Genomic DNA, 56,567 nt, shown 5'->3' on the forward strand with positions numbered 1-56,567 from the left:
GGCGCAGATATGCTGATTGATCCTGTATCCATTCCACGTTCCGTTGTTCCCGTAACCGGTAGATGTGGCAACAATTCTGCCGTACTCACGAGTAGCCCAGCAGAAGTCATCGCCGTGATAACCAGGCAGCCCTCTGATTTCTTGGGCGATTTCAATGTACCGTACAAATTCCTTGTCCGTACCTTTACGCCGTTGCCACCACTCCGTCGGGGTGTAATAACAGGCAAAAGGAAGCACTGGCATGCCTCGTATGTATTCCATTGGGGCCGTTGGGTTGGTGGCGGCGTAATCCCCGTAGACGATATCTGACTCTATACCGCTGGTTTCGACCCTTGCTTGCCACGCAACGTCGTAACACGCGGAGGAACGGGAGGTATTTGAGGCAGGTTTATCGATCGGGAAGGAGGTGCTCATCAGAACCAGATTCCGTATCTGATAGCTGTTGAGTTGACGCAGGGACACATTGAAATCCGACCCTGAGGCAGTATTGGCCGGAGCCGTGGCACCGAAGTCCAAAATGACCGTCGCGGTGTCCGGGCTTTCAAGCGCATCCAAGATGGACAGCAATCTGCTCCACGAAGTTGCGGTAGGCTTTTCTGGGCAGGTAACCCTGATAGCTATATGGGGGAAATCGCCCTGTAGAGCGAGTGCGCTTTGGATGACTGCTCGCTGAGGGTCATCATCAACCCAAGACACCACTGGTATAACGTTCTGGTTGATGCCTGCCACATCCGAAAAGAATCGCCGTTTGTTCTCAAACGTACCGTGAGGGTTGTGCAGGTCATTCGTAGTGATGAAGGCTTCAGCTACGTCTTTCGTTACTCTTGAGACGTCTAGGAAAAATGGATGCTCAGTCCAATTCGCCAGGAACGTTTGTAGGTGTCTGTCCTCGTCACCCCGCATGTCCAGCAGCGGAGCTACAACGTCCCGCCTGTGGTCTTCCAGATTTATCAGCGCCTTGACGTCATTCTGACCAACTCGTAAACACGCCACGTATTGCATCTTGCACTCCTTGCATGCTGTGAAAAACGGTTTTGCCGTGGCGCTGACTGCATGGCGAGTTAAAGAGCCCCGTGATCAGCAAGCGTCGACGTGGGGAACATATCAATTTGCGCTGCACTGCCACTGCCCTACGTCATGCTTCCAGCGAGACGGCAGGTGGAAATTGGTAAGATAGCACTTGGCCACTCAATAAAAGCTTTAATGCATTGTTTTGGGATATAGGGTGCGCCTGTGCCCGATTAGTCGGTGAGTTATTCATAGTGGAGCTCACCAAACAGGCCGATCATCAGATCACCGTCCAGGATCTCAAAGGGCAGGGTGACGTACTGGTCAGGATGCCGTGGTAGCGCCTTTCCATCGTGGGCTGAGTTCTTGGTGTGCCCCTGAACGCACTCGCCGTTTTCTTTGACGTAGGGCAGCACCACAATCCGTCCATGATTCTTGGATAGGATCGTCCCTTCGTGCCATAGAGTACTTCCTTCATCGCTGCTGGACTCTCCACCCGTGTTTTTCACGATCCATCTTGGCAGCCCGTCGTCCTCATACCAGAACACGAAGCCTCCCCAGACCAGTACCCTCTGGCCGCGCATCCTTGCCTCGGCGAGCATTTGTTTTACGCTCGCTAACTGCAGCAGTTGGTTGGCTCGAGGAAGTAGCAATGCGCGAATCTGCGCTTTGGTTTGGCCCCAGTGATCGAACCCTGATAGTCCGTAGCCCCTTGCCGTCAATTCACGCAAGCAGGCCTGTGAAAGCTTCGCGTCCAATGCACCGTGGTACTCCCATGTTGATTCCCCCGTGCGACGCAAACAGGCTTTGAAGTCTGGAAATGCTACAAGCTGGAGGTATGGAGCAACATCAAGCTGCTGCGATAGCGGCTCACGCAGGCGCTCAATGCCCCTAGGTAATTCGAGGTTATGAATGGCGGGACGCGGGAGATGGGCATTACGTTTAATTGCCTCACGCTCCATCAGCTCTTCCTCATCACGAATTCGGCGTCCTGCCGTCAGCGCCTTCTCGACTTTTAGCCTGATCGAGCTCTGATGCACAGGATCTTTTACCGCCTGTGCTACCAGCTCGCTGGTGCGGCTGTTGAATTCATCCGCGGCCTCAATGGCTTCATCGTAGGACGTGAAAACAGCCACCCTCGCATGGCCGTTACCGTTACCGTTGTCGTAGAAGTAGCGCCTCCAGGACAGCTGAGACTCTGGAAAGAGCTTGAGTGCACGCAGTTGCCATGTCCAACCTATGCGGAATTGCCGAAACGGAAAAACGGCCAACGTAGGCATTGAGTGGTACGGCATCTGGTCTAGGCGCATCGATTCTCCCTGGCATTCGACTTCTAACATCTGTGCCAGCGCTGGAGCTGACCTTGGGAGCATAGACTCCCGATACATCATGGAGAGCACATCGCCATGACGGTTTCGCTTCTTTTGGCTAGAGGCCCTGTGGTTCAAGCCTTTCGGCGGGAGGTGGGCCGAAAAGCTAAATCAATAAACTGGTGCTTTATACAGTAATAGGGGTTGCTTCAGTAATGTGCAAAAGCATATAATGCACATATACCAAGTTGCTTGGAAGGCGCTGGGAAACTTCGTAATGTGCAGTAAGGTGGGGTGAAGAGGGGCCTGGGCACGCCCTTCAACATCACCGAAGGCGCCGCGCTGCTGAGCCTGTTCGGCCGCCTCACCGGCTACACCCCGCGCTGGTTCACCTATTTCATCGGTGATGCCCACGTATACGAAAACCACCTCGACATGCTCAACCAGCAGATGAGCCGCGAGCCATTGCCGGCACCGAAGCTGGTGATCTCCGACAGGGTGCCTGCATTTGCGGATACTGGGGTCTATGCGCCGGAGTGGTTGGAGAAGGTCGAGCCTTCGGACTTTACCCTGGAGGGGTACCAGCACCATGCACCGTTGACGGCGCCGATGGCGGTTTGATGCGGTGCTTCGTACTCTTCCTTAGGGTTTTAGCGCAGGTGCCTGGCTCTACTGCGAGGTGGAGTTGCGGCTTGCCATCAGAGATAGCGCCTAGAGAAGGGTGCCCGATCCTCACTTCCCTCTATCGGATTTCACCTTGTGTCATGCAGGCCGCAACGCTATAGTGATTGCGCGGGAAATAAGAGCAGGGCTCCAAGATCATCAGGCGAAATCGGATCTGGAGTGTGGATTGCACGGAGACGCCAGCCGTGTGGTAGCGGCATCAGACTTTGGTCTGTTGGCATGTGACCCAACCTTTCGGGGTTAGCTAAGCAAGCGCTGCGACTACCATCCCGCATATCTTGTTCAGCCAAAGGCGCCTTCTGGCGCCTTTGGCGTTTCCGAGGGTTGAATACCCTCAATCACTCCGACGGCCTTCCCGTTAGGTGCCCGGTTTCGATAAGCGGTTACCACGCTGTAATAGAGCCTATCCCGCCGGCAGGCCAGGCTGCCAGTACTGCGCATCCCTTGCGGCCCCGGAGCACGATCAGGCGGTCGTTCCCTTTCATCGAATTGAACTCACAAACGATGCTCGTGCCATGCACGATGATGTCGGAAACAAAGCGCGACACGTCATAGACCGTTGGGTAGCCCCACTTCACCAGGTCATGCCCACGCTCTTGCCAAATGTGGCGTACACCAAAGCCTTTGTGAGGCCCGATGTGTTTGCCCGCTCTGAGGTATATGTCCCCGCCAGGCTGCTGCAACAACTTGCTGGTCACCTTGACCAATCCCCAGGATTCCAGGCCTGTTGCGGGGTGAGCTATGTTGAAATTTTCGTGATGGTCGAACTCGACCGGTATTGCCTGAGGCGGTAGCGCCTTGAAACGTGACATGCCAGCAATCCTTAACTACCTGATGGCTCCATTCTCACGTCACGACTGGCCGTGTCAGAACCGCACTTTCCCATTTCATCGAAACTATCCATGCAGGTGGTCACCGGGTTTCAGCGGCGTTAGCTCCAAGGTGCAGAAGCCGAACGTCACTTCATCAAGACCTTCAAGCGCCAGCTATCACAGTCCGTACCCCTGTATCAAACCACCAACCCCGCCGCATGCCCCGACGCCCACGCCCACTGAAAGTTGAACCCGCCCAGGTGCCCGGTCACATCCAGCACCTCACCCACAAAATACAGCCCGGGGCTCTTCAGGGATTCGAGCGTCTTGGATGACACTTCCCGTGTGTCGATCCCACCCAGCGTAACTTCAGCAGTCCGGTACCCCTCGGTACCCGCCGGCACCACCTGCCAGCCACTCAACCGTTCAGCCACACTTTCCAGTTCGGCATGGTTGTACTGCTTCAGCGGTTTGGACTCGAACCAGCTCTCGGTCAGCAACTGCGCCATCTTGCGGGTGAAGACTTCGCCCAACAGCGTGCGCAGTTCGATGTTCGGCCGCGCCGCCTGCTGTTCGCGCAGCCATTGCAGCGCATCGAGGCCGGGCAGCAGGTCGATCTCAAGCGTATCGCCCGCCTGCCAGAACGACGAAATCTGCAGCATCGCCGGCCCGCTCAAGCCACGGTGGGTGAACAACAGGTTTTCGCGGAAGGCCTGGCCATTGCAGCGTGCGATGCAGTCGACCGAGGTGCCGGAGAGCTCTGTGCATATCGCCTTGAGCTGGTCGGTAATGGTGAAGGGCACCAGCCCTGCGCGAGTTGGCAGCAGCGTATGGCCGAACTGGCGGGCGATGTCGTAGCCGAAACCGGTGGCGCCCAGCGTCGGAATGGACAGCCCGCCGGTTGCCACCACCAACGACTGGCAGCGCACTTCACCGAGTGTGGTGCTCAATTGATAGCCGCCACTTTCAAGCGCAGTAATGCGCTCGATCGAAGTGCTCATGTGCAGTTCCACGCCTGCCCATTCACACTCGGTGAGCAGCACTTGGAGAATGTCATTGGCCTTGTTGTCGCAGAACAGTTGGCCGAGTTTCTTCTCGTGGTACTCCACACCGTGGCGTTGCACCAGCTCGATGAAATCCCACTGGGTGTAACGGGCCAGGGCCGATTTGCAGAAGTGCGGGTTCTGCGAAAGGAAGTTGGCAGGCTCGGTGTGCAGGTTGGTGAAGTTGCAGCGCCCGCCGCCAGACATCAGGATCTTCTTGCCCGGCTTGTTGGCGTGGTCCAGCAGCGAAACTTTGCGGCCACGGTAACCGGCCTGGGCTGCGCACATCAGGCCGGCTGCACCGGCGCCGATCACAACGACATCGGCCTGGATCACAGCAGGCGCACTTTCAGGGCACGGCCTTTGATCTTGCCGTTGTTCAAGCGGGCCAGCGCCTGCTTGGCGATGCTGCGTTCCACTGCCACATAGGCCTGGAAGTCGAAGATAGCGATCTTGCCAACCTGCGTACCCGGCACGCCTGCGTCGCCGGTGAGTGCGCCGAGAATGTCGCCGGGGCGCAGTTTGTCCTTGCGCCCGGCGGCGATGCACAGCGTGGCCATCGGCGGCACCAGTGGGCCATCACCTTCGTGCTTGAAGCTGTCCAGCTCCTGCCAGTTCAGCGGCGCCTTTTGCAGAGCCTCCACGGCCTGGGCGCGATGGGCTTCGGCCGGCGCCACGAGGCTGACCGCCACACCCTGTTCGCCAGCGCGGCCGGTTCGGCCGACGCGGTGCACGTGGATCTCGGCGTCGCGCGCCATCTCCACGTTGATCACCAGGTCCAGCCCGTCGATGTCCAGCCCGCGCGCGGCCACGTCGGTGGCCACAAGCACGGTGAGCGAGCGGTTGGCGAACAGCGCCAGTACCTGGTCGCGATCACGCTGCTCCATCTCGCCATGCAGTGCTGCAGCGCTGATGCCCTTGGCGGCCAGTTGCTCGACCACCTCCTGGCATTGCTGCCGGGTGAAGCAGAAGGCCACGCAGGTGGTAGGGCGGAAATGCCCGAGGATGCGCGCCACGGCGTTGATGCGCTGATCGGGCGCGATCTCGCAGAACACCTGCTGGATCTGCGAGTCGCTGTGCAGCGCCTCGACCTTGACCTGCTGCGGGTCGCGCAGGAACTGCCCGGCCAGCTGGTCGATGCCCTTGGGATAGGTCGCCGAGAACAACAGGGTTTGCCGGCGCGCCGGGGTGTGCTCGATCACCGCGGCGATGGCATCGAAAAAGCCCATGTCGAGCATGCGGTCGGCCTCGTCGAGCACAAGCTTGTTCAGGCCCGAGAGGCTCAGCGTTTGCTTGTCGAGGTGCTGCTGCACACGGCCCGGTGTGCCGACGATCACATGAGCACCGTGCTCCAGCGAGGCGATCTGCGGGCCCAGCGGCACGCCGCCGCACAGGGTGAGGATCTTGATGTTGTCCTCGGCCCGTGCCAGCCGGCGCAGCTCCTTGGCCACCTGGTCGGCCAGCTCGCGGGTAGGGCACAGCACCAGCGCCTGGCAGCCGAAGTAACGCGGGTTGAGGCTGTGCAGCAGGCCGATGCCGAATGCGGCGGTCTTGCCGCTGCCGGTCTTGGCCTGGGCGATCAGGTCGCGGCCGGCCAGGATCACAGGCAGCGCCTGGGCCTGGATCGGCGTCATTTCCCGGTAGCCGAGGCTGTCGAGGTTGGCCAGCATCGCGGCGGGCAGGGGAAGGCTGGAGAAGGTGGTCACAGGCGGGTACCGAGGGGAAAATGCCGCGCAGTTTAGCAGCGCGGCCGCCCTCGGGACATCGCAGCGCGTCAGTTGCGCTTGCGCCCGACTTCAGGTGAGAGCTGCACGAAGATCGTCGCCGCCAGCATCGCCATCAGCCCGATGGTGAGGAAGGTAAGCTGGAAGGCCCCCAGCACAGTGCTTACGCCATCGGCGCTCACGCTGGAGGTGAACCCCCCAGCAAGGCGCCGGCGCTGGCCACCCCCAGGCTCATCGACAATTGCGCCACCACCGAGAGCAGGCTGTTGCCGCTGCTGGCCTCGTTATCGCTGAGGTCGATCAAGGTCACGGTGTTCATGGCGGTGAACTGGATGGAGTTCACAGCTCCGAGCACGCCGAGGTGAATCAGCAAGGCCACATAGGGCGTCTGCTCGCTCACCAGGCCGATGCTGGCCATCATCGCGCCCAGCAGCAGGGTGTTGCCGGTGAGCACGGTGCGGTAACCGAAACGCTCGATCAGCGGCCGCGCCAGCGACTTGGCTACCATCGCCGAGGCCGCCAGCGGGATCATGCTCATGCCCGCTTCCGAGGGCGTGTAGCCCAGCGCCACCTGCAGCAACAAGGGCACCAGGAACGGTAACGCCCCGCTGCCCAGCCGCGCGAACAGGTTGCCCAGGATGCCCACTGCGAAACTGCGGGTGCGGAACAGCGAGGCACTGAACAGCGGGTTCGGGTCATGCACCGCCCGCAGCCAATAGGCCGCCAGGCATGCCATGCCGGCGAACAGCAGCAGGATCACCCGCAGGTGCGAGAGGTGCAGCTCGCCCAGCCCCTCCAGTGCGATGGTGATCAGCACCATTGCGGCGCCGAACAGGATGAAGCCCTGGCCGTCGAAGGGCGTCTGCTCGCCGCGCAGGTCCGGCAGCGCGCGCTTGACCGCCCAGCACCCCAGCGCCCCCACCGGCAGGTTGATCAGGAAGATCCAGTGCCAGCTGGCGTACTCCACCATCCAGCCACCCAGCGTGGGGCCGATCAGCGGCCCGAACAGCCCCGGGATGGTGATGAAACTCAGGATGCGTACCAGTTCCGAGCGCGGGTAGGCGCGCAGCACGACCAGCCTGCCGACCGGCACCAGCAGCGCGCCCCCCAGCCCCTGGATAACCCGCGCGCACACCAGGGTGGTGAGGTTCGGCGACACCGCGCACAGTAGCGAGCCGAAGGTGAACAGCCCGATGGCGCTGAAAAACACCTGTTTGGTGCCGAAGCGGTCGGCAACCCAGCCCGAGGCCGGCATCAACAGCGCCACGGTGAGCATGTAGGAGATGACCACCGACTGCATGCGCAGCGGGTTTTCGGCCAGGTCCCGGGCCATGGAGGGCAGCGCGGTATTGAGGATGGTGGCGTCCAGCGACTGCATGAAGAAGGCGATGGCGACCACCCAGGGCAGCCAGCGCGCGGTGGCGGGTGTCAGCAAGGGACGTTCAGGCATGGCAAGGCCTTGTACTAAGGGCGGATGGCAAGCGGGTGTGGCGTTGGACCGCACCCTTTGGCAAAGCGCTCAACCCGAAGCGGCGGGCCTGGCTAGAGGTCCCGCCACAGCGAATCGAAGTTGTCTTCCGGCGCGCTCTGCTCGGCACCACGCTGCGTACCGGCCTGCTCGCCAGGCTGTTCCAGGGTCAAGTATTCGAACTGGTTGAAGCTGCCGGTGGCGGCCACTCGCTTGCCTAAACCCGCACTGCGCTCGTCACCATGGGTGTTGATGCGCACCTTGTGCCCTTCCTGAAACGGCAAACGGGGTGCCATGAGCGTGGCCGGGATGTCGATGGCACGGATTTCCGGCAGCAGCAGGCCACGCAGGTATTCGCTGTTGGGCTCGTTGCCCCGCACCAGTTGCACGCCACACGGCTGGGCATGCGGGGCGAGCAGTTCGATACCCATCTGCGTGCCGCCGGTGCGTACCTGGCGGATCCAGCGCACCACTGCCACGCTCCAGCCCTGGCCCGGCGCATCCTGGATACCCACCATCTCACCGGCCTGTAACTGCGCCGGCACCTCGCGTGGCCAGGCCAGGCAATAACCGCCGGGGCTGTGATTGACGATCTGTAGGCTGTAAGTGGGATAGTCGCTCGCACCTGCCGTTGCAACGGGTGGTTTGCTCTGGTCGCTCGTGCCTTCGTACTGAATCTCTTCCATCACGATGTGGTGGTCAGCCTCGAAGGTATGCGCCCAGCCCTGGCCGCCGCCGAATTGCGCCTGGCCAGCAGAAGGCCGGCGCAGCAGCTCGACGAACGACCGCTCGCCGCCCAGGTAGAAGTGCAGTGCGCTCATGCCCATGCACAGGGTGAGGTTGCCGGTGCCTGGCATGCGCTCGAAGCTGCGCTCGGACACATTGCCCCAGGCTGCTGAAAGGTGTTGCAGCAGGTCGAGGCTGAAACTCGGTGGCACCACCAGCCGCGAGGCACTGCGCTCTTCCGGGGTGCAGGTGACGTATTCCCTGATCGCGTCCGAAAGGCGCAGGGTGTCGACACCGACCAATGCAGGCCACTGGTCTTCACCGAACATCGACTTGTAACGGGGCGGGCCATCCACGGCAGGCGACACGGCAAAGAGGCTGCTTTCTGCCAGGGCAGATTGAAGTTTGACCTGCGCACTCCAGGCTTCGAGCACCTCGGCCAGCCGCGAGATAGCGCTCTGGCGCATCTGGTTGCAGCGCGAGCTGCCCAGTAACAGCGAGCAGATATAAGCCTGTTCAGGCGTGAGGGCGCGAGTATGGCGGGCCAGCTCATCCGCCACCGAAGTGTGCTGCAGCTTCTGTTCCTGGGCCACCAGGTACAAGGTGTGCAGCTCGATCCACAGGCCGTCAGGCACCGGGCAGTACAGCAGCGCCGAGCGCACCAGCGGCGCGTGCAGTGCGTGCAGCGCGCGCTCCAGAGCGATGGCCATTTGCGTGTTGCAGTCCCGAGCAGCACTGGGGACCAGTTGCACGATGATCTGCTTGTAGCCCACGGCGAGCTGGTTTTGCAGGGCCTGGCAGAGGTTGACGACCTTGCGGGCACGCTCATCGAGCACAACCGCCTGGTTCAGGAAGTGCTTTTCCAGGTGTTTGCAGACGTAATACACCTCGGGGCGCAGCAGCTCCAGCAACGGCAAGCGGGTGTCGGCCGGGCAGGCGAGCTGAGTGAGCTCGGCCAGGCCCTGGTACAGCAGGCGGGCAGTTTCGCCGATGTTCGCCTTGGGCAAGGCGTCGATCCAGGCCTTGAAGTCACGCGGGTTGGCCTCGCAAAAGGTAAGGCTCTTCTGCGAAGGCGTCGGGGCGCGCAATAACAAGTGGGGGCTGGGGCGAGACATCTGAATCTGAGGTCCTGTTAGATCCGAGGTGGGCTAGATTACGCTTCGTTCGTAGTCTGGCACCAAAATGCCACATCCGTTTGACGCCAATGTACCAGCAATCACTCAATTAAGAGAATCAGCGCCCGTTGATGATGGCAACGGGCGCTAACGGCCTCAGCCCTGGGCTGGCGAACCCATCCCCTGGCCCATTTTGACAGGGCCCATCGCCGCCAGAGTGTGTGCCCATTTCACCTGCTCGGGGCCAAACAGCACGATGACCGTCGAACCCAACTTGAAGCGGCCCATCTCGGCGCCCTTGTCCAGATGGATCGGGCCGCGCGCGGCTTCGTCGTAACGCCAGCTCTTCAACTCGCGCTTGGGCGGCGTCACCAGGCCTGCCCATACGGTTTCGATGGAGGCCACGATCATTGCGCCTACCAGCACCATGGCCATCGGGCCGCGCTCGGTATCGAAGATGCAGACCACCCGCTCGTTACGGGCGAACAGCTCCGGCACGTTTTCGGCAGTCACCTGATTCACCGAGAAGATCCGCCCCGGCACGTAGATCATCTCGCGCAGCGTGCCGGCCAGCGGCATGTGTACGCGGTGGTAGTCACGTGGCGACAGGTAGACGGTTGCGAACTGGCCGCCCATGAACGGCGCGGCGTTGGCCGGGTCGCCGCCGAGCAGTTCCTGCACGCTGAAGCTGTGGCCCTTGGCCTGGAAGATGCGGCCATGCTCGATCGGGCCAAGCTGGCTGATGGCGCCGTCGGCCGGGCACAGCACCGCACCCGGCGTAGGGTCGAGCGGGCGGGCGTCGGGTTTGAGGGCGCGGGTGAAGAAGTCGTTGAAGTGCGCGTAGGCGGTCACGTCCTCGACCTGGGCTTCGCTCATGTCGACCTTGAAGTGGCCGGCGAACCAGCGGGTAAAGGTGTTCTTCACCCAGCGCACGCGGCACTCGGCCAGGCACCCGGCCAGGCGCGAAATCAGATGATGGGGCAGCAGGTACTGCGCGAGGATGAACAAACGATCTTTCATGAACGATCCTTAAACGTCGATGGGCGTGTCGGGGTGGTTGCCCCATTCGCCCCAGGAGCCGGCATAGGCCTTGACCCGGGGATAGCCCAGCGCTTTGGCGGCAAGGTAAGTGAAACCGGAGCGGTGGTGGGTCTGGCAGTGGGTGATCACTTCCTTGTCGGGCGTGATGCCCAGCGCCGCGAGCCGTTCGGGCAGGTCGTGGCGGATGCGCAACTGGCGGGTGCTGTCCATGCCGGCGGTCCATTCCAGGTTGGCGGCGCCAGGCACGTGGCCGCCGCGGGCCGCGAGGACTTTTTCGCCACGGTATTCGGCAGGGCTGCGCGCGTCCCAGATGGCCAGGTCAGCGGCGCCCAGGCGGCTTTGCAGGTAATCCCGCGTAGCGGTGGGCGCGTCATCGAGGGTCAGGGTTACCGGGCCGCCGACGGCGGCCGGAACGCTGGTTTCCAGCGGCAGGCCCTCTGCCTCCCACGCCAGCACGCCACCATCGAGGTAGTGATAGCGCGTGTGGCCGATCACGTCGAGCAGCCAGATGAAGCGCCCGGCCCAGCCGCCGCCTTCGTCGTCGTATACCACATAGGTGGCTTCGGCGCGGTGGCCCAGTTCGCCGAACAACGCTTGCAGGTCATCCAGCGCCGGCAACAGGCCAGGGGCGGGCGGGCCGCCCAGTTGGGTGCGCTTGGGGTCGACGAAGCGCGCGCCGGGATGTGCCCGGCGCCATAGCGGGCAGCGCTGGTGAGGTCGACCAGGATCAGATCGGGGGCGCCCAGGCGCGCCTGCAATTGCGCAGGCTCGATCACCAGCGGCAAGCCAGAGAAGTCAGGCATCGGTGCTCACTCTCGAAGGCAGAAAGCCGCGATTGTACCCCAGCCTCACTTCTTGCGGTTGCTGAAGGCCGAGAGCGCCCGCTCGATGCACTGCCCGGTCTTGCCGAAGGCCTGCACGGAGATATCCGCCAGCGGGCTGCCACCCTGGTCGGCGATGACAACCATCACCACCCGGCCATTGCTGGCCAGTGAACGGATCAGCAGGTGTTCACCACGAAACAGCACGCGCAGGCTGGCGGGCATCATGGGCGAGAGCTGCTCGGTGTTTTCCGGGGTAACGCGCAACTGGCCCGGCTCGCTGAGCAGGCGCTTGAACAGCGGCGCCTGTTCGAGCGAGAAGGTCAGCTCCGCAGCGGGTTTGGGCAGGGCGGCGATCTGGTGGACGCGCAGGAACTCCCCGCCTTTGTCGAGCATCAGCAGCATCACCCGCTGCATGCCGCAAGCGACCAGTGCATCACGCGCGGAGGTGGTCAGGTGGATGGCATTGTTGAACGGGCTGGGTTCTACCAGCAGGTCCGCGCAGCGCTTGCGCCACTGCACCAGGCTTTCGGCCGACGGCGGCGGCGCCTTGCGCGGTACGCGGCCGATCCGGCGATCTTCCCACGGCCAGATCAGCCCGATCGCCGGGTGCCAGAGGTCAGGCTGGGCCACCAGCCGAGCGCTGATCGCGGACTGTTGGTGTACCTGTTGTTGAACCTCTTCCAGGGGCATTTGTGCATACAGCGCGATCATCTGCTGCCAGCGCAGCACATGCGGCGTGCTCCAGCCTTGCTGGGCCGCCAGCGCCAGGCCGTTGGCCAGCAGCACGGTGTTGGCCGGCTGGTTGGCGAAGCGGCGGATCTGCGGTTCGGCATCGAGCCGGCGCTGCTGGCGCAGCGGGTCGTCCAGGTCGCGGGCGATCAGCATCACCGTCGCCAGCGAACGGCGCTCCTGCACCAGCGCCAGGTAGCCTTGGCGCACCCACATCGGCAGGCGCCACAGCTCCACCAGCGCCTGGCAGATATCCAGCAGCGGCACGCCGAAAAGCTCCTGCTCCACCTTGCGCGCCGACTCGCCACGTTGCACCACGCGCCGCTCCCACTGCTCGATCAGCTCGGGCTCGGCCAGCGCCATCGCCCACAGCGGCGACAGGAACAGCAGTGCACCCCAATGAATCTCCTGCCACAGACGCGCCAGCCGTGCAGCGAACAGGCCATTGGCCAACTGCGTGGCGTGCTGGCTCACCAGCTGCAATTGCCGCAGAGCCACCGGCATTTCGCCGGGCTCCACCGCCGGCAAGCGGCGCATCAGGTCGGCTGCGCGTTGCAGGCCGAGCCTGTTGAGGGCCACTTCCAGGCTTTCGGCCGGCTCCACCAGGCCACCGTTGGCGTGGGCATTGGCTTCGCGCAGCACGCTCAGCACCAGAGCGGGGCTTTCCTGCATGCGCTCGGCGATGTCACGCAAAGACCGGCTGCTGTCGGAGAGGTAGGCGCAAACGCGGTCATGGCTGTGTTTCGGAACCGGCAGGCGCAGGTCGCCGAGGGCCTGGGCCCAGGCCTGTACGCTGGTGGGTTTGACGGCTGTCATAGAGAGGGGCTCGCCATGTGGCTATTCTGGCTTTTCACAAGTTGTGACTATAGTCTGGCGCACTTCTGCCGATAGGTAGAAGCAGAGATTGAACTGGCCGGCCGCGCCGCCGCCACACCCCTTGAATTTCGAAGTGCTCCTGACCTATGGCTAAAATTATCGGCATCATTGTCGTATTCGCGAGCGTCCTCGGTGGATACGTCCTGTCTCACGGCCAGATCGCGGCCCTGATCCAGCCTTTCGAGGTACTGATCATCGGTGGTGCTTGCCTGGGCGCATTCATTCAGGCCAACCCCGGCTACATGACCATGCACGTCTTCAAGAAGTCGTTGAAGATGTTCGGTTCGCGCTTCACTCATGCCTTTTACATCGAAGTGCTGAGCCTGATCTACGAGATTCTCAACAAAAGCCGCCGCGAAGGCATGATGGCGATCGAAGCCGATATCGAAGACGCCGCCTCCAGCCCGATTTTCGCCAAGTACCCCGGCGTACTCAAAGACGAGCGCATGACGGCCTTCATCTGCGATTACCTGCGCATCATGTCGTCCGGCAACATGGCGCCCCATGAGCTCGAAGGGCTGTTCGACATGGAGCTCCTGAGCATGAAGGAAGAGCTCGAGCATCCTTCCCACGCAGTGCAAGGCATCGCCGATGGCCTGCCGGGTTTCGGTATCGTCGCGGCGGTACTGGGTATCGTGGTGACCATGGCCTCGCTCGGCGACGGCGACAAAGCCGCCATCGGTGGCCACGTGGGCGCGGCCCTGGTGGGTACCTTCCTGGGTATTCTGGCCGCTTACGGCTTCTTCGGCCCACTCTCGCAGTGCCTGGGCCACGATGCCAAGGAAGAGATGAACACCTACGAGGCCATCAAGGCGTCGCTGGTGGCCTCCGCCTCTGGCATGCCGCCGACCCTGGCTGTGGAATTCGGCCGCAAGGTGCTCTACCCGGCGCACCGCCCAAGCTTCTCGGAGCTTGAAGAAGCGGTTCGCGGTCGCTAAGCCATGGAGAACAATCAGCCAATCATCGTCAAGCGCGTCAAGCGCTTCGGCGGCGGGCACCACGGCGGTGCCTGGAAAATCGCCTTCGCCGACTTCGCCACGGCCATGATGGCGTTCTTCCTGGTGCTCTGGCTGCTGTCCAACGCAACGCCTGAGCAAAAGCTGGCCATCGCCGGCTATTTCAAGGACCCCATCGGCTTTACCGAAAGCGGCTCGCCGTACGTGATCGACCTGGGCGGTTCGCCGCAGCTGTCTCCGGACTCGACCCTGAACCCGGAAACCAAGGAATCGCCGCCCAAGACCGACACCGATACCCAGTCGCAGGTCAATACCGAGCAGGCTGAGAACATCGCCGAAAAGGTCGAGAAAGATCGCCTTGAACTGCTGCTTCAAGAGCTGCAGAACAAGGTCGACGAGAACCCGCAACTGGCCAAGTTCAAGGACCAGATCCTGTTCGAGATCACCCAGGACGGCCTGCGCATCCAGATCATGGATGCCGAGAACCGGCCCATGTTCGACCTGGGCAGCTCGCGCCTGAAGCCGTATTTCGAAGACCTGCTGCTGGCCATGGCCGACACCATCAAGGAAGTGCCGAACAAGATCAGCATCAGCGGCCATACCGACGCCAAGCCCTACGCCGGCACCGGCGATTTCGGTAACTGGGAGTTGTCGGCCAGCCGCGCCAACGCTGCACGCCGCGCACTGTTGGCGGGGAGTTATCCCGATACTCAGGTGGCAAGGGTCGTGGGCTTTGGCTCCTCGGCGCTGTTCGACCGCAAGAACCCGCTCAACCCGGTGAACCGCCGTATCGACATCACCGTGCTGACCAAAAAGGCTGAGCGCGCCATCGAAGGTGACGCCAACCAGGATGAGCATCAGCCGGGTTCGCCCGACCAACCCGCCCCGGGCGGCGCTGCGCCGAGCGGTGCGCCCCAGAGCAGCGCGGCGCCGAGCAACCAGCCGGTGCAGCCACGTGACCTGCGCGAGAAGATGAACATCTTCGACAACGGCGCGCTGCAGATGCAGGGCAATGGCAACGGTAGCCCTAACGGCGGCAAGCAACTCTAGCCTTTCAGGCGAGCCTTCAGCGCGCGGTGGAAGTCATCCGCCGTGCGCCGGGAGGCGTTGCCGAACACACCCTCCACCCCGGCGCGCCTCTCCAGGCTCTCCAACCCCATCGCCAAGTCCTTGCGGTACTCCTTCACAAATTGTGTCAGGTCGCTTGGTGTGCGCATCACCGGCCAGTGCTCCAGGTATTCCGGCAGGCGCAAGTGGTCGATCTGAAAGGTCGCGATGCGCACATCGGTGATGGTCGCCTCACCGATTTCGAACGGCACCCACCACGAGCCTGCCGTCTCATGCGAGACGATCGCCAGCAGATGGCTGGCATCGCGGATGCGCTGGGTGATGACACTGGTGATGTCCGAGGTGGCTCGCGACTCGTCATCCATCACGTCCAGGTAGCTGGGCACGCCAGCGGCCCGCAGGTACTCCTCCACTGCCAGCGCATGGGACCTGTCTTTGTGGCGATAGGAAATGAACACGCTCATTCAGAAATGCTCCTTCAGGGCCAGAATTCGGTAATAGGCGCCCAGCGCGGTCAGCCGGCAGCCGCTGCTGTTCATCGCGGCGAAATACATATGGTCGGCGTCCACAGGCTCGATCAGGCTGTGCCGGTTGCAGCGTTGCAGTTGCGCGAAGACCTCGCCGTTGGCGGCGTCGAATTCAGGCGCAGTGGGCTCGTAGGTGGGGTCCAGCGGGTAGGTGCTTTCAGGCTCCGGGAACCACTGCGGCAGCTTGCGCAGCACATCGCGTGGCACCAGGGGCTCGTTCTCACGCAAGGCAATGAAGCGCGAGACATTGGTCTTGAACACCGGCCGTTGCTCCCAGGCGCCAAGTGCGTTGTCGACGAAGGCGTAGAGCCCGCCCGGGGTCACGTCTCCCAGCACGCTGCTGGCGCCGCCATTCAGGCCCTGTATCAGCAGGCTGGTGAACACCCCGTGGGGCCCGCTCTCGCTGGCCGCTTCCGGGCGGCGGCAGGCGGTCATGATGGTCAGGCCCTCGCTGATCTGGCTGTCGCCCCCGCGCAGGGAGCGCGCTTCGCCGGCCGCACCGGCCTGGCAGCAGTCGAGGATGAGGATCTTGTCGCGGATGCCGGTGGCGTTGCGCGCCCAGTTGAGGATGTCGCTGAAGCGAATACCGTCGCGGCCGCTGCGGGCATTCTGCGGCAGCAGCAGGCCTTCTTCGAGGGAATCGTCGAAGTGGCCGTGGCCGGCGAAGTAGAACAGCGCTGTGTCGCACTCGCCGGAAAAAGCTCCTGCAGCCGAGCCTCAAGCAAGGCGCGGTCCACTTCATCCTCGCCGGTGGTGAGCAGTCGCGCCTGAAAATTGGGCTGGCCGCCTGCGTGGCGGGCCAGGGTGTGGCTCATCTGCGTGGCGTCGTTGACGCAGCCCCTCAGGGAAGTGAGGTGTGGGTAGTCGTTGATGCCGACGAACAAAGCCTTGCGCATGGCGCCTCCTCAAGAAGCCCAGGTGATGATGGCTTTGGCGATGCTGCCGCTGTTCCACGCGCACTCCTGATGCGCGGCCTGCCGCACGGGGGCAGAGATGCGCTCGGCACCCCAGGGCTTGATGGCGATGATCGGCTTGCCCAGGCGTTGAGCGATGGCGATTTCACGGGTGATCCAGTAGCTGTAGGTGGCGTACACCCCGGCCATGATCAGCACCACCGAGCAGCGGCGCATCTTGTCGACGAGCGCCTGCTCCAGGTCAGCGTCGGTGGGGGAGCCGGTGATCGGCCGGTGCGAGGGCACGGAGAAGTCGCGAAACGGCAATTGCGGTTGGCTGCGCAGTAAGCGCATCAGGCGCTCGTAGGCATCGCCGTACTTCCATGAATGGCTGATGAACAAGTGGTACATGAGGTGATGGCCCGTACGAAGTGTCGAGGGCCATCACTGTTGGGCAAGCCGAGGTAGCGGAACAAGCGAATGGGAAAATCGTTACTTTTTCCCAAAACCGGCCAGGAGTATTCCGAAGCGTATCAGTACTCGTTCTTGGGCAGGCTGGCGATGATCGACCGGTAGCTGGCCATGCGCTGTGGCTGGATACGGCCGGCTTCGAGGGCTTCGAGCAGCGCGCAACCGGGTTCGCGGTCGTGCTGGCAGTCGCGGAAGCGGCAGCGGCCGAGCAGGGGGGCGAATTCGATGAACCCGGCTTCCACGTCATCACGGCTGACGTGCACCAGGCCGAATTCGCGGATGCCGGGGGAGTCGATCAGGTCGCCGCCTTCCGGGAAGTGATACAGCCGCGCGGTGGTGGTGGTGTGCTGGCCCTGGCCTGACCAGTGCGACAGCTCGCCTACCCGAGTGCCCACATCCAGCAGGCTGTTGACCAGCGACGACTTGCCCACCCCCGACTGGCCGACGAACACGCTGGTGTGGCGGTCGAGGCGGGTTTTCAGTGTTTTCATGCCATCGCCTTGGTGAGCCGAGACCTCCAGCAGCGGGTAGCCCAGCTCGCGGTAGCTCTTGAGCAGCACATGCAGGGCGGGGCCGTTGGTGTCGTCGATCAGGTCGGCCTTGTTCAGCAGCAGCAGCGGGCGAATGCCGGCGTGCTCGGCTGCCACCAGGTAGCGGTCGATCAGGTTGGCATGGGGCTCGGGCGCGGGAGCGAAGACGATCACGATCTGGTCGACGTTGCCCGCCACCGGCTTGAGCTGGCCACGGGCATCGGGCCTGCACAGCTCGCTGTGGCGGGGCAGCTGGGCAACGATCACCCCGTCGCTCTGGTGGCCGGCACGCCAGACCACGCGGTCGCCAGTGACCAACGTCGGCAGGTTGGCCCGCAAGTAGCAACGGAACACGTTGCCGGCCAGTTCACCTTCCAGCGCCTCGACTTCGACCTGCACCCCGAAGTGGGCAATGATCAGCCCGTGCTGCTCGGGGCCCAGGTCGCCGCCTTCGAGGCTCTCTTGTGCCTGGTTCTCACGCTTGGCCGCGCGCGAAGCACGTTCGTTCTGGATCTTGTCGATGCGCCAGGCTTGGCGGCGGGTGAGCTGGCGTTTGGCCATGGAAATCTCGTGTAAGGGCGGTATCATCCGCCGGCTGATCAAGCCCGCGAGTTTAGCACGCCCAATCGGCTAGACTGCGTAGCAACCGCCGAGGAGCACAGCATGGCAAACCCGCAGAACCTTATCTGGATCGACCTGGAAATGACCGGGTTGGACCCTGACAACGACGTCATCATCGAGATGGCGACCATCGTCACCGACAGCGAACTCAACACCCTGGCCGAAGGCCCGGTGATCGCCATCCACCAGAGCGATGAAATTCTCGCTGGCATGGATGAGTGGAACACCCGCCAGCACGGCGGCAGCGGCCTCACTCAGCGTGTGCGTGAGAGCACCATCTCCATGGCCGAGGCCGAGGCCCAGACCATCGCGTTCCTGGAGCAGTGGGTGCCCAAGGGCAAATCGCCGATCTGCGGCAACAGCATCTGCCAGGACCGCCGCTTCCTGTATCGCCACATGCGCAAGCTGGAGGAATACTTCCACTACCGCAATCTGGACGTCTCGACCCTGAAGGAACTGGCAGCGCGCTGGGCGCCGGAGGTCAAGGACAGCTTCAAGAAGGGCAGCACGCACCTGGCGCTGGACGACATCCGCGAATCGATCGCCGAGCTGCAGCACTACCGCAAGCATTTCATCAAGTTCTGATTGCAGCGCTGCCCGTTGTACGTCGTCGCCCGTTACACGGCGTCCGTTACACGGCGTCCGGCGAGCCGGCCTCCCACGAAATGTTGGAAGATGCAAAGCGGGAGGGCGGCTTGCCGCGCGACGACGCTAAGCCACATCCCGCGCCGTGCTGGGCAATCTGGCCAACTTCAATGCCACGAACAGCGCCGCCAGCAGCAACCCTGCGATAAACACCCCAACCCCGTTCCACCCCCCATACGTCCAGGCAACCCCACCCAGCGTGCCGGCCACACTCGACCCCACGTAATAAGCGAACAGATACAGCGAAGAGGCCTGCCCCTTGGCCCGTTCCGCACGCCGGCCGATCCAGCTGCTGGCCACCGAGTGCGCCCCGAAAAAACCGAAGGTGAACAACACCATCCCCGGCAGAATCACTGCCACCGAAGGAGCCAGTGTCAGTACCAGCCCCGCAGCCATCACCAGGATCGACACCCAGAACGTGGTGCGCCGGCCATAGCGATCGGCCAGGGTGCCAACCTTCGCCGAGCTATAAATCCCCGCCAGGTACACCACCGAAAGCAAGCCCACCAGCGCCTGGCTCATGTGGTAAGGCTCGGCCAGCAAGCGATAGCCGATGTAGTTGAACAGCGTCACGAAACTGCCCATCAGCAGGAAGGCTTCGAGAACAGCCAGGGCAACCCGGCATCCCTGAAGTGCAGGGTGAAGCCTTCGACCAGTGTGGCCGGCTGCAATGGGCGCGGGCGGAAGTTGCGCGAGGCCGGCAGGAGGCGCGTGAACGCCACCGCCGCGCCTAGCGCGATAATGCCGATCACCAGCATCGCGGTGCGCCAGTCGACGAAATCCACCAGCACGCCGCTGATCAAGCGCCCGCTCATGCCGCCAATGGCGTTACCACCGATGTACAGCCCCATGGCAAGGCCGGCGTGCTCAGGGTGAATTTCCTCGCTCAGGTAGGCCATCCCCACCGCCGCCAGCCCGCTCAACGACAGCCCTGCCAGTGCACGCATCAGCAGGATGCCGTGCCAGGTAGGCATCACTGCGCTCAGCAAAGTACACAGCGCCGCGCCGAACAACGCCGCGACCATCACCGGCTTGCGCCCGATCGCGTCCGACAGCGGCCCGGTCACCAGCATGCCCAGTGCCATCATGCCGGTGGCGATCGACAGGATCAGGCTGCTTTGCGCCGCGTTGATGGAGAAGTCCTTCGACAGAATCGGCATCAACGGCTGCACGCAGTAGAGCAACGCGAAGGTAGCGAAACCACCAGCGAACAAGGCAAGCACCGTGCGCTTGAACGTAGGCGTGCCCTTTTCGATAAAGGCCTCGACGAGGTCGGGCAGGGGGGCGGTGGCGGTATGGCAATGGGCAGTAGCGGCTTTCACGGTCGGCCTCGGGCAGAGCACTGGTGCTTTGCAAAAAATCATATAGCTGGCTAATTAATCCATCCAATATATTGTTCGACCTAATTGATAGGCGCTGCATATCGTTCTGGAGGCCCTATGGAGCTTCGCCATTTCCGCTATTTCGTTGCCGTCGCCGAAGAGTTGCACTTCGGCCGTGCCGCCCAGGTATTGGGCATTTCACAACCCCCTTTGAGCCAGCAGATCCAAGCGCTGGAAGAACAGCTCGGCGCCAGGTTGTTCAATCGCACCAATCGCCGTGTCGAGCTTTCCGAGGCCGGCCGGCTGTTTCTCGACGAAGCCCGCCAGGTGCTGGCGCAGGTGGAGAAGGCCGCCGACGTCGCCCGCCGCGCCCAGGCCGGGGAGCTGGGCGAAATGAAGGTGGGCTTCGCGTCCTCGGCGCCCATCTCCGGGAATATCCCGCAAGCGATCTACCAGTTCCGCAAGGCCTTCCCTGCCGTGCAACTCAACCTGCTGGAGATGAGCAGCCACGAAGTGGTCGACCAGTTGGCTGCCGGCCACATCGACGTCGGCCTCACCCGCCCGGTGCCACTGCCCGACAGCGTGGTGATGACCGAGTTGTTCAGCGAGCCGCTGGTTGCGGTGCTCAGTGCCAGCCACCCGTTGGCCCAGGGCACCGAAGCAGGCTTGCAACTGGCGGCACTGGCCGATGAGCCGTTCGTGTTCTTCCCGCGCAACTACGGCAGCAGCGTGTATGCGCAACTGTTGCAACTGGCGCGAAATGCCGGGTTTTCACCGAGGTTTTCTCAAGAGGCGAGCGAGGCGATGACCATCATCGGGTTGGTATCTGCCGGGTTGGGTGTGTCGGTGCTGCCGGCCTCGTTTCACTGGATGCGCATCGGCGGGGTGGTCTACCGGCCGTTGCTCGACGACGGTGCGCAGACGGCGATCTGGCTGGTGCAGCGCAAGGGCGAGGTGCCGGCGAGGGTGGCGGCGTTCGGGCGGTTGTTGGCGGGGTGAGGGGGCAGGCTGGAGCACCTGCGTCGCCCGGCGCAGCCGCTCTCCCACGGTAGAAATGCTGACTGGTGGGAGGCCGGCTCGCCGGGCGACGTGCCGGCCTCGACAGGCTATCGAAACCTGGCTCTTACTTGGTTTTGGCCAAGTCGCCCTTGAGGGCCACCCCGCCAATGAACGCGCCGGCATGGCACTCGTAGTTGGCGTTGTTGGCGTTCTCGTTGCGCTTGTAGTAGCTCACGATATTCACCACTGCGTTGGCGCCGGCCTTCTTGGCGGCGTCCTGCAGAGTCAGCAGAGCGCTTTGCAGGGCCCAGGCGCAGGCTTCTTCGTCAGTTTTGTTGAAGGCATTGGTTTTCTTGTTGGTCACAGCGTTCGGGCTGATCACTTGCGCGCTGGGGCCGGTGCCCTTGAGGTAGAACTTCACGCTGCCGTCGAGCTTCTTCTCGTTGAGCATCTGCTGCACTACGGGCTGGAAAGGCAGCATCAAGGTGGTGTCGCGGGCCTGGCTGATGCCTGGCAGAACGGCCAGTGCCAGAGCGGCGGCGGTGAGGGCGAGCTTGTTGTTCATGGTGTTCACTCCTGTGGTTATTGTGCCCAGCGGCGGAAGATCAGCGAGGTGTTTACCCCGCCGAATGCAAAGTTGTTGTTCATCACGTACTCGCAGCTCATTGACCGCAGCCCACCGCGCAGGTAGTCCAGTTCGCCGCAGCGTGGGTCGATGGCGTCGAGGTTCAGGGTGTGCACGTAGCGGTCGCTGTTGAGCATCTCGATGCTGAACCAGGACTCCAGCGCGCCGCAGGCCCCGAGGGTATGGCCCAGGAAGCTCTTTTGCGAGCTGATTGGCATGCGTGGCCCGAACAGGCTGCTGGTGGCCAGGGTTTCGGCGATGTCGCCCTGCTCGGTGGCAGTGCCGTGGCCGTTGACATAACCCACGGCCTCCGCCGGCAGGCTCGCGTCTTCCAGTGCCAGCTCCATGGCCCGGCGCATGGTTGCCTGCTCGGGGCGTGTGCTGTGCTGGCCGTCGGCATTGCTGCCGAAACCTGCGACCTCGGCGTAGATCGTCGCGCCGCGCGCCAGGGCGTGCTCCAGTTCCTCCAGCACCAGCATGCCGGCGCCTTCGCCGATCACCAGGCCGTCACGGCCGCTGTCGTAGGGCCGCGGGCTCAGGTGCGGGGTGTCGTTCTTGAGGCTCGTGGCGTAGAGCGCGTCGAACACCATCGCTTCGGTGGGGCACAGCTCTTCGGCGCCGCCGGCCAGCATCATCGGCAGGCGGCCGAACTTGATCGCCTCGTAGGCATAGCCGATGCCCTGGCTGCCGCTTGTGCAAGCGCTGGAGGTGGGGATCAGCCGGCCAGTCAGGCCGAAGAAGATGCTGATATTCGCCGCGGTGGTGTGCGGCATCATCCGCACATAGGAGTTGGCGTTCAGGCCATCGGCCACCGAGTTGAGCAGCATGTTGCCGAATGCCTTGATCTCATCGGTGCTGCCGGTGGAGGAGCCGCAGGCCACGCCCATGCGGCCGTCGCGAATGCTCGCATCGCCCAGCAAGCCCGCATCTTCCAGCGCGCGTTCTGCGGCAGCCACGGAAAGCCGTGACACCCGGCCCATGCTGCGCAGTTGCTTGCGGGTCCAGTGGCCGGGCACCTGGAAGTTATCCACAGGCCCGGCCAGGCGCGTGTTGAGCTCGGCGAAGCGGTCCCATTCATCCATGCGGCGGATGCCGCTGCGGTTCGCCTCGAACTGCGTCAGGATGCTCGGCCAATCGCTGCCCAGCGAGGTGATGCCGGCCATGCCGGTCACAACCACCCGTTTCATCAGCACAACCCCCCGTTCACCGAAATCACCTGGCGGGTGATGTAGGCCGCTTCGGCCGACATCAGGAAATTCACCGCGCCGGCGACTTCTTCGGCGGTGCCCATGCGCTGGGCCGGGATCATCTTGAGCATCTCCTCCAGCGGCAAATGCTCATCGAGCATGGCGGTATCGATCAAGCCGGGGGCAACGCAGTTGACGGTGATCTTGCGCTTGGCCAGCTCCACCGCCAGGGCCTTGGCCGCGCCGATCACACCGGCCTTGGAGGCGCTGTAGTTGACCTGGCCACGGTTGCCGACCAACCCGGAAACCGAGGTGATGCACACGATGCGCCCGGCCGCGCGGCGGCGGATCATCGGCATGGTCAGTGGGTGCAGCACGTTGTAGAAGCCGTCGAGGTTGGTGCGCAGCACTTGGTCCCAGTCGTCTTCGCTGAGTGCTGGAAGGCGCCGTCGCGGGTCAGGCCGGCGTTGCACACCACGCCGTAGTAGGCGCCATGCACTTCAACGTCGCCTTCGAGCACAGCTTTGCAGGCGGCGCGGTCGGCCACGTCGAATTGCAGCACACGGGCGTTGCGGCCCAATTGCTGGATCTGCTCTTGCACGGCGTGTGCCTCTGCGACGCCGCTGCGGCAGTGCAGGGCGATGTCGAAGCCTGCCTGCGCCAGGCGCAGGGCGATGGCCCGGCCGATGCCACGGCTGGAGCCGGTGACCAGAATGGTGTCAGTCATGGGGTGTTTCCTGTGCTTGGGCCAGGTACTGGGAGGCGTTCGGCGGGCGGTACACGTTCAGCCGCGCCTGGGCACTGAAGCCTGGGCCTTCCAGTTGGCATTCGAACACGCCCATGCCGCTCTCGTCTTCGAGCGAGCGCAGGGCGCGCAGGGTGAGGGCGCTGCCGGCAGGGAAGCGCTCCACGGTGCATTCGTACTTGCGGGTGCCGAGCAAAAAGCCCATCTCGACCGGCTGCCCCTTGGCGCGGGCGCGGCAGCCCGCGTAGGCGGCGATGGTCTGGGCCATCAGCTCCACGCCCACCCAGGCGGGCAGGCTGCCGTCTTCGTCACTGAAGGGGCCGCCAGGGCGCACCGTGGCACGGGCCAGGATGCTGTCGTCGTCGAACTGTTCGACCGCATCGAGCAGGATCACGTCGCCTGCGTGGGGCAGCAGTTCAGCCAAGGGCCAAGGGATCATGGTGCCTCCCCGAGAATCAGGCTGACGTTGTTGCCGCCAAAGGCGAACGAGTTGCTCATCAGAAAGGGCTTCTCCAGCGCTTGGCCCGCGACGGCGAACGGCAACAAGGGCAAGGCGGTGTCGGCCACTCCATCCCACAGGTGCGGGGGCAATTGGCGGTGGGCAAGGCTCAGCCAGCAGAAGGCCGCTTCCAGCGCGGCTGCCGCACCGAGGGTATGGCCGGTCATGGGCTTGGTCGATGAGCACGGCACGCCTTCGGGGAATACTTGCGTCACCGCCAGGCTTTCCATGGCGTCGTTGTGCTGGGTGGCGGTGCCGTGCAGGTTCAGATAACCGATTTGCCCTGCCGCCATGCCCGCCTGCGCCAAGGCCTGGCCCATGGCGTGGGCCGCGCCGTGGCCGGTAGGGTCGGGCGCGGAGATATGATGCGCATCGGAACAGGCGCCGCTGCCCAGCAGGGCAATCGCCTCGCCTTGGGCCGGGCGCTCGCGGGTCATCAGAAATACCGCCGCCGCCTCGCCGATGTTGATGCCTTCGCGGTTGGCCGAGAAGGGGTTGCAGCGCCTGGCCGACACCGCCGCCAGGGAGGTGAAGCCAGCCACGGTCAACTGGCAAAGGCTGTCGACCCCGCCGCACACCACTGCGTCACAGGCGCCCATCGCCAGCAGCCGCTGCGCGCTCATCAACGCCCGGCCGCTTGAGGTGCAGGCGGTGGAGATCACATAGGCCAGGCCCTTGCAGCCCAGCCACTGCGCCAGGCATTCGGCGGGGGCTTCGAGCAGTTGCGGGTCGTAGGCGTAGTCGGCAGGCAGCTCGCCGGTGCTGGCAAAGTGGGCGAAGCCGTCGCGCGACTCACCGATGCCTGAAGTGCTGGTGCCCAGGATCACCGCAACCCGTTCGGCACCATAGCGCTGCACGGCGTCGCGCAGCTCGCTTTCGATCTGCCCGGCGGCCTGCAGCAGCAGGCGGTTGTTGCGGCTTTCGTGGGCGGCCAGCTCTGCCGGCAGCGCAGGCAATTCGCCGCGCGCCGGGCCTACCAGCGCCGGGCCATCCGGCAGCCAGCCGGCCTGGCTCACCAGGCCGCTGCTGTCCCCGGCGAACAGCGCGCGGGCAACACTGGCTTTGTCCATGCCCAGGGCGCAATTGACGCCCAGGGCGTTGAGAAACGCGGTCATTCGGTGATCTCGGCAGGCAACGGGCTGACCATGTAATGCAGCCCCTGCTTGAGGTTCAGGGAAAAATACAGCGGCTGGCCGTAGTTGACCGACCAGCGCGTGCCCAGCGAGCGCACGGTACCGGCTCGCTGCGCCTTGCGGATAGCTGGCCAGCAACTGGTCGTCAGGTGTGAGGGCGAACAGCATCGCCGCGAACAGCTCGCGCGCTGCCGGGTTCGGCGGCAGCAAGCCGTCCGCCTCCCAGCGATGGCCGACCAGCTTCTGCCGCGCCTGGGGGATGCCGAGAAAGTCCAGCAGCGACCAGCGCAGCGAGTCGCCTTCCTGCTGCACCACCAGCAGCCAGTCTTCACGCTGGCCTTCCTGAATGCGCTGGATGTGCAATTGCAACGGCAGTTGCAGGTGGGGCGAAGTATCGGGCAGCGGCGGCCGGCCTACGCAGCCCGCGAGCAACAGCAGGGCAGCGAGCATCAGGGTGCGCAGCATGCTGCCTCCTCGGCCAGGGGCTTGCGCACCACGGCGTTGATCAGGGTTTCCTCACGTTGCCCGGGCGCAGGCGGCTTGCGCAGCTTCAATCGCTCCAGCAACCCGAAATCCTTGGCGCGGCTCCACCACAGGTAGGGGTAGGACACGTTCGCCTCGCTGAAGGCAAAGCCCTGCTGGCGCAGCATGGCCAGGTATTGCGGCGCGGTTTTCTGCACCTGCATCGGGTGGCGGAAGAACCAGCGGATCACCCAGGTATCGATGTAGGCCTGGGTGGATTCGGCGAACAGCAGGTAGCCGCCCGGTTTGAGCACCCGGTGGAATTCGGCCAGGGCCTTTTCCTGCTCCACCAGGTGGTGGAATGTCTGGTGGCAGAACACCAGGTCGACACTGGCGTCGGCCAGGGCAAGGCCGCGCAGTCGGCGCCGTGCAGTTGCAGCGGCAGCCTTTGGGCCACACCCTCCTTTTGGCTGAGCGACAGGCTCAGCGGGTCGGCGTCCACGCCGATCAGTTGCGACGGGTTGAACGCCTGCATCAGGTAGCGAAACGACTTGCCCTGCCCGCAGCCGGCATCCAGCAGCACCGGGCGCTCTGGCAGCGGGCCGGGAAACAGCCGCAGCAGGTCGTCGATCGCCACGCGCAGCACATGGTGCTGCCAGGTGTGGGTACGCAGGAAGTGAAAGCCGATACGGGTTTCTTCCACGTACGTCGGGCTGAAGAACTCGCTCACGACAGCTGCCCCTGGCACACCGAGGCGAGCATGCGCAGGCGCCGGGCGGGTTCCTCGACGAACGGGTTGCGCTCGTCCCAGGCGTAGCCGGCGAGGATCGAGCAGATCATTTCGCGGATGTCTTCCTGGGCGTCGGGGTAATAGATCACGTCCTGGAAGTAGCCCTCGTACCAGCCTTCGACGTAGGCACGGAACGCATTCACGCCGCGCTTGAGCGGCTGGGCGAATTCGCTTTCCCAGTCCACTGCCTCGCCGGCCAGCTGCCGCCCGAGCAGGGCAGCGGCCATGCTCGCCGAGCGCATGGCGATGGTGACGCCGGAGGAAAACACCGGGTCGAGGAATTCCGCAGCGTTGCCCAGTAGCGCAAAGCCTGCGCCGTGCAGGGTTTTGACGTTGGCCGAGTAGCCGCCGATGGTCCGCGCGGGGGTGTCCCACACGGCGTTTTCCAGCACTTTGGCCAGGTCCGGGGTTTCAGCGATGAAGCCCTTGAGGCAGGCATCCAGATCGCCCAACCGGCCTTCGTAGTGATGCTCTGCCGCCACCACGCCCTGGGAGCAGCGGCCGTCGCTGAAGGGGATGGTCCAGAACCAGATGTCGCGGTGCGCCGGGTGGGTGGTGATGAGGATCTTGTTGCGGTCGAAGCCACCGGCCGGATCGATACCGTCTTCGACGTGGGTGAACACCGCGCGGCGCAACGGGAAGGCGCTGGGCGCTTCGAGGTCGAGCAGGCGTGGCAGCACCCGGCCGTAGCCGCTGGCGTCAAGCACGAAGCAAGCCGATTGCAAGTATTCGCTGCCATCGGCACGGCGCACGCGCAGTTGCGGCTGCGCGCTGAAGTCAGCCGCGATGATCTCTTCTTCGTAGCGGATTTCCACGCCTTGGCGCTCGGCCTCATCGGCGAGGATCTTGTCGAAGCGGGCGCGCTGCACCTGGAAGGTGGTCGGCCGGCCTTTGCTGGAGGTCTGGCCGAAGTCGAAGGCGGTATAGCGGCCATCGCAGGCAAACGCCGCGCCGTTCTTCAGCTGGAAGCCCGCCGCCTCGACGGCGGGCAGCATGCCGGCTTCTTCGACGAAATCCAGGCAGTGCGCCAGCAGGCTTTCGCCGATGGAGAAGCGTGGGAAGCGCTGCCGTTCCAGGATCAGCACCCGGTGGCCCTGGCGGCGCAGCAGCGCGGCAGCGATAGCGCCGGAAGGGCCTGCGCCGATGACGACGATGGGGTGAAGTGGCGTGTCCATGTCAGGCACGTGGCCTCCTTGCGGGGTCGATACGGTTCAAAGGAATGCGGTGCAGCCCTGCCAATGCCGGCAGCAGCGTGGCAACCAGGCCCATCAGCATCAGCGCCAGGTAGGCCGCTTCGCTGATCAACTGCTGCTTGAGCAACAGGTTGAGAAAAACGATTTCGCTCAAGCCGCGAATATTGAGCAGCACCGCCTCGCGCCAGCGCGACGTGCCGCCTGGCGAAGGGCCGGCCCAGGCCAGGCCCAGCCAGTTGCCGGCCAGCTTGCTCACAATCGGCAAAAACAGCCAGGCGGCCCATTGCGCAGGGCTTAGGCTTGCCAACGCGCCATCCAGGTCGATCTGCACGATGCCGGCGGTAAGCAGCAGCGGGATGGCGATGCCGTTCTGCACTGGCGCCATCCAGCGTTTGGGTAGCGGGGGCACCAGCGGCAGCTTCAGCCAGGCCATGTTCAGCACGTAGCCCACACCCATCAGTAGCGCGTTGAGCTTGAGCTGCTCGGCGGCCACCAGCAGGGCGAAGAACAGCAGGCTGTAGGCCAGCGGCTGGCGCACCCGGCACAGGTGCAGCAGCCAGGGCGCGAACGCCGCCAGCAGCGGCCAGGCCAGGGTGGCCAGGTGCAGGCTGCCCTGGGCCAGGCCCAGCAGGCTCCAGCAGGCCAGGTCGATGAAGATCGCTGCCTGCATCAGCCTTCGTGTGGCTGCCGGCGGGTACTGGATGTGTTGCAGGTAGAGGTAGAGCACCGGGATGGCGGTGATGGCGAACACCAGCCCCAGCGCCAGGTGGCTTACCCAGCTCAGTTGCGGCAGCAGCCAGGCCGCGCAGGCCAGGCCCGCAGCGAACGGCACGGCGAAGCTGGGCAGGGCCACACGCAGGCTGTCGCGGTTCAGGTTCAGGTCGATCACGTCACCGATGATCTGCCCCAGCAGCAGGGCGAACGCCAGGCTGTAGCAAGCGTGTACCCAACCTGGCGCCACCAGCGCCGCGCCATGCAGGTGCCAGTGCGGCTCCACACCGTAGGCCATCAGCAGTGGCAGCCCAAGGCCGGCCATCAGCAACTGGCTGACGATAGGAATCAACCCCAGCCGGCGGCCGAGTGCAGTGGCGGCCATGAACAGCGCCAGCACCGTGAGCCAGAACAGCAGCACCATCATCCGTGCACCTTCCCGCCCCGTGGCGCGGCCCAGGGCGCCAGCAGGAAGCTGAACGCCAGGCCCAGGCTCACCGACAGGCCGAAGTTGCTCACCGCAGGCGTTGCCGACACCATCAGCAGCCCGAACGACAGGCAGGTGGTGATGGCCGCCAGCAGCGTGCCGAGCAGGCTGGTAGCCGCGCCGCCCACCTGCTCGCGCATCAGGATCGCGTAGTCGACGCTGATGGCCGTGGCCAGCAGCAGGCCGAATACGCTGAACAGCGTCAGCGGCTGGCCCAGCCAGCCCAGCCCAGCCAGGCTGCACAGTGCCGCCAGCAATGGAAGCGCCACCAGCCTGGCCGCCCCGCCCAGGCCGAACGGCCAGATCAGCAGCAACAAAATCAGCCCGCAGGAGGCGAGCTTGAGCTCGGCGGCGCTGACCTGGGTTTGCGCGAACACCCGGTTCAACTCGCCGAGCCGGTCGACCCACTGCACGCCCGGCAAGCCGTCGGCGAGGCGAGCAAGTTCCTGAGCATTGCCCAACCCTTGCAGGCTGACGGTGCTGGCCACGCCATTGCCAACGCGGCCCAGCCACAGCAGCCGATACGGCTCGCCCAGCGGGCCTGCCAATGCCTGGTCGATGGTCATGACCGGCATTGCCTGCAGAGTGGCCAGTTCCTGCGCCAGCGCCTCAGGCGGCACGCCGGCCGACGCCAGGGGTTGCCAGTAAGCATGAAGGCCCTGCAACGCCTGGCGCGTGCGCACTTGGTCGCGCTCGGGGGCCACCAGTTGGCTGAGCGCCAGGTAACCCTGCAAACGGTGCTCGGTCACCAGCGGGGCCAGGCGCTCGGTCAGGGCGCGCTCGCGCTCCAGCAACTCGCCTTCATCGCGGCCCTGCACCAGAAAGAACTGGCTGGTGGGCTGAAAGCCGGTGATGCGCGCTACAGCCTTGGCCTGGTCCATCAGCTCAGGCGAGCTGTCGATCCATTGGCGCAAATCGTTACGCACCTGCAAGTGGTAAACACCGCCCAGGCACAGCGCCAGCAGTGCCACCAGCAGCACATAGCTGTTCACCCGCCGCAGCAGCGCCAGGCGCAGGTCGATCAGCCGCTGGCCCAGCGCCAGCGGCCAGGCCGCCGGGCGCAATTCGGTGCCCGCCAGCAGCGCCGGCAACAGGCAGGTCGCGGTCAGCCAGGCGCCGCACAGGCCGCCGGCGGAAAACAATGCAATCTGGGTCAGGGCCGGGAACGGCGTGAATGCGAGCGCCAGGTAGCCGATGCAACTGGTCGCCAGGCTCAGCGCCAGGCCCGAGCGGGTCAGCCGCAGCGCCGCCCAGCTGCGCCACGGGCGCAGGCTCCAGGCCTTGCTCAGGTAATGCAGCGGGTAGTCCACCGCCACGCCGATCAGGCTGGCGCCTAATACCAGGGTCATCACATGCACCTGGCCGAACACCGCCACGCACAGCGTGGTGCCGGCCAGCACGCCCACCAGCACCGGCAGAAAGGCCAACAGCACGCGCCAGCGGCGGAAGGCCAGCAGCAACATCAGCAGAATGCCCAGCGTGGCGCCGCCGCCGACCCAGGTGATCTCACGCTGGGCCTGCAATTGGCCGTTGGCGGCGTAGAGCAGGCCGCTGGCCGCGAGCAACTGGCTGCCGCCGCCTGCGGCCTGCTCCCGCGCCTGGGCCAGCAGTGCGGCCACTTTCACTGGCAGGTTCAGGTCGAAGGCATTGCCGGCGGTGCGAGCGCGCAGCAGCACCCACGCCTTGCCGTCGCCTTGCGCCACCAGCGCGCCGCTGGCGAGGTCCAGCTGCACGCTGCCGTGCTGGGGCTGGCCGTTCTGAATACGTTGGGTGAGCCCGAGCCAGTCATCCTGGTTGGGCACCAGGCTGAACCCGGTGAACGGGTCGAACAGGCTTTGCAGCCTTTGCTGGATGAACGCCTCCGGAGCGGTTTCCAGCTGCACGCGGTCGGCCGGGGCGAGCATCGCCAGGCGGCCATGCAGCAATTGCTCGCGCAGTGCCGGCAGGTCGGCCTGCACGCTCCACTGCACTTGCTCGAACAGCCCGCTGGCCTGCCATTGGGTGGCGAGCTTCTGGGCCAGGGCAACCGCTTGCTGCTGGTCGGTGTTGCCCACCAGCACCAGCATTTCGCGCGAAAGTGGCGCCTGCATGCGCTGCTCGGCTTGTTGCACCAGCGGGTCGGGGGCAGCCCCCGGCACCAGCGCCATCAGGTCGGCCGACACCGGCGGGCGGCTGTGCCACTGCCAGCCGGCCAGGGCCAGCAGCCCCGCCAGCAACAGCATGAACAGCCAGGGCAGGCTGCGTTCAGCGCGCGAAGTCATGCTGCTCCTGTTCGCTCAAGGCATCGCTGGCCTGGCTCGACGGCATGCGCAGCACGGTGCGGTCGCCCTGGGTTTCGAACAGCTCGATGCGCTCGACGAACTGCCCGCCGCTGAGCTCGATGTGCTCGAACACCTGCTTGAGCAGCAGCGAGCGCGGCACCAGCCGCACCTGCCAGTGCTCGGCGCTGCCTTGCACGCTCAGCTCGAAGTCGCGCTCCAGCTGGCTGCTGTCGCCCCGCAGCACGGCGAAGAACAAATGGTTCTGCTGGGCGCTGGCGCTGCGCGAGGGCAGGGTTTGCCAGCCACTGGCATCGCGGCGGGCGATGCCGGCGTCGTCGATGCGGTAGTCCTGGCGCAACGGTGCCTTGAGCAGCCAGAGCAAGCCGTGGTCACGGGCGAGCACGAAGTCGCCGGTGCTGGTGAGCGGCTGCGGCAGGCTGCGCAGGTGTTTTTCCTGCACGAACGGGCCGCGGATCACCGCAGGCTTGGCCAGTTGGGTGCTCAGCTCGGCAAGCGTCAGGGCATGGGCCAGCAGCGGCGTGAGCATTACCAGTGCCAGCAGCGAACGGATCAGGCGTTTCATGAAAGGGCTTTCTCCACGGCGTCGGTGAACACCCGGGGCGAGGCCAGCTGCATCTCGCGGGTGGCGATCTCCACCGCCACCTGCACGGAACTGGCACGGGTCAGGCGCGTGCCGGTGGTGGCGCAAGTGATCAGGTAATGGATCTTCAAGCGGTTTTCCCACTCCACCAGGTCGGCGCGCACCTTGAGGCGCTGGCCGAACACCGCGCTGTGCACGTAGCGCAGTTGCAGGTCGATGACGGGCCAGGCGTAACCGGAGTCGCGCATCTGCGTGTAGTTGTGGCCGATGTGGTCGAGCAGCGCGCAGCGCGCCACTTCCAGGTACTTCACGTAATGCCCGTGCCAGACCACGTCCATGCTGTCGACGTCGAAGAACGGCACAAGGATTTCGGTTTCGACTTGCAAGGCGCCCGTGCTACGCATCGCCGAGCTCCCAGTGGCGCTGGCCGATGCGCACCAGGCAATGGCGCAGGGCCGGCTCAAGCGCGCGGTCTTCCTCCAGCGGGGCGAACTCGCCGAGCAACTGCGCGTGCATCGCTGCCAGCCGAGGGGGCAGCGAGCGGGCATCGCTGGCCTGGGTACGCAGCCACACACCCTGGTTGGCGGCCAGCAACGTCGCGGCCGCGACCTGCTCGGTGAGCGCCAGTACGCGCAGAGCGTCGCGGGCGGCGATGGTGCCCATGCTGACTTTGTCCTGGTTGTGGCACTCGGTGGAGCGCGAGAATACGCTGGCCGGCATCGTCAGCTTCAGCGCCTCGGCGGTCCAGGCGCTGGCGCCGATCTGCACGGCCTTGAAACCGTGGTTGATCATGGCGCGCTCGGCCGGCGCGCCGGAGAGGTTGCTCGGCAGGCCGTGGTTGTAGCGCACGTCCACCAGCAGGGCGAGCTGGCGGTCGAGCAGGTCGGCAATGTTCGCCACCAGCGTCTTGAGGCTGTCCATGGCGAAAGCGATGTGGCCGCCGTAGAAATGCCCGCCGTGCAGCACGCGTTCGTCTTCGGCGTCGATGATCGGGTTGTCGTTGGCGCTGTTGAGTTCTGTTTCGATGAAGCCGCGCAGCCAGCCCAGGCTGTCGGCCAGCACCCCCAGCACATGCGGGGCGCAGCGCAGCGAGTAGCGATCTTGCAGGCGGTGCAGGGGCGCGGCCGGGCCGTCGATGGCCAGGTCCTGGCGCAGCCAGGCGGCCACCTGGGCCTGGCCGGGGTGCGGCTTGGCGGCGAACAGGCGCTCGTCGAAGTGCTCGGGGTTGCCTTGCAGTGCCACCACGTTCAGCGCGGTGATGCGCGTGGCCAGGCGCAGCAGGTACTCGGCACGTCCGAAGGCCTGGCAGGCAAGGCCTGTCATCACTGCTGTGCCGTTCATCAGCGCCAGCGCTTCCTTGGGCGCAGCACCAGTGGCTGCCAGCCCAGTTCGGCATGCACCTCGGCGCTCGTGCGGCGTTGGCCTTTGTAGAGCACTTCACGCTCGCCGCAAAGGGTTGCGGCCACGTAGGACAGCGGCGTCAGGTCGCCGCTGGCGCCTACCGAACCTTCCTCGGGGATGATCGGCAGCACGTCTTCGGCCAGAAACGCCTGCAAGCGCTCCAGCAGGTCCAGGCGCACCCCTGACATGCCGAAGCACAGCGATTGAAGGCGCGCCGCCAGCACCGCGCGAGTGGCCGGCGCATCGAGCACCTGGCCCAGGCCGCAGCCGTGGAAGGTGTAGAGGTGGCGCGGCAAGGCCTCGACATGCTCGGCGGCACCGCCACCACGCAAGAGTCGCCGTAGCCTGTGGTCACTCCGTAGATCACCCCTTCCTTGTTCAGCAGCGTGTCGAGAAAGCGTGCGCCGCGAGCGATGCCTTCGCGCCAGGCAGGGTCGCCCTGCAGTTGCGCGCGGGCCTTGCCCTCGCAAAGTGCGAGCACCTGCTCGATGCGCAGGGGTTGCGGGCCGAAGGTCACGTGGTCAGTCATTGTCCAGGTTCCAGAAGGGGTAGAAGTTGAACCACTGCCGTGGCGCACTGAGTGCGCGCTGGCCCAGGCGTTCGGCGTAACGCCCGGCCCAGTGGGCGATCACCTGGTCGCGCTCGCCACGGCGCCAGGCGATGGCTTCGGCGAAGGGCTCCAGGCTCACGTGGTAGCGGCCTTGCTGCTTGAGGCAGAAAAACAGGTTCACCGGGCACTTGAGCAGCCCGGCCAGCAACCAGGGCCCTTGCGGGAAGCGCGCCGGCTGGCCGAGAAAATCCACCGTGGCCGTGCGCCCGCCGTGCAGCGGCACGCGGTCGCCGGCGATCGCCAGCCACTCGCCGCGCTCCAGGCGCTGGCTCAGTTGCAGCATGATGGCCGGGTCCAGCTCGCTGACCTGGATCAGCCGCAAATGGCTGGCCCCCGCTTCACCCAGCAGGCGGTTGAAGCGCTCGGCGTGGCGGGTGTGCACCAGCACGTTCATGGTCACTTTTCGCCCAGCTCGGCCAGTGCCCGGCACACCTCCAGGTTGCCCAGGTGCGCGCCCACCAGCATCTGCCCACGCTCGCCGCGCAACTGCTGGCGCACGCCGTGAGGGTCGTCCAGGGCGATGTGCTCCAGGCGCAGCTTGCCGTTCCACACATCGAGTTTGTCGAGCAGCGCCTGAGCGAAGGCCATGAACTGGCCGAACAGGCTGCCCAGGGTCGGGCGCAGCGCCGGCTGCCCGGCCCACTGGGCCAGGTTGGCCTGGTACTGGCGCGTGGCCTGGCGGGCACGGCGGCCGAAGACGAAGAAATACAGCACGATGCCGTAGATCAGCGGGCTGAGCAGGCGCCGGCCGAGCAGGCGCACGCCCACCGCCGTGAGCTTCATCATCCAGAAGCTGCCGCGTTCGCGGCGCTGCGCCCAGTGGGCGTTCGGCTCGCTCATGCCGCCCACCGCCGCCAGAGAATGGCTGGCCAGCGCAGCAACATGCCGAAGAACAGCCGGGCATGCATGCGCGAGATCAGCACGTTGTCTTCGACCGGCCGGAAGTGCGAAACCCCGTCGCTGGGGTAATGCACGCGAGTCTGCAGCCAGTGCATCGGCTGGTTGCGCCAGTGCAGGCGCACCAGCACCTCGGGGTCGAAATCCATGCGCCGGCCCAGGCGCTGGCCGTCGATCACCGGCAGTACCTGTGCCAGCGGGTACACGCGAAAGCCGCACATCGAGTCGGGAATGCTCAGCGACAGCGTGTTGATCCATACCCACACGTGGGTGAGGTAGCGCGCGTAGAGGCGGCCCTTGGGCACGCTGGCGTCGTATTGCGGGTAGCCGCAGATCAGCTCGCCAGGGCGTTGGCGCGAGGCGTCCAGAAACCTGCGCACATCGGCCAGGTCGTGCTGGCCGTCGGCGTCCACCTGCAACGCATGGGTAAAACCCAGGCGCTGCGCCTCGCGCAGGCCCGCCATCACCGCGCCGCCCTTGCCCTGGTTGACCGGCAGGTTCACCAGCCAGGTGTTTTCGGCCTCGGCCAGTTGCGCAAGCACCGCCGCACAGGCCGGGCTGCTCGCGTCGTTGACCAGCACGCAGGGCAAGCCCTCTGCCAGCAGGGCGGCAACCACTGCCGGCACCGCACGCTCGTGGTTGTAGACCGGGATGACCGCGCAAGGCTTATGCATGGGCGGCCTCCAGCAGGATGCGGCCACTGGAGCAGGGGGCGCCGGCACGGGTGAAGGCGAAGTGCAGCTTGCCGCGCGGCTCGTCGAAACGCAGCACCAGGTCGAGGGTGTCGCCGGGGCGCACCAGTTGCTGGAACTTGAGCACTTCCATGCCGGCGAAGCGCGGCGGCAGGGCCAGCAGCGCATGGCCCAGGCGCTGGGCCCAATCCACCTGGACCACGCCCGGCAGGATCGGCGCGGTGGGGAAGTGGCCGCTGAAACAGGCAAGGTCCAGCGGCACCCGCACGCGGAGCTGCCACTGGCCCTCGTCCTGATGCTGGCTCAGCACCTCCGGCGCGCGTGGGCGCTGCGCCAGCAGCAGCGCATCGAGTGTGGCCTGTGGCAGTTTGCCCTGGCTGTTCAGCGGCAATTGGCTGAGCAGGCGCCAGCGGCGCGGCAGGGCGATCGGTTCACAGTGCTCGGCAAGGTGCGTGCGCAGTTGCGCCAGCATCGCCTTGCGGCCCAGGCCCCGCAGGGCCTGCACGCCTTGCTCGGTGGGTACCAGCAGCGCGCCGAGGCTGGCACGGCCGGCCTGCACCATGCCCAGCCGGCAGTCTTGCACCCACGGGTGGGTGGCCAGGGCCTGTTCGAGCATGGGCAGGGAAATACGTTTTTCTTCGAGCTTGACGATGCGGTCGAGCCGGCCGAGCAAATGCAGCCGGCCTTGAGCGTCGAGCTCCGCGGCGTCCTGGGTGTGCTCGACGTGCCCATCGGGCAGATAAGGCGAGCGCACTTGCAGGGCGCCAAGCTCGCCCAGGTTCAGCTCCACACCCGCAAAGGGTTGCCACCAGGGTGTGCCCTGGCGCCAGGCGATGCCGCCGGTTTCGGAGCTGCCGAGGATTTCGGCAGGCCATTGGCCCAACCGTTCGGCCAGGCTCGCGGCGGCATCGGCGGGCAGGGCGCCACCGGAGGAGAACACCTTGCGCACGCCGCGCAGCGCAGGCCAGTCCAGGTTGTCGCCCATGCGCTTGAGCAGGGCGGGGCTCGCGACCCAGGCAAATTCAGGCTGCTCGCGGCTGGCCTGTTGCAGGTCTTCACTGAATGGCAGTTGCCGGCGCACGCCCGCGCGCCCGGCGCACAAAGGCCACAACACGCGGAACAGCAGCCCGTAGATGTGCTGGGTCGCAACACTGCCGATGATCAAAGCGTTGCCCAGTTCGGAGCCCCACAGTTGCTCCAGCGCACGCACTTCGTTGGCCAATTGCGGCAACGCCTTGTCGATGCGCTTGGGCTCGCCACTGGAGCCGGAGGTGCACAGGCTCAGGCGGCAGGCCTCCAGGCACAGCGGTGCAGCGGCCAACGGCTCGGCAGGCGGCAGCGGCTCGCTGGCACTGGTGAGCCACAGGTCGGCTTCGTTTGCCCAGCGCTGGCGGGTCTGCGGTTGCAGGTCGGGGGGCAGCAGCACGCTGGCGCCTGCGCGCCAGGCGGCGAACAGGGCAATGGACAACTGCGCGGCGTCTTCCAGATACAGCGCCACGCAGCGAGTGCCGCGGGCGTGCAGGGCGCCGGCCAGCGCCAGCACTTGCTGTTGCCATTGCGCGTGATCCAGCGCTGGGGCCAGGGCGACCGGCCGGCCAGGGTGGCCTTGCAGCAGCAGGTCGCGAGTTTCGATCCAGGGCTGGGTCATGCGGCAGCTCTCACTCGGCGGCGCACCAGCCACTCACCGGCGAACAGTGCGCCCATCAACAGGTAGGCGATCAGCCCGGTGTACAGCGTCCACCAGGCCAGCGGCGCCCAAAGCGTCAAGGCTGAGGTGATCAGGCCGTTGACGAGAAAAACAGGCACCACACCCAGGTGACCCGGCGGGTATAACGCACCGCGCGCGGCGGCAGCTCAGGCTCGCTCAGGCGGGCCAGGCGTTCGGCAATGGGCATGCCGCGCAGCAGGCTGGCGCCGAAAACGGCCAGCAACGCGCCGCTGAGCAGCACTGGGTACCAGCGCAACAGCTGGGCGTTACCCGCCAGCGCCAGCACCGCGCAGAACAGCAGCGCCGCAGCGGCCAGCCAGCGGTTGCCGCCGCCGCTCAGCGCGCGGCCCAGCCAGAGCGCGCCCAGCAGCAGCGCGAACTGCCACGGGGCGATGCGACCTTCGCCGAAATGCACAGCCAGCGGGTAAAGCAACCCGGCCAGCACCAGCGCGGCACCGATCAGGCGGCTCATGCGGCGGCAGTGATCATGCGGTGCACGGCCTCGACCACATCGCCTACGGTACGCACGGCCTTGAAGTCTTCGGCGGCGATTTTCTTGCCGGTCTGGCGCTTGATGTGATCGATCAGGTCGATCGCATCGATGCTGTCGATTTCCAGGTCCTGATACAGGTTGGCGTCAAGCGTAACGCGCTCGGGCTCGATCTCGAACAGGTCGACCAGCGCCGCCTTGAGCGTCTCGAAAATGTCTTCACGGGTTTGCATGGTGCGGCCTCAGGCTGCTTGCCTGGCGGTCACGAAAGCCGCCAGGCTCGCCACGTTGTTGAAATGGTCACGGGTGCCCTTGTCGTCGGCATCGATCTTGATGCCATAGCGCTTCTGGATGGCCAGGCCCAGCTCCAGCGCGTCGACCGAATCCAGGCCCAGGCCTTCGCCGAACAGGGTCAGCTCGTCGCCGATGTCCTGCACGGTAATGTCTTCAAGGCCCAGAGCCTCGATGATCAACAGTTTGATCTCAGTGTTCAGTTCGCTCATCCAGCGCGAGCTCCTTCAGAAAATAGTGGTGCAAATGATCGTTTAGCAGCCGTGAGGCCTTGGGCGGCGGGCCCAGGGCTGCGAAGTCGGCAGGGTATATATCGGCCCCGACGTGCAAACTGAAATGCACGCGACGCGTGGGGATGCGATACCAGGGCTCGGCCTTGGTGAGTGTGGTTGGGGCCACGCGAATGGTCACCGGGGTGATCACGCGCGCGCCGCGCAGGGCGATGGCTGCCGCGCCCCGGTGAAATTGCGGGGCCTCGCCCGGCGTGGTGCGGGTGCCTTCGGGGAAGATGATCAGCGTTTGGCCGCCTTGAAGCGCCCCGACGGCGGTGTCGAGCATGTCCAGGCTGCCGTCGTTGCTGATGTATTGCGCAGAACGAACCGGGCCGTGAGTGCAGGGGTGGTCCCACAGGCTTTTCTTGACCACGCAGTTGGCTTCGCGCATCAGCCCGATCAGGAACACCACGTCGATCAGCGAGGGGTGGTTGGCGATGACCATCTGCCCTGGCTGGCCAAGGCGCTCGGCACCTGCCACTTCGAACGTCAGCACGCCGCTGCGCTGCATGAAGCGCACGAACAGCCAGAACAGCCGGCTGATGGTGCGGCGCGCCCGGCGGCGCCTGGCAACCGCATCACCCGGCAGGCACGCCAGCAGCGGGAATATCAGCAGGCGCAGGCACAGCCCGCCGAGGCCAAACAGCAGAAAGCTCACCGCTGTGGCGAGCAGGCGCAGGTAGAAGTGGTCGCCGCGGCGCCCGTTCAATGCGTTCGCCGCCAGTTCCATGCTCGATGCTTCCAGCAATGACGCAAATGGGTTTTGCCGTTGGCCAGTGCACTGGCAAGGCTCAACGCGTGCGGGGTGTCGCAGGGCTCCCCGCCCTGGCCAAGGCTCAATTGCCAGGTGCTGCCTGGGGTGACCAGCAGGCCTACGGCATAGGGAAATGGCACATCGCTCACCAGCTCGGCGTACGGGGCCGGCGGTGTTTCTTCGGCTACCACCACCAGCACGGCCGGAGCACCTTCCGCCAGCAGCGCGCAGGCCTCGACCAGGCCATGCTCCAGGCCATCGCCCTGAGCGGAGAGGGCCGACATCTCGCAGGTTTGCCCGCGCAGGATCGACCACAGGCCGATCACCGCGTTATGCACCGACAGGCTGAAGTGCGTAGGCGACAAGGGTTCGCCCTTGGCGAGTTCGGTGAGTAATTCGAAAGTGCGCGGGGTTTCACCATGGCGTGAAACGAAAATGAACGGCAGGCGGTCATAACCTTCTGCCATAGGCCAGGCCACGTGGAACGCCATACGCGCCAGGCGGCTCAGGCGGCGGCGCTGCAGAGCGGGCAGGAAGGAGACGTCCGGGGCACAATCGCTCGACGCGTCGGGCCGCGAGGCGGTGCTCCAGCGTTGCCAGGCCTGCGCCGACGTAACGCCCGGGGCCCAGGCTCGCCAATGCGCGATATCGAATGTGAACACGTGAGTTCGATCCCGCCCTCTGTGGGGCTTCCAGTCCATGGTGACGCTTCGGGGATGCTGCGCGCGGGGCACGGCAAGGCGCAGGCGGCGCCATTATCCCGGTGACCCGAGTGTGTAGCAAATTGTGGTTACATTTTTCTCAAGGCATTACTCGATCAGTTCGCCCGCCCGGTGAGGCGTCGGCCCGAAAAACCGGAGTTCACCTGGCTTTGCCCGGGGAAATTTATCCGACGGACGTTATACATATGTCCGGGTTTTGCATAAGCTTTGGCTGGCAAACAGCCATAACAGGAGGTAAGGGATGCGTCGGGTGGTTTTCAATCAGAAAGGTGGTGTGGGCAAATCGAGCATTGCCTGCAACCTCGCAGCGGTGAGTGCCAGCGAAGGCTACCGCACGCTGCTGATCGACCTGGATGCGCAGGCCAACTCCACGCAATACCTCACCGGCCTCACCGGCAACGACATCCCGATGGGCATCGCGGACTTTTTCAAGAATACCCTCAGCGGCGGTGTGGCCAAGAAAAACCAGGTCGATATCTACGAAACACCGTTCGACAATTTGCACGTGATCACGGCCACGCCGGAGCTTGCCGAGCTACAGCCCAAGCTTGAGGCAAAGCACAAGATCAACAAGCTCGGCAAACTGCTCGATGCGTTGGATGAGGACTACGAGCGGATCTACATTGACACCCCGCCGGCCCTCAATTTTTACGCAGTTTCGGCGCTGATAGCTGCTGATCGAGTATTGATCCCGTTCGACTGTGACAGCTTTTCGCGCCAGGCACTGTACGGCCTGATGGCGGAGCTCGAGGAGCTCAAGGAAGACCACAACGAGCGGCTGGAAGTTGAAGGGATTGTGGTTAACCAGTTCCAGCCTCGCGCAGCGCTGCCTCAGCAGATGCTGCAGCAGTTGCTCGACGAGGGCTTGCCAGTGCTGCCGGTGTACCTGAACAGCTCGGTGAAAATGCGCGAATCCCATGAGGCGAGCCTGCCACTGGTGTACCTCGACCCCAAGCACAAGCTCACTCAGCAGTTCGTGGCATTGCATGACTTGCTGGAAGGGCGCGGGTGAGGGCGCCTGTTTTCGGATAAGCAACGCTGATAATCCGATCACTTTTGCCCGTTGGACCCCCTTGCAAGCGCAGCGATAGGCTTTCCTCATTCAATCTGAGGAAAGGCTGCGATGAGCGACGCACTGTATTCACCGAGCTTGGAAGGGGTGGTGGTTGGCCAGACGGCTATCTCGGATGTCGATGGCGCCCAAGGGCGGCTGAGTTATCGCGGGGTCGCAATCGACGAGCTGGCCAAATGGCCCTATCTGGATGTCGCCTTGTTGGTCATCACGGGCAAGCGAGCACCGGCCGCGCAAATCGAAGCCTGGAACACCTGGATGCTGGGCCACTGCCAGCTGTCGCCTCGCGAGCGTAGCTGGCTCGAACTGCTGCCGCCGAGCCTGCATACCATGGAGGTGTTGCAGTCGGCGGCTCCCGCGCTTGCTGCCCAGGTGCTGCAACCGCCTGCCGGGATCGAAGCAGACCCGGACCTGTTGCGTGGTCTGTTCATCGCCGCCAAGTTACCGGCTTTTCTGGCAGCCAAGTACCGCCAGGACCAAAAGCTTGTTCTCGTCGAGCAGCAGGAAGGCAGCTCGTTGAATGAGCGCTTTCTGTTCTTGCTTCACGGCAGCCTGCCGACGGCTGAGCAAGTACGCGCGCTGGACACTGTCCAGATTCTGCAACTGGAACACAGCTACAACGCCGGCACGTTTGCCGGGCGCGTCTGCGCCAGCACGAACGCCCCCATCGCCTCTTCGATCTCTGCATCGATCGGGACGCTGTTCGGTAACTTGCATGGCGGTGCTGATGAGGCAGTAATGGGCATGGCCAAGCGCATTGGCCGGCTGGATAACGTGAAGCCCTATATCGACCAGTTGCTGGGTGAAAAGGGCAAAGTGATGGGCATGGGGCACCGCGAGTACAAACGCCTGGACCCGCGTGCTGCGATCCTCAAACCGATGGCCGAAGCGCTCTGCCACGATGCCGCAGCGCGGGATAACTTCGAGCTGCTCAAGGAAATCGAGCGTTATTCCAGGGAGCGTTTTCTGAAAAAGGGCAAGGATATCTGGGCGAACCTTGAGTTCTACAAAGGCGCAGTGTTCGAGGCGTTGGGTATTGCGCCGGCTTATTACACCGGCGTGTTCGCCTGCTCGCGGGTGTTCGGGTATGTCGCGCACTTCATGGAGTTCAGGCCAGTGCGCAAATTGATCCGCCCTCGCGCACAGTACAGGCCGCAGTGAGGCAGCCTGATAGACTCGCCGCCCAGGCACCGCCTGCACAAGGACTCGGGGATGGCGATCAACTTCAAGATAGATGAGCTTCGCGCGTTTCGATTGGTGGTGGATAACCGCGCTTTCGGAAAAGCGGCGACGCAGCTGAACCTGTCGCAGTCAGCGGTGAGCCAGAAAATCTCTTCATTGGAGGAGAGAATCGGCACGCTGCTGTTGGACCGTAACAGCCGATGCGCGCCGACCGAGGCGGGCAAGATCGTCTACAAATATGCCGTGTCCATCGACGCCTCGGTACAGGGCGCGGAGGCTGAGCTGGCGCATGCGTTGAACGAGCAGAAGCCATGGTTGAAGGTCGCGATCGCAAGCAGCTCGCCCAAGCCCATGATGCTTGAGCCCCTCTACGCCACGCTCCGGCAGCACCCTGATCTGAACGTAGGCATCCGCACGATCCCTGGGCGAGAAGTCATCTACGCGATCATCGATGAGTCTTACGACGTGGGCTTTGGTCCGTTCCAGAAGAACATGGGGCGGTTCCTGACGGTGCCGATGTATCGTGAGAACCGGTTTCTGGTGGCCAGCCGCGGCCATCCGCATCTGGAGGCGCTGGCCAGCGGCAATGTGCCAATTCTCAAGCAGTGTTCATTGGTATCGACCTACCTGGACAAGACCGAGGATCGGCCCTATCCGGAGAAAATCCGGTTTTTCTTCAAGAATGTCTGGGAGGTGAACGACACCGACATGCGTTCGCAGATCATGGATCAAGGCCTGGCGGTGGGTTATGTGAGCGATGAAGTGCTTTCGGGCCCGGTGGGCGAACATTTCGTGCGGCTTGAGCGATACGACTTCTATCACCTGGTTCGCGAGGGTGGAGTGTTCCATTTGCGCGACCGGCTGTTGCCGGTGGTGACGCAGCGCCTGATCGAGCGGCTGACGCTCTCCCGGCGAGAGGAATAGGCGTTTTCAGGCACCCCGTCGCCCGGCGAGCCGGCCTCCCACGAGGGCAATGGGCGGGCGGCTTGCCGCGCAACGTACGGGCTTACGCTAGTGCCCATGCGCCCGCCCCACATGCGAATGCTCCACATCCGGCGCCACCACCGCGCCGTTTTCCTCAAGGCGCCGCAGGATGCCGCAGGCCTCGCTCGCCGAGGGCGCGTCACAGCGATGGCGCAGCTCCACCAGCTGGCTTTCCAGCGCCTGTAAGCCCTGGATCCGCGCGCGCACATGCTGGATGTGCTCGTCCACCAACGCATTGACCTGCTCGCACGGGTCGATGCGGCTGTCGCGCAGGTCCAGCAGGCTGCGGATTTCGTCGAGGGTCATGTCCAGCACCCGGCAATTGCGGATGAACGTCAGCCGTTCGGCGTGGCTCAGGGTGTATTGCCGGTAGTTGCCTTCGCTGCGCGCAGGTGGCGGCAGCAAGCCTTCGCGCTCGTAGTAGCGAATGGTCTCGACCTGGCAGTCGGTGGCTTTGGCCAGTTCACCGATCTTCATGGCAACCTCGGGAGTGGATAAGGGACTTGACCCTATAGTGGCTACAGGGTGTGTACTTGGCAACAGTTGCCTTTTCAGGAGCCTGCCCGGCATGAGCCAGCCTACCTTTACCCGCATCACTCCCAAGCCTCTGGCGCCGGTTTCAAAAACCGCGCATGGCCACGATCACAGCAACGACGACCACGGGCACGCTCATGGTGGCTGCTGTTCGCACGGTGATGCACCGGCCAAGATAGCGCTGGACGACAATGCCGGTGGCGCCCTGAGCCGTTTCCGTATCGAACAGATGGACTGCCCCACCGAGCAGACCCTGATCCAGCAAGCACTGGGCAAGCAGCCCGGCGTACACGCGCTTGAATTCAATTTGATCAACCGCACCCTGGCGGTGCGCCACTCCCTGGGCTCAGACGAACCGATCATCAAAGTGATCGCCAGCCTCGGCATGAGCGCGCAGCCGCTTGAAAGCGATGTAGCACCTGCACCAGAGCCTGCCCGTAAACCCTGGTGGCCACTGGCACTCAGCGGGGCTGCCGCCTTGGCGGCGGAGCTCACCCATTTGCTGGTGCCTGGTGTGCCATGGCTGCCAGCCGTATTGGCAGCGCTGGCGATCGCCGGCTGCGGCCTGGGCACCTGGCGCAAAGGCTGGATCGCGCTCAAGCATCGCAACCTGAACATCAACGCGCTGATGAGCATCGCCGTGACCGGCGCGCTGCTGATCGGGCAGTGGCCGGAAGCGGCCATGGTGATGTTCCTGTTCACCGTGGCCGAACTGATCGAAGCGCGTTCCCTGGCCCGCGCCCGCAACGCCATCGGGCAGTTGCTGCAATTGGCCCCTGCCACTGCGACCCTGCGCCAGCCCGATGGCAGTTGGCAGGAAGTGGCAGCCGCCAGCGTAACGCTCGGCGCAACCTTGCGCGTACGCCCCGGCGAGCGGCTGGCGCTCGATGGTGAGGTCACCAGCGGCCATTCGAGCATCGACCAAGCGCCTATCACCGGTGAAAGCCTGCCGGTGGAGAAGAACCCTGGCGACCGGGTGTTCGCCGGCACCATCAACCAGGCCGGCAGCCTGGAGTTCCGGGTGACAGCGCTGGCCAAGGATTCGACCTTGAGCCGCATCATCCACGCGGTGGAACAGGCCCAGGGCGCGCGGGCACCGACCCAGCGCTTTGTGGATAACTTTTCGCGCTTCTACACACCGGCGGTGTTTGGCCTGGCCTTGCTGATCGCCGTGCTGCCGCCGCTGGTGATGGGGGGTGGCTGGTTCGACTGGCTGTACCGCGCGCTGGTGCTGCTGGTGGTGGCCTGCCCTTGCGCGCTGGTGATTTCGACCCCGGTGAGCATTGTCAGCGCGCTGGCGGCTGCGGCTCGCCACGGCATCCTGATCAAGGGGGGCGTGTACCTGGAGAACGGCCATCGGCTATCGGTGCTGGCGCTGGACAAGACCGGCACGCTCACCCACGGCAAGCCGGTGCAGACCGACTGGATGCCGCTGATCGATACCCTGCCGGCCGAGCGCCTGCGACAACTGGCGGCGAGCCTTGCGGCGCGCTCCGATCACCCGGTGTCACAAGCCCTGGCGCATGATGCATCACCGCTTCCGGTGGAGCGTTTCGAGGCATTGCCCGGCCGTGGCGTGCGTGCTGAGCACGATGGCGTTCTCTACAACCTTGGCAACCATCGGCTGGTCGAGGAATTGGGCGTCTGTTCGCCCGCGCTCGAGGCGCACCTCGAGCGCTTCGAAACCCAGGGCAAAACGGTCGTGGTGCTGTGCGGGCCAGAAGGGCCGATGGCGCTGTTCGCGGTGGCCGATACGCTGCGCCAGACCAGCCGAGAGGCGATCGAGCAGTTGCATACCCTGGGCGTGCGCACCCTGATGCTCACCGGCGACAACCGCCACACCGCCCAGGCCATCGCCCGCGAAGCGGGGATCGATGAGGCGCGGGGCGACCTGTTGCCAGAGGACAAACTGGCCGTGATCGAATCGCTGGTTGCCGAAGGCCGCACTGTCGGCATGGTCGGCGACGGCATCAACGACGCCCCGGCACTGGCCCGCGCCGACCTGGGCTTTGCCATGGGCGCGGCGGGCACTGATTCGGCCATCGAAACCGCCGACGTGGCGCTGATGGACGATGACCTGCGCAAGATCCCGAGCTTCATCCAGCTCTCGCGCCGCACCCGCGCCGTGCTGATCCAGAACATCGCTTTGGCGCTGGTGGTCAAGGCGCTGTTCCTGGCGGTTGCGGTGGCCGGCTACGCCACCCTGTGGATGGCCGTGTTCGCCGACATGGGCGTGAGCCTGCTGGTGGTGTTCAACGGCCTTCGCCTGGCTCGGCGCTGAGGCGTTCGGCCAGCTGCTCCAGCGTTTGCTGGCGCTCGGGCTGATCGGGACGGGCGCCGGGGTTGAGCGTCGACCACTGCGGATGCGCCCGCGCGCGGTTGAGCTCGGCCGGCAGCTTGCCCTGGCGCCAGCGGTCGTCATCAGGGCTGCTCACTGCCACGGCAGTGAGCGCAGCGTGGCCGCGGGCATCGAGCGCCAGCAACAGCTGCCGCTGGCGCAGCGCAAGCAGCCGCAGCACGGCATCGTCCACGGTCAATTCCCGCTCGCCCTTGAGCTTGCCCAGCAGGCGGCCGCCATAACCCCGCGCGGTCTGCAGCGCGCCGCCTGCAATGGCACCGGCCAGTGCCGCCAGGCCCAATGTCAGGCCGCCCACCATCAAATCGACCCCAGCGCCCGCTGCTGCTCCAGCCGCCATGCCGCTACCCACGCGCACGCCCAGCAGGCGTAGGGTTTCGGGGTTGAACAGGTCGTCGCCCCAGCGGCCATCGAGCAAGGGAAGGTCCGACGCCTGGGCATCGCCCGAGCGAAACCGGTAAAGCTTGAGCAGCGCTTCAACGCAGGCTTGCTCGCGTTGCCGCACCGCCTGGCGCAGGGCGCCAGTGGCCTGATCCTGCGCCTGTTCGCTCACGCCTCTGCGGCAGGCAGCACAGTCGATCAGCAAGGCGGCAATCAGCTGGTGAGCACTGGTAAGGCGCATTCGGCGTTGTGCTTTATGGTCGTCGGCCAGCCGCTTCAAGGTGTGGCGCGCAGGCTCCAGCAATAGCGCGAGGCTTTCGTAGAGGCGCTGCTCGCCGTCTTGCGGCGGCGCAACGCTGTCGAAACGCACCCGCGCGTGCAACCCCAGCCGCGCCAGCGCCTCTTGCCATTGTTCTTCACGATGGCTGCCACTGGCGACGAAGTTGAGCACCGGCAGCAGTGGCTTGCCACAGCTGGCGAGCACTTCCAGTTCATCGCGGTACTTGGCCAGCACCGGCTCGCGAGCGTCGATCACATAGAGCCCGGCATCGGAGGCGCGCAGTTGGCGCAACACCTTGGCTTCCTGTTCGAAACGCTGGCGCGCTTCACCGCCTTGCAGGAAGCGCTCGACCCGCGCCGGGCCATCCAGGCGTTCACCGGGGCCGTCGAGGCGGTCGAAGAAATCGAGCAGGGCAATGGCGTCTTCCAAGCCCGGGGTGTCGTACAGCTCCACCAGTGCTTCGCCATCCACCGACAGGCGCGCGCCCTCCACGTGGCGTGTGGTGCTGGGCCGGTGCGACACCTCGCCGAAGCCGACATCGCGGGTGAGGGTGCGCAGCAGGGAGGTCTTGCCGACATTGGTGTGGCCGACTACGGCCAGCTTCAGTGCATCAGCCATGATCGGCCTCCATCCATTGGACGTTGGCCTGTTCCAGGCCCGCCTGGGCAAGTGCCGTTTCCCAGTCGGCCAGCCGCTCGGCGTTCAGGGCCTGGCCCGCTGGCGCCGGCAGTAGCCAGACACGCGCCTGGGTGGCGCAGCGGGCCAGCTCGCCCAGCAGCGCCAGCGTGCCGCGGTCGGGGAGCGGCGCGGGTCGCAGGCGATCAGCAAGCGCTGCGGCGGGTGTTGGGTGAACTGTTCGAGCAAGCGTTTGCGCGAGGCGCGGTCATCGAGGATCCCGGCATTGTGGGCATCACCGGGCAGCTGAGGTGGCCACGGATGTTCGCCATCCAGTTCGATCGCCACGGCCACGGTGCCATTTCCGGCACCATAGGGTTTGGGCAAGAGGGCGGGCGCTGCAGGTGCGGGAGCAGGATCGCTCACGCCGAGGGCTTCGCTGGTAGGCATCAGCCGCTCGGCCAGGGCTTGTGCCAGGGGGCTCGCCGTATCGACGGCCAGCCGCGGTTTGCCTTGGCGCCACAGGCCCCAGCACAGCAGAGCCAACAGTGCCCGGGGCAGCACGCCGTAGCAGAACAGCACGCCCAGCAGCCAGGTTGCCCATGGCTGGCCCGCGCCTGCAATCGCGCTCTGGCCGCTGGCACGCACGGCCTCGGCATCGGGCACTTTGAAACCGAGCGCAGCCGGGAACGCGCCCAGTGCCTGCGTGAGGTTCACGAAGGTGTCGCTGCCCAGCAGGGTGGTTTCCCAGACGAAGCCATAGCGGCGGGTGGCGAGCATCAGGGCCAAGGTCAGAAATGCACTCCCCGCACACAGCAGCCACAGGCTATTGGCGGCCGTTCCTAGCAGCCAGCGCGTGAGGTTGCGCCGTTGCAGCAACAGCATCAGCGCAGGAATCAGGTGCGCGGCCTGGGCGTCCCTGGCGCATTTTTCGCTGAGCCACAGCCAGGCGCGGCCCAGGGTGCCGGCCTGGCGTTGGCCGGCCAGCAGGGCGCCCAGCCAGAGGGCGAGCATAAGCAGGTTCAGGCCCAACAGGCTGCCCACTGCCCAGAACACGTTCACCGGCCGCGTGCCGTCACCCAAGGCGGCAGCAGCCATGCCAGCACCGCTGAGCACGGCCAGCACTGCCATCAGCAGCAGCGCCAGGTTTGCACCGTGCCGCCACCGGCGCAGCGCGGCGCTCAGCCCATGGCGTTCGGCCAGATGCAGGGCGCGGCCTTGCAGGCGTGTTTCGAGGCTCCCGCCTTGCTGGCGCGCGACGCGCACGGCCTCGGCATCGTCCAGGGGGCCGGCGTGGGTTTCTCGCCAATGAATGGCTTCGGTCAACCAGAGGCGTTGCAGTTCAGTCACAGCGTCTTCCATCGAGGGCGGCCGGGGCAGCATAACCTGCGCCAGGCCGGCTCTGTTATGCTCCGGCCATGAACAAGTCACTTCCCCTGAGCCTGATCGCCGCCCATGCCGAAAACGGCGTGATCGGCATCGACAACAGCATGCCCTGGCACCTGCCGGGCGATTTCAAATACTTCAAGGCCACCACCCTGGGCAAGCCCATCATCATGGGCCGCAAAACCTGGGACTCGCTCGGCAGGCCTTTGCCAGGGCGGCTCAACCTCGTCGTCAGCCGCCAGCCCGGCCTGGCGCTTGATGGCGCAGAGGTGTTCGGCAGCCTGCCAGCGGCTATCGAGCGGGCCGAGGCCTGGGCACGCGAGCAGGGTGCTGGCGAGGTCATGCTGATCGGTGGCGCGCAGCTGTATGCGCTGGGCCTGCCGCAGGCCGACCGCCTTTATCTCACCCGCGTAGAGCTCAACCCTGAAGGTGATGCCTGGTTCCCGGCGTTCGACCGCGCCGCCTGGCAGAAAGTGCAAGATACGCCCAACCCTGCTGAGGGCGGCAAGCCGGCCTATCACTTCGAGGTCTGGGAGCGGGCCTGATAGCCTGCTGCTACCTCACAGGGTTGTCAGTTTCGCGCCTGGGCCTGGCGTTTTAGCGTGTAGCAGAGCTGTCCTCTACCCTCTGCACAGGCCTGCGCTCATGTCCCGCTTCGATCTGGTTCCTTTCGATATCACCACTCCCAAGGCCAAGCCGGGCACTGATACGGCCTGGACCGTCCCCGGCACGCGCGTCGAGGACGTCAAGGAGTTCGCGAGCTGCAAGGCCGACCATGCCTGGCTTTGGGCGCCCACCAGTGGGGCCACTACCCAGAGCGTTCACCGCACGCGATGTGAGCTCAAGGGCGGCCCTTTCGATGTGGCCGGTGTGGCTGTCGAGCACAGCGTCTCGATTACGGCTCAGGTGCTCAGGGTGAACTGGGCCGGCAAGTTCGTCCTGATTCAGGCGCATTGCCACGATGGCAACGACCCTACCTTCAAAGGCTTCATCGACAGCCGCGACGGCGGCCTCACCGCCAGCTTCAAGGTGGGGCTGCGCACCGGGGGCGAAGATGACCCACCTCAGAAGGTATTGTTCGACCGTATCGACCTGAAAGAGCGGTTCAGTGTTGGTGTGGCTTTATGGCCCGATGGGTGGATCGAGATTCGTTTTCAACAGGGCACTCGCACTGCCTTGCTGAAAGAGCAACTCTCCAGCGCTCGTGCCAAACGCCCTCATGTGTTTCATGCCGGCATCTATAACCAGGTCGACAAGGGCCATGCGAGCGAGCCTGCCGGCGACGGCACCGAGCTGCGATTATTCGAAGTGCTGGAGGCGCACAGGCCGCTGAATTTCCTGGTGCTGACCAAGCTGATCGACCGCGCTGCCGTGTTGGGCAATGCGGCTGACCGGGCCAAGGAGCTGCAGCGCATCACCGACCTCATAGACGAATTCGCCAAACCCTTGTTGAGCAATGAGGAGCGTTCGTTGCTCTACGAGCGTATCAAGGCACTGAAGCAACCCCAGCCTGGCGGGCGATCGCTTTCGCTGGCGTGGTGGCAAGTCGTGATCGCCTGGATCGTGCGATGGTGGAAGTCGCTCCTGAAATAACGGCTTCTTGCGGATCTGCTAGCGTGCTCCGATTACCCATCGGAGCGATGCCCATGAAGCCGTTGTTCAAGCCCCTCGTCATTGCCGCCTGCCTCGCGCTGGCTGCCACCGCGCAAGCTGCCACCGAGCTCAAGCATTGGCCTGCCGAAGCGGCCAGGCAGCTCGACGCCATGATTGCCGCCAACGCCAACAAGGGCAATTACGCGGTGTTCGACATGGATAACACCAGCTACCGCTACGACCTCGAAGAGTCCTTGCTGCCTTACCTGGAAAACAAAGGCGTGCTGACGCGTGAGGATCTGGACTCGTCTTTGAAATTGATCCCCTTCAAGGACGTCGACGGCCACAAGGAAAGCCTGTTCAGCTACTACTACCGGCTTTGCGAAATCGACGACATGGTTTGCTATCCCTGGGTGGCACAGGTGTTCTCGGGCCTGACCCTCGAACAACTCAAGGGCTACGTGGATGAGCTGATGGCCTCCGGCAAACCGGTGCCGGTCAGCTATTTCGAGGGCGGCAAGGTGGTCAACAGCGAAGTGCAGCCGCCGAAGGTATTCACCGGCCAGGCCGAGCTTTACAACAAGCTGATGGAAAACGGCATAGAGGTGTACGTGGTGACTGCCGCCCATGAAGAGCTGGTGCGCATGGTGGCTGCCGATCCGAAGTACGGCTACAACGTGAAACCGCAGAATGTGATCGGTGTGACCACCCTGCTCAAGGACCCCAAGACCGGCGAATTGACCACGGCCCGGAAGCAGATTGCTGCCGGCCACTATGATCCCAAGGCCAACATGGGCCTGGTGGTGACGCCTTACCTGTGGACCCCCGCCACCTGGATGGCAGGCAAACAGGCGGCCATCCTGACGTACATCGACCAGTGGAAAAAACCGGTGCTGGTGGGCGGCGATACACCGAGCAGTGATGGCTATATGTTGTTTCACGGTGTCGATACCGCCAAAGGCGGCATTCACCTGTGGATCAACCGCAAGGCCAAGTACATGGACCAGCTCGATGCGATGATCAAAAAGAACGCTGAGGCGCAGAAGGCCGAGGGTTTGCAGGTGACCGCAGACAAGCAGTGGGTGGTGGTCAAGCCTGAAGAGATTCAGTAAGGCGGGGCACGGGGGCCTGGCTGGCCCCCGTGTGGTGGAGCATCAACCGTCGAGCAGGGCTTTGTCGCGGACAGCGCCTTTATCGGCGCTGGTGGCCAGCAAGGCATAAGCCTTGAGGGCGGTTGTCACGCGGCGAGCGCGAGGCTCGGCGGGCTTCCAGCCTTTTGCGTCCTGTTCAGCGCGGCGGGCGGCGAGCTCTGCGTCGTCCACCAGAAGGTTGATGCCACGGTTGGGGATGTCGATCAGGATCTTGTCGCCGTCACGCACCAGACCGATGGCGCCACCGGCAGCGGCTTCAGGCGAAGCATGGCCGATGGACAGCCCCGAGGTGCCGCCGGAGAAGCGGCCATCGGTGAGCAGGGCACACGCCTTGCCCAAGCCTTTGGACTTCAGGTACGAGGTGGGGTAGAGCATCTCCTGCATGCCCGGGCCGCCTTTGGGCCCTTCGTAGCGGATGATGACCACGTCGCCTTCCTTCACCTGGTCGGCGAGGATGCCACGTACAGCGCCGTCCTGGCTCTCGAACACCTTGGCGGTGCCTTCGAACACGTGGATCGACTCGTCGACGCCGGCGGTTTTCACCACGCAACCGTCCTGGGCGATGTTGCCGTAGAGCACGGCCAGGCCACCTTCCTTGGAGTAAGCATTCTCGTAGCTGCGGATGCAGCCTTCGGCACGGTCGTCGTCCAGGCTGTCCCAGCGGGTGGCCTGGCTGAAGGCGGTCTGGGTGGGGATGCCGGCCGGGCCTGCCTTGTAGAAGTCCAGTACGTCGGGGTTCTGGGTGACCTTGATGTCCCACTCGGCGATGCCCGCAGCCATGGTTGGCGAGTGCACGGTAGACACGTCGGTGTGCAGCAACCCGCCACGGGCCAACTCACCGAGGATGCCGAAGATACCGCCAGCGCGGTGTACATCCTCCATGTGGTACTTGGGCGTGTTGGGCGCCACTTTGCACAACTGCGGCACAGTGCGGCTGAGGCGGTCGATGTCGCGCAGGTCGAACGGCACTTCGCCTTCCTGGGCTGCAGCCAGCAGGTGCAGGATAGTGTTGGTCGAGCCGCCCATGGCGATGTCCATGGTCATGGCGTTCTCGAACGCCTTGAAGTTGGCGATGTTGCGCGGCAGCACCGACTCGTCGTTGTCGTGGTAGTAGCGCTTGCACAGCTCGACGATGGTGCGGCCAGCCTTGAGGAACAGCTTTTCGCGGTCGGCGTGGGTCGCCAGGATCGAGCCGTTGCCAGGCAGCGACAGGCCCATGGCTTCGGTCAGGCAGTTCATCGAATTGGCGGTGAACATGCCGGAGCAGGAGCCGCAGGTGGGGCAGGCGCTGCGCTCGTATTCGGCGACCTTTTCATCGGAGGCGCTGGAGTCGGCGGCGATGACCATGGCGTCGACCAGGTCCAGGCCATGGCTGGCCAGCTTGGTTTTGCCGGCCTCCATCGGGCCGCCCGACACGAACACCACCGGGATGTTCAGGCGCAGCGCGGCCATCAGCATGCCGGGGGTGATCTTGTCGCAGTTGGAGATGCACACGATGGCATCGGCGCAGTGGGCGTTGACCATGTACTCAACCGAGTCGGCGATGATCTCGCGGCTCGGCAGCGAATACAGCATGCCGTCGTGGCCCATGGCGATGCCGTCGTCTACGGCGATGGTGTTGAATTCCTTGGCCACGCCACCGGCGCGCTCCACTTCACGAGCGACCAGTTGGCCAAGGTCCTTGAGGTGGACGTGGCCAGGGACGAACTGGGTGAAGGAGTTGGCGATGGCGATGATCGGCTTCTTGAAGTCGTCGTCTTTCATGCCGGTGGCGCGCCACAGGGCACGGGCGCCGGCCATGTTGCGGCCGTGGGTGGATGTTTTCGAGCGATAGTCGGGCATGAAGCACTCCGGACGGCTAATCAGGTTTGAGTGAGAGAGAGCTTTCCTGGCCTGGGCAGAGTTGGCAGATAGCCAGCCGCCTGGGTGGGGCCGAAGCGTTGCGGGATCGCCGCGTACCTGGGCCGAGCTCATAAACCCGCCGGGGGGTGAATGGCGATGAATGCCTCGATTCTACACCGCCGGCCCGTGGAATGAACGCCCTTGTATCAAAGCTTGACGGCGTCGCGATCACTGGCCTGATGTTCGGTCACCGATGCCAGCAGCAACGCTGCGACCAGCGTGGCCGCGATGAACAGCACCAGCACACCGACACGCACATCGGCCTCGATCTGCAACGCTGCCAGGCTCAACAGGCCGGCGCAGGCAAATGTGAGGCTGTTGCCCAGTGCCTGGGCCGCGCCCCGATCGCTGGCGAGCTCCAGCGCCTGGCTGCACGCGGTGGCCCGTACCAGGCTGGTGCCGACCGTGCAGGCCAGCAATGGTGCCAGGAACCAGGCCAGGCTGGCCTCGCGCAACGATAGCGCCAACGCGGCGGAGGCCATCGCCACCAGCCCGAGCCCGATGCGTATGGGGTTGTTACCGCTGAGCATCTGGCCCAGCACGCTGGCGATGGCCTCGCTGGCCAGTAGCGCCATGCCATAGCCGAGCAGGGCGAAACTGACCTGAGAGGGCGGCAATGCGTACACCAGAGTGCCCACGACCGGGATGGCCAACAACGAGGTGAACTGGCAGGCAAACGCGAGCCCCGCCAGCACCGAATAGCCGGCGACACCAGGTTGTGCAAGCTCGTGGCGAAAGCTGGCCGGCGCCGGCTGTGGGGCGCTGTGGGTGTCTTCGAGTACCCCGATCATGAGGCCCACCGCGAACAGCACGAGGAACTCGTACGCCAGGAACACCGCTTGCCACCCGTAATGCGCCTGCAGCCACGCGCCAGCCAAGGGCGCGACCGCGATCAGCAACGCTGCCAGCAGCGCCAATGCAGCAAGCAGGCGCCTGCCGCGCTCGCCCCTGCCGCTGAGCAGGTGATGCACCAGCACCAGCGTGCCGCAACCCAGCCCCTGCACCGCACGCAGGATGAGCATGGCCCAGCCCTGCTCGACCAGCACGATGCAAGCGGCCGCGACACCCGACAATGCGAGCCCCGCGACCAGGACCGCCTTGCGGCCCCAGCGCTGCACCAGCTTGCCGATCCACGGTTGCGCAGCGGCGATCCCCAGCGCGTACAGGCTGGCCGAAAGTGCGGCATCAGGCAGGGCCAGGCCGAAGTGGCTGGCGATTGCGGGCAGCGCAGGCAGGATGAGGTCGACCGGCAGGGCACCCAGAACGATGAGCGTGAGGATCAGGAATAGCGTGGCGTTGCGGTTGTGGGGTTTCATCGGCACGGTACGGCTGGCAGAGAAAGACGCAGGATAGAGAACCGCTTTGGGCCTGCGCTAGCAGCCAATTCCCACGGGTCTGTAGGAAACTTTACCAAAAAAGCCTCACCGGAATGGGGCCGCCGATCAGCCTGGCGGCCCCTGGCTGTCAGCTGTTGGGCAGCACGCGGAAGGTCATGCTCTTGATGTAGCGGGTTTCGCCGATGGCCGGGTGTACCGGATGGTCCGGCCCCTGATTGCCGCGCTCGAGCAACTGCACGTTGCGGTCCAGATGGCGAGCGCTGGTGAGCACGATGTTCTGCAGGTCGTCCTCGGGCAGGTGCATCGAGCATGAAGCACTGACCAGAATGCCGTCGCGCGCCAGCAGGCGCATGGCCTGCTCGTTCAGGCGGCGATAGGCACCTTCGCCGTTTTTCAGATCCTTTTGCGTTTGATGAAGGCAGGTGGGTCGGCGATGATCACGTCGAACCGCTCCTCGGCGGCCTTGAGCTCGCGCAACGCTTCGAACACGTCGCCTTCCACGCAGGTGAGCTTGTCGGCAATGCCGTTGAGGGCGGCGTTACGCTCGACGCCGTCCAGGGCGAACGCCGAGGCGTCGACGCAGAATACTTCGCTGGCGCCGAATGCGCCGGCCTGCACGCCCCAGCCGCCGATGTAGCTGAACAGGTCGAGCACGCGCTTGCCTTTGACGTAGGGCGCCAGGCGCGCGCGGTTCATGCGGTGGTCGTAGAACCAGCCGGTCTTCTGCCCCTGCATCACTGGTGCTTCGAACTTCACGCCGTTCTCTTCGAGCGGCACCCACTCCGGCACCACGCCGAACACCGTCTCGACATAACGCTCGAGGCCTTCGGCGTCGCGTGCGGACGAGTCGTTCTTGAACAGAATGCCGCGCGGCTGAAGCACCTGCACCAGAGCCGCTTGAACGTCATCCTTGTGCGCTTCCATGGTGGCTGAGGCCAGCTGCACCACCAGGTAATCGCCGAAACGGTCGACCACCAGGCCCGGCAGCAGATCGGAGTCGCCATACACCAGGCGGTAGAACGGCTTGTCGAAGAGGCGGTCGCGCAGTGACAGGCACACATTCAGCCGATGCACGAGCAGGGATTTGTCCAGCGCAAGCTTCGGATCGCGCGACAGCATCCGCGCGCAGATCAGGTTGTTGGGGCTCACCCCCACGATGCCCAGCGGCTTGCCGTTGGCGGCCTCGAGCACTGCCTGGTCACCCGCCTGGAAGCGATTGAGCGGGGTAGCGGCCACGTCGACCTCGTTGCTGTACACCCACAGGTGCCCGGCGCGCAGGCGGCGGTCGGCGTTGGCTTTGAGGCGAAGGCTGGGGAGAGGCATCGGGAAAGCATCCGGGTAAAAGGCACGGAGTATATAGCCAATCGATGCGGCAGGGATAACTTTGCTCAACCTTCGCTGCTTGCTCGTCATCCGTCGAGAGGTGGATTGCCTGCACACACGTATTTGCCAAGCTCTGCTCTGAAAATGTTGTTGCGCCACTTGGAGTTTGTTTTTTAAGTGCTTAAATCAATAAAGTACATAACACTGGGTAGGAGGTTGTATGAGCATTGTAGAGCAGCGGTTGAAAGTACGGTCATCCTTGGAAGAGGTTGACCGGAAGATACAGAATTTGGTCGCTGATAATATTATCAGCGCGAAAGAGATATACGACTTCAGGAAGGCTGCAGATATACCTGCTGACCATCTGCGTGGTAGCGCTGTCGAGAAGTATGTTGAGAAGCTGCAATCTCTGAGCGATGAAATCTGCTCGGTCATAAAGAGTATGGACGATGTTTTTAACAAGCTGGCGCCTGATGAAAAGGGCGCTCTCGAAGTGTTGGTGCAATATCAGTTGGCTCAGACGGTGCTTATGTATAACTTCTGCCTCG

At 64.6% G+C, this 56,567-nt stretch carries 43 protein-coding genes and 13 pseudogenes (2 of these 56 running past the window's edge); 13 read left to right on the top strand and 43 right to left on the bottom strand.

All coding sequences use genetic code 11. The features are described 5' to 3' along the window. Window positions 1–1,002 carry the 5' portion of a beta family protein gene (locus tag LN139_RS22930; protein ID WP_236357232.1) on the bottom strand. 63 nt of this gene lie to the left of the window's left edge, so only the first 1,002 of its 1,065 coding nucleotides appear in the window; the start codon lies at window positions 1,000–1,002; its stop codon lies beyond the left edge, outside the window. Between the two features lie 251 nt (window positions 1,003–1,253). Next, on the bottom strand, window positions 1,254–2,318 hold the full coding sequence (locus tag LN139_RS22935; RefSeq protein ID WP_236357234.1) for a hypothetical protein: 1,065 nt from the start codon (window positions 2,316–2,318) through the stop codon (window positions 1,254–1,256). 303 nt (window positions 2,319–2,621) lie between these two features. On the opposite strand from LN139_RS22935, the pseudogene LN139_RS22940 reads away from it, so the two are divergent. Next, window positions 2,622–2,939, top strand: a pseudogene (locus LN139_RS22940) (thymidylate synthase); the annotation flags it as partial. 446 nt (window positions 2,940–3,385) lie between these two features. Here the strand turns inward: LN139_RS22940 and LN139_RS22945 are convergent. The 8 genes and pseudogenes from LN139_RS22945 to LN139_RS22980 form a co-directional block, all read right to left on the bottom strand. Next, a complete protein-coding gene (locus tag LN139_RS22945; protein WP_236357236.1) occupies window positions 3,386–3,814 on the bottom strand; it encodes a hypothetical protein in 429 nt (142 codons plus the stop codon). 197 nt (window positions 3,815–4,011) lie between these two features. After that, the gene (locus tag LN139_RS22950) at window positions 4,012–5,193 is read right to left on the bottom strand and encodes an NAD(P)/FAD-dependent oxidoreductase (RefSeq protein WP_236357238.1); all 1,182 of its coding nucleotides are present in this window, start codon (window positions 5,191–5,193) and stop codon (window positions 4,012–4,014) included. Then, window positions 5,190–6,527: an ATP-dependent RNA helicase DbpA gene (dbpA, locus tag LN139_RS22955; RefSeq protein WP_236360580.1), complete on the bottom strand. Its 1,338-nt coding sequence runs from the start codon at window positions 6,525–6,527 to the stop codon at window positions 5,190–5,192. The genes LN139_RS22950 and dbpA overlap by 4 nt, the downstream gene beginning before the upstream one ends. A 104-nt stretch (window positions 6,528–6,631) precedes the next feature. Next, window positions 6,632–8,031, bottom strand: a pseudogene (gene mdtD / locus LN139_RS22960) (multidrug transporter subunit MdtD). A 92-nt stretch (window positions 8,032–8,123) separates the two neighbouring features. Further along, complete coding sequence (locus tag LN139_RS22965; protein WP_236357240.1) at window positions 8,124–9,890, bottom strand: molecular chaperone; 1,767 nt, start codon at window positions 9,888–9,890, stop codon at window positions 8,124–8,126. Between the two features lie 156 nt (window positions 9,891–10,046). Continuing rightward, the gene (gene asd / locus LN139_RS22970; protein WP_236357242.1) at window positions 10,047–10,910 is read right to left on the bottom strand and encodes an archaetidylserine decarboxylase; all 864 of its coding nucleotides are present in this window, start codon (window positions 10,908–10,910) and stop codon (window positions 10,047–10,049) included. Window positions 10,911–10,919: 9 nt separating this feature from the next. Continuing rightward, window positions 10,920–11,734 (bottom strand): annotated as a pseudogene (locus tag LN139_RS22975) (rhodanese-like domain-containing protein). A gap of 45 nt (window positions 11,735–11,779) precedes the next feature. Continuing rightward, complete coding sequence (locus LN139_RS22980; protein WP_236357244.1) at window positions 11,780–13,300, bottom strand: HDOD domain-containing protein; 1,521 nt, start codon at window positions 13,298–13,300, stop codon at window positions 11,780–11,782. Between the two features lie 146 nt (window positions 13,301–13,446). Here LN139_RS22980 and motA point away from each other — a divergent pair, with 146 nt between their 5' ends. Both motA and motB read left to right on the top strand, forming a co-directional pair. After that, on the top strand, window positions 13,447–14,298 hold the full coding sequence (gene motA / locus LN139_RS22985) for a flagellar motor stator protein MotA (RefSeq protein WP_236357246.1): 852 nt from the start codon (window positions 13,447–13,449) through the stop codon (window positions 14,296–14,298). 3 nt (window positions 14,299–14,301) lie between these two features. Further along, window positions 14,302–15,366: a flagellar motor protein MotB gene (gene motB / locus LN139_RS22990; protein WP_236357248.1), complete on the top strand. Its 1,065-nt coding sequence runs from the start codon at window positions 14,302–14,304 to the stop codon at window positions 15,364–15,366. On the opposite strand, the gene LN139_RS22995 is transcribed toward motB, so the two are convergent. From LN139_RS22995 to rsgA, 5 genes and pseudogenes are all read right to left on the bottom strand, one after another. Further along, window positions 15,363–15,848 (bottom strand): toll/interleukin-1 receptor domain-containing protein, encoded by a 486-nt coding sequence (locus LN139_RS22995; RefSeq protein WP_236357250.1) that lies wholly within the window; start codon window positions 15,846–15,848, stop codon window positions 15,363–15,365. The two genes, motB and LN139_RS22995, sit on opposite strands and share 4 nt — an antisense overlap. After that, a complete protein-coding gene (locus LN139_RS23000; RefSeq protein WP_268944887.1) occupies window positions 15,849–16,586 on the bottom strand; it encodes a caspase family protein in 738 nt (245 codons plus the stop codon). 161 nt (window positions 16,587–16,747) lie between these two features. Next, window positions 16,748–16,807 (bottom strand): annotated as a pseudogene (locus LN139_RS25945) (hypothetical protein); the annotation flags it as partial. Between the two features lie 9 nt (window positions 16,808–16,816). Next, entirely contained in the window at window positions 16,817–17,215 is a 399-nt protein-coding gene (locus LN139_RS23005; protein WP_236357252.1) for a TIR domain-containing protein, read from the bottom strand. Window positions 17,216–17,337: 122 nt separating this feature from the next. Then, window positions 17,338–18,366: a small ribosomal subunit biogenesis GTPase RsgA gene (rsgA, locus tag LN139_RS23010; RefSeq protein ID WP_236357254.1), complete on the bottom strand. Its 1,029-nt coding sequence runs from the start codon at window positions 18,364–18,366 to the stop codon at window positions 17,338–17,340. Between the two features lie 102 nt (window positions 18,367–18,468). Between rsgA and orn the strand changes: the two genes are divergently transcribed. Next, on the top strand, window positions 18,469–19,011 hold the full coding sequence (gene orn / locus LN139_RS23015; RefSeq protein ID WP_236357255.1) for an oligoribonuclease: 543 nt from the start codon (window positions 18,469–18,471) through the stop codon (window positions 19,009–19,011). 126 nt (window positions 19,012–19,137) lie between these two features. Here the strand turns inward: orn and LN139_RS23020 are convergent. After that, window positions 19,138–20,435 (bottom strand): annotated as a pseudogene (locus LN139_RS23020) (MFS transporter). Window positions 20,436–20,510: 75 nt separating this feature from the next. Between LN139_RS23020 and LN139_RS23025 the strand changes: the two are divergent. Next, window positions 20,511–21,392 carry a LysR family transcriptional regulator gene (locus LN139_RS23025; RefSeq protein ID WP_236357257.1) on the top strand — a complete coding sequence of 294 codons (882 nt, stop codon included), beginning with the start codon at window positions 20,511–20,513 and terminating at the stop codon, window positions 21,390–21,392. Window positions 21,393–21,516: 124 nt separating this feature from the next. On the opposite strand, the gene LN139_RS23030 is transcribed toward LN139_RS23025, so the two are convergent. The 21 genes and pseudogenes from LN139_RS23030 to LN139_RS23130 form a co-directional block, all read right to left on the bottom strand. Beyond that, window positions 21,517–21,957: an excinuclease gene (locus tag LN139_RS23030; RefSeq protein ID WP_236357260.1), complete on the bottom strand. Its 441-nt coding sequence runs from the start codon at window positions 21,955–21,957 to the stop codon at window positions 21,517–21,519. 17 nt (window positions 21,958–21,974) lie between these two features. Further along, window positions 21,975–23,204 (bottom strand): beta-ketoacyl-ACP synthase, encoded by a 1,230-nt coding sequence (locus LN139_RS23035; protein WP_236357262.1) that lies wholly within the window; start codon window positions 23,202–23,204, stop codon window positions 21,975–21,977. Further along, a pseudogene (fabG, locus tag LN139_RS23040) lies at window positions 23,204–23,931 on the bottom strand (3-oxoacyl-ACP reductase FabG). Before fabG ends, LN139_RS23035 begins: the two are co-directional and overlap by 1 nt. Continuing rightward, the gene (locus LN139_RS23045) at window positions 23,924–24,388 is read right to left on the bottom strand and encodes a hotdog family protein (RefSeq protein ID WP_236357264.1); all 465 of its coding nucleotides are present in this window, start codon (window positions 24,386–24,388) and stop codon (window positions 23,924–23,926) included. Before LN139_RS23045 ends, fabG begins: the two are co-directional and overlap by 8 nt. Further along, the gene (locus LN139_RS23050) at window positions 24,385–25,563 is read right to left on the bottom strand and encodes a beta-ketoacyl-[acyl-carrier-protein] synthase family protein (RefSeq protein WP_236357266.1); all 1,179 of its coding nucleotides are present in this window, start codon (window positions 25,561–25,563) and stop codon (window positions 24,385–24,387) included. Before LN139_RS23050 ends, LN139_RS23045 begins: the two co-directional genes overlap by 4 nt. Beyond that, window positions 25,560–26,046: pseudogene (locus LN139_RS23055) on the bottom strand (hypothetical protein). The gene LN139_RS23050 and the pseudogene LN139_RS23055 overlap by 4 nt, the downstream one beginning before the upstream one ends. Beyond that, a pseudogene (locus tag LN139_RS23060) lies at window positions 26,031–26,773 on the bottom strand (class I SAM-dependent methyltransferase). The pseudogenes LN139_RS23055 and LN139_RS23060 overlap by 16 nt, the downstream one beginning before the upstream one ends. Then, window positions 26,770–28,008: an NAD(P)/FAD-dependent oxidoreductase gene (locus LN139_RS23065; protein WP_236360582.1), complete on the bottom strand. Its 1,239-nt coding sequence runs from the start codon at window positions 28,006–28,008 to the stop codon at window positions 26,770–26,772. Before LN139_RS23065 ends, LN139_RS23060 begins: the two are co-directional and overlap by 4 nt. A 1-nt stretch (window position 28,009) precedes the next feature. Continuing rightward, window positions 28,010–29,164 carry a sodium:proton antiporter gene (locus LN139_RS23070; RefSeq protein WP_236357268.1) on the bottom strand — a complete coding sequence of 385 codons (1,155 nt, stop codon included), beginning with the start codon at window positions 29,162–29,164 and terminating at the stop codon, window positions 28,010–28,012. Beyond that, entirely contained in the window at window positions 29,161–31,485 is a 2,325-nt protein-coding gene (locus LN139_RS23075; protein WP_236357270.1) for an MMPL family transporter, read from the bottom strand. The genes LN139_RS23070 and LN139_RS23075 overlap by 4 nt, the downstream gene beginning before the upstream one ends. Beyond that, window positions 31,469–32,068: a LolA family protein gene (locus LN139_RS23080; RefSeq protein ID WP_236357272.1), complete on the bottom strand. Its 600-nt coding sequence runs from the start codon at window positions 32,066–32,068 to the stop codon at window positions 31,469–31,471. The genes LN139_RS23075 and LN139_RS23080 overlap by 17 nt, the downstream gene beginning before the upstream one ends. Next, complete coding sequence (locus LN139_RS23085; RefSeq protein ID WP_236357274.1) at window positions 32,065–32,490, bottom strand: acyl-CoA thioesterase; 426 nt, start codon at window positions 32,488–32,490, stop codon at window positions 32,065–32,067. Before LN139_RS23085 ends, LN139_RS23080 begins: the two co-directional genes overlap by 4 nt. Then, window positions 32,483–34,016, bottom strand: a pseudogene (locus LN139_RS23090) (HAL/PAL/TAL family ammonia-lyase). Before LN139_RS23090 ends, LN139_RS23085 begins: the two are co-directional and overlap by 8 nt. Beyond that, window positions 34,009–34,937, bottom strand: a pseudogene (locus LN139_RS23095) (LpxL/LpxP family acyltransferase). The pseudogenes LN139_RS23090 and LN139_RS23095 overlap by 8 nt, the downstream one beginning before the upstream one ends. Continuing rightward, a complete protein-coding gene (locus LN139_RS23100) occupies window positions 34,934–35,668 on the bottom strand; it encodes a glycosyltransferase family 2 protein (protein WP_236357276.1) in 735 nt (244 codons plus the stop codon). Before LN139_RS23100 ends, LN139_RS23095 begins: the two are co-directional and overlap by 4 nt. Further along, window positions 35,661–37,334: an AMP-binding protein gene (locus LN139_RS23105; protein ID WP_236357277.1), complete on the bottom strand. Its 1,674-nt coding sequence runs from the start codon at window positions 37,332–37,334 to the stop codon at window positions 35,661–35,663. The genes LN139_RS23100 and LN139_RS23105 overlap by 8 nt, the downstream gene beginning before the upstream one ends. After that, window positions 37,331–37,866: pseudogene (locus LN139_RS23110) on the bottom strand (hypothetical protein). The gene LN139_RS23105 and the pseudogene LN139_RS23110 overlap by 4 nt, the downstream one beginning before the upstream one ends. Further along, window positions 37,863–38,117 (bottom strand): acyl carrier protein, encoded by a 255-nt coding sequence (locus LN139_RS23115; protein WP_236357279.1) that lies wholly within the window; start codon window positions 38,115–38,117, stop codon window positions 37,863–37,865. Before LN139_RS23115 ends, LN139_RS23110 begins: the two are co-directional and overlap by 4 nt. A 9-nt stretch (window positions 38,118–38,126) precedes the next feature. Further along, window positions 38,127–38,387: a phosphopantetheine-binding protein gene (locus LN139_RS23120; RefSeq protein ID WP_236357281.1), complete on the bottom strand. Its 261-nt coding sequence runs from the start codon at window positions 38,385–38,387 to the stop codon at window positions 38,127–38,129. After that, complete coding sequence (locus LN139_RS23125; protein WP_236357282.1) at window positions 38,368–39,177, bottom strand: lysophospholipid acyltransferase family protein; 810 nt, start codon at window positions 39,175–39,177, stop codon at window positions 38,368–38,370. Before LN139_RS23125 ends, LN139_RS23120 begins: the two co-directional genes overlap by 20 nt. Further along, window positions 39,153–39,863 (bottom strand): beta-ketoacyl synthase chain length factor, encoded by a 711-nt coding sequence (locus tag LN139_RS23130; protein WP_236357284.1) that lies wholly within the window; start codon window positions 39,861–39,863, stop codon window positions 39,153–39,155. Before LN139_RS23130 ends, LN139_RS23125 begins: the two co-directional genes overlap by 25 nt. 301 nt (window positions 39,864–40,164) lie before the next feature. On the opposite strand from LN139_RS23130, the gene LN139_RS23135 reads away from it, so the two are divergent. The 3 genes from LN139_RS23135 to LN139_RS23145 all read left to right on the top strand — a co-directional run bounded on the left by LN139_RS23135 (window position 40,165) and on the right by LN139_RS23145 (window position 43,101). After that, window positions 40,165–40,935: a ParA family protein gene (locus LN139_RS23135; protein ID WP_236357285.1), complete on the top strand. Its 771-nt coding sequence runs from the start codon at window positions 40,165–40,167 to the stop codon at window positions 40,933–40,935. 111 nt (window positions 40,936–41,046) lie between these two features. Further along, a complete protein-coding gene (locus LN139_RS23140; protein WP_236357286.1) occupies window positions 41,047–42,156 on the top strand; it encodes a citrate/2-methylcitrate synthase in 1,110 nt (369 codons plus the stop codon). A 51-nt stretch (window positions 42,157–42,207) separates the two neighbouring features. Continuing rightward, entirely contained in the window at window positions 42,208–43,101 is an 894-nt protein-coding gene (locus LN139_RS23145; RefSeq protein WP_236357288.1) for a LysR family transcriptional regulator, read from the top strand. Between the two features lie 87 nt (window positions 43,102–43,188). Here LN139_RS23145 and cadR read toward each other — a convergent pair whose 3' ends face one another. Further along, on the bottom strand, window positions 43,189–43,638 hold the full coding sequence (cadR, locus tag LN139_RS23150) for a Cd(II)/Pb(II)-responsive transcriptional regulator (protein ID WP_236357290.1): 450 nt from the start codon (window positions 43,636–43,638) through the stop codon (window positions 43,189–43,191). A gap of 91 nt (window positions 43,639–43,729) precedes the next feature. Here cadR and LN139_RS23155 point away from each other — a divergent pair, with 91 nt between their 5' ends. Next, window positions 43,730–45,976: a heavy metal translocating P-type ATPase gene (locus tag LN139_RS23155; protein WP_236357292.1), complete on the top strand. Its 2,247-nt coding sequence runs from the start codon at window positions 43,730–43,732 to the stop codon at window positions 45,974–45,976. On the opposite strand, the gene LN139_RS23160 is transcribed toward LN139_RS23155, so the two are convergent. Together LN139_RS23160 and LN139_RS23165 are read right to left on the bottom strand one after the other, a co-directional pair. Beyond that, window positions 45,948–47,330 (bottom strand): DUF3482 domain-containing protein, encoded by a 1,383-nt coding sequence (locus tag LN139_RS23160; protein ID WP_236357294.1) that lies wholly within the window; start codon window positions 47,328–47,330, stop codon window positions 45,948–45,950. The two genes, LN139_RS23155 and LN139_RS23160, sit on opposite strands and share 29 nt — an antisense overlap. After that, window positions 47,323–48,689: pseudogene (locus LN139_RS23165) on the bottom strand (DUF2868 domain-containing protein). The gene LN139_RS23160 and the pseudogene LN139_RS23165 overlap by 8 nt, the downstream one beginning before the upstream one ends. 56 nt (window positions 48,690–48,745) lie before the next feature. Between LN139_RS23165 and LN139_RS23170 the strand changes: the two are divergent. The 3 genes from LN139_RS23170 to LN139_RS23180 all read left to right on the top strand — a co-directional run bounded on the left by LN139_RS23170 (window position 48,746) and on the right by LN139_RS23180 (window position 51,418). Further along, entirely contained in the window at window positions 48,746–49,258 is a 513-nt protein-coding gene (locus tag LN139_RS23170) for a dihydrofolate reductase (protein ID WP_236357296.1), read from the top strand. Between the two features lie 100 nt (window positions 49,259–49,358). Beyond that, the gene (locus tag LN139_RS23175) at window positions 49,359–50,306 is read left to right on the top strand and encodes a polysaccharide lyase family 7 protein (protein ID WP_236357298.1); all 948 of its coding nucleotides are present in this window, start codon (window positions 49,359–49,361) and stop codon (window positions 50,304–50,306) included. Window positions 50,307–50,359: 53 nt separating this feature from the next. Beyond that, window positions 50,360–51,418 (top strand): haloacid dehalogenase-like hydrolase, encoded by a 1,059-nt coding sequence (locus LN139_RS23180; RefSeq protein WP_236357300.1) that lies wholly within the window; start codon window positions 50,360–50,362, stop codon window positions 51,416–51,418. Between the two features lie 42 nt (window positions 51,419–51,460). Here LN139_RS23180 and ilvD read toward each other — a convergent pair whose 3' ends face one another. From ilvD to LN139_RS23195, 3 genes and pseudogenes are all read right to left on the bottom strand, one after another. Continuing rightward, window positions 51,461–53,299: a dihydroxy-acid dehydratase gene (gene ilvD, locus LN139_RS23185; protein ID WP_236357302.1), complete on the bottom strand. Its 1,839-nt coding sequence runs from the start codon at window positions 53,297–53,299 to the stop codon at window positions 51,461–51,463. 206 nt (window positions 53,300–53,505) lie between these two features. Then, window positions 53,506–54,675: an MFS transporter gene (locus tag LN139_RS23190; protein WP_236357304.1), complete on the bottom strand. Its 1,170-nt coding sequence runs from the start codon at window positions 54,673–54,675 to the stop codon at window positions 53,506–53,508. Between the two features lie 148 nt (window positions 54,676–54,823). Beyond that, window positions 54,824–56,019, bottom strand: a pseudogene (locus tag LN139_RS23195) (class I SAM-dependent rRNA methyltransferase). Between the two features lie 220 nt (window positions 56,020–56,239). Between LN139_RS23195 and LN139_RS23200 the strand changes: the two are divergent. Next, window positions 56,240–56,567, top strand: partial view of a hypothetical protein gene (locus tag LN139_RS23200; RefSeq protein WP_236357306.1) — the 5' portion only. Its footprint extends 77 nt past the window's final position; the window shows 328 of its 405 coding nt (coding positions 1–328); it begins with the start codon at window positions 56,240–56,242; its stop codon lies off the right edge, out of view.

This window comes from Pseudomonas sp. KNUC1026, assembly GCF_021650705.1.
Taxonomy (GTDB): Bacteria; Pseudomonadota; Gammaproteobacteria; order Pseudomonadales; family Pseudomonadaceae; genus Aquipseudomonas.

Bases quoted from the DNA above. Each gene is read 5' to 3' on its own strand.
- LN139_RS22935 (WP_236357234.1), bottom strand. From the start codon at position 2,318: ATGCGCCTAGACCAGATGCCGTACCACTCAATGCCTACGTTGGCCGTT.
- LN139_RS22945 (WP_236357236.1), bottom strand. From the start codon at position 3,814: ATGTCACGTTTCAAGGCGCTACCGCCTCAGGCAATACCGGTCGAGTTC.
- dbpA (WP_236360580.1), bottom strand. From the start codon at position 6,527: ATGCTGGCCAACCTCGACAGCCTCGGCTACCGGGAAATGACGCCGATC.
- LN139_RS22965 (WP_236357240.1), bottom strand. From the start codon at position 9,890: ATGTCTCGCCCCAGCCCCCACTTGTTATTGCGCGCCCCGACGCCTTCG.
- asd (WP_236357242.1), bottom strand. From the start codon at position 10,910: ATGAAAGATCGTTTGTTCATCCTCGCGCAGTACCTGCTGCCCCATCAT.
- LN139_RS22980 (WP_236357244.1), bottom strand. From the start codon at position 13,300: ATGACAGCCGTCAAACCCACCAGCGTACAGGCCTGGGCCCAGGCCCTC.
- motA (WP_236357246.1), top strand. From the start codon at position 13,447: ATGGCTAAAATTATCGGCATCATTGTCGTATTCGCGAGCGTCCTCGGT.
- motB (WP_236357248.1), top strand. From the start codon at position 14,302: ATGGAGAACAATCAGCCAATCATCGTCAAGCGCGTCAAGCGCTTCGGC.
- LN139_RS22995 (WP_236357250.1), bottom strand. From the start codon at position 15,848: ATGAGCGTGTTCATTTCCTATCGCCACAAAGACAGGTCCCATGCGCTG.
- LN139_RS23005 (WP_236357252.1), bottom strand. From the start codon at position 17,215: ATGTACCACTTGTTCATCAGCCATTCATGGAAGTACGGCGATGCCTAC.
- rsgA (WP_236357254.1), bottom strand. From the start codon at position 18,366: ATGGCCAAACGCCAGCTCACCCGCCGCCAAGCCTGGCGCATCGACAAG.
- orn (WP_236357255.1), top strand. From the start codon at position 18,469: ATGGCAAACCCGCAGAACCTTATCTGGATCGACCTGGAAATGACCGGG.
- LN139_RS23025 (WP_236357257.1), top strand. From the start codon at position 20,511: ATGGAGCTTCGCCATTTCCGCTATTTCGTTGCCGTCGCCGAAGAGTTG.
- LN139_RS23030 (WP_236357260.1), bottom strand. From the start codon at position 21,957: ATGAACAACAAGCTCGCCCTCACCGCCGCCGCTCTGGCACTGGCCGTT.
- LN139_RS23035 (WP_236357262.1), bottom strand. From the start codon at position 23,204: ATGAAACGGGTGGTTGTGACCGGCATGGCCGGCATCACCTCGCTGGGC.
- LN139_RS23045 (WP_236357264.1), bottom strand. From the start codon at position 24,388: ATGATCCCTTGGCCCTTGGCTGAACTGCTGCCCCACGCAGGCGACGTG.
- LN139_RS23050 (WP_236357266.1), bottom strand. From the start codon at position 25,563: ATGACCGCGTTTCTCAACGCCCTGGGCGTCAATTGCGCCCTGGGCATG.
- LN139_RS23065 (WP_236360582.1), bottom strand. From the start codon at position 28,008: ATGGACACGCCACTTCACCCCATCGTCGTCATCGGCGCAGGCCCTTCC.
- LN139_RS23070 (WP_236357268.1), bottom strand. From the start codon at position 29,164: ATGATGGTGCTGCTGTTCTGGCTCACGGTGCTGGCGCTGTTCATGGCC.
- LN139_RS23075 (WP_236357270.1), bottom strand. From the start codon at position 31,485: ATGACTTCGCGCGCTGAACGCAGCCTGCCCTGGCTGTTCATGCTGTTG.
- LN139_RS23080 (WP_236357272.1), bottom strand. From the start codon at position 32,068: ATGAAACGCCTGATCCGTTCGCTGCTGGCACTGGTAATGCTCACGCCG.
- LN139_RS23085 (WP_236357274.1), bottom strand. From the start codon at position 32,490: ATGCGTAGCACGGGCGCCTTGCAAGTCGAAACCGAAATCCTTGTGCCG.
- LN139_RS23100 (WP_236357276.1), bottom strand. From the start codon at position 35,668: ATGCATAAGCCTTGCGCGGTCATCCCGGTCTACAACCACGAGCGTGCG.
- LN139_RS23105 (WP_236357277.1), bottom strand. From the start codon at position 37,334: ATGACCCAGCCCTGGATCGAAACTCGCGACCTGCTGCTGCAAGGCCAC.
- LN139_RS23115 (WP_236357279.1), bottom strand. From the start codon at position 38,117: ATGCAAACCCGTGAAGACATTTTCGAGACGCTCAAGGCGGCGCTGGTC.
- LN139_RS23120 (WP_236357281.1), bottom strand. From the start codon at position 38,387: ATGAGCGAACTGAACACTGAGATCAAACTGTTGATCATCGAGGCTCTG.
- LN139_RS23125 (WP_236357282.1), bottom strand. From the start codon at position 39,177: ATGGAACTGGCGGCGAACGCATTGAACGGGCGCCGCGGCGACCACTTC.
- LN139_RS23135 (WP_236357285.1), top strand. From the start codon at position 40,165: ATGCGTCGGGTGGTTTTCAATCAGAAAGGTGGTGTGGGCAAATCGAGC.
- LN139_RS23140 (WP_236357286.1), top strand. From the start codon at position 41,047: ATGAGCGACGCACTGTATTCACCGAGCTTGGAAGGGGTGGTGGTTGGC.
- LN139_RS23145 (WP_236357288.1), top strand. From the start codon at position 42,208: ATGGCGATCAACTTCAAGATAGATGAGCTTCGCGCGTTTCGATTGGTG.
- cadR (WP_236357290.1), bottom strand. From the start codon at position 43,638: ATGAAGATCGGTGAACTGGCCAAAGCCACCGACTGCCAGGTCGAGACC.
- LN139_RS23155 (WP_236357292.1), top strand. From the start codon at position 43,730: ATGAGCCAGCCTACCTTTACCCGCATCACTCCCAAGCCTCTGGCGCCG.
- LN139_RS23160 (WP_236357294.1), bottom strand. From the start codon at position 47,330: ATGGCTGATGCACTGAAGCTGGCCGTAGTCGGCCACACCAATGTCGGC.
- LN139_RS23170 (WP_236357296.1), top strand. From the start codon at position 48,746: ATGAACAAGTCACTTCCCCTGAGCCTGATCGCCGCCCATGCCGAAAAC.
- LN139_RS23175 (WP_236357298.1), top strand. From the start codon at position 49,359: ATGTCCCGCTTCGATCTGGTTCCTTTCGATATCACCACTCCCAAGGCC.
- LN139_RS23180 (WP_236357300.1), top strand. From the start codon at position 50,360: ATGAAGCCGTTGTTCAAGCCCCTCGTCATTGCCGCCTGCCTCGCGCTG.
- ilvD (WP_236357302.1), bottom strand. From the start codon at position 53,299: ATGCCCGACTATCGCTCGAAAACATCCACCCACGGCCGCAACATGGCC.
- LN139_RS23190 (WP_236357304.1), bottom strand. From the start codon at position 54,675: ATGAAACCCCACAACCGCAACGCCACGCTATTCCTGATCCTCACGCTC.